Source organism: Streptomyces sp. NPDC006208 (assembly GCF_040613775.1).
Lineage (GTDB): Bacteria > Actinomycetota > Actinomycetes > Streptomycetales > Streptomycetaceae > Streptomyces.
The window spans coordinates 57,672-112,327 of sequence record NZ_JBEXSW010000001.1; the positions used below are offsets into that span (position 1 = coordinate 57,672).

Genomic DNA, 54,656 nt, shown 5'->3' on the forward strand with positions numbered 1-54,656 from the left:
GCACCACCCCAGCGCTGGGACCGGCGACCGGCCGCCCCTGATTTTTGCGGAATATCGCGGGTTTCTGCGGAGCACTGCCCATCACCACCCGCACTCCGCATCACCGCAGGTCAGATACCATCCCCGGCCTTTCTGCGGATTTTGCGGTTTGTGCGGCGGCACTTGCCCATGAACTCAGCCCCACGGAGTGAGCCTTGGACGAACACGCCAACCTCCCCGCCCCCGTCGACGACGACGCAACTCTTGTACTCCTCAAGGTTGAAGAGGCCGCCCGCCGACTCCGCATCGGCCGGACGACATGCTTCGCGCTCATTCGCACCGGAGAGCTGGAGTCCGTCATGGTCGGCGGTCTCCGCAGGGTTCCGGTCGACGCGCCGGCCGCGTACGTAACCCGTCTCCGCACCGCCCACCGCGCCGCTTGACGACGCCCGGGGCGGCGGCACTCCCGGACAGGACAACACGCCGCCCCGGTCCCCATCCCGACATCGAGAATCAGGAGTCTGCCTGTGGCAGAGGAACAGAAGCGCACCCGACAGCCCAACGGTCGCAGCTCGATCTACCTGGGCAAAGACGGCAAGTGGCACGGCCGCGTCACGGTCGGCATCCGCGACGACGGCACCCCGGACCGCCGCCACGTCGAACGCAAGACCCGCGCCGAAGTGACGGCCGCCGTACGTGAGTTGGAGAAGCAGCGCGACGCCAAGACCGTGAAGAAGCCTGGCAAGGCGTGGACGGTCACGGCGTGGCTGACGCATTGGATTGAGAACGTTGCGCCCCTCGCCGTCAACGACAACACGATGGTCGGGTACGGCGTCGCTGTGCGGAAGCACCTCATTCCCGGCCTGGGGGCTCACCGTCTCGACAGGCTCAAGCCCGAGCACATCGAGGAGTTCTACGCGAAGATGCAGGTCAACGGCAGTAAGCCCGCGACCGCCCACCAGGTACACCGAACTCTCCGCACCGCCCTCAACGAGGCCGTACGACGCGGCCATCTCGGCAAGAACCCGGTTCAGTTGGCCAAGGCGCCGAAGACGGGGGAGTACGAGGTGGAGCCCTACAGCGTGCAGGAGGTACAGCGGCTGTTGAGGGCCGCTGATCAGCACCGCAACTCGGCACGATGGGCCGTCGCCCTCGCGCTCGGACTGCGCCAAGGGGAAGTGCTGGGGCTCACGTGGGACGACGTAGACCTTGAGGGCGGGTTCCTCGTGGTCCGCCGTAGTCGCCACCGGCCGCAGTACGCCCACGGGTGCGTGGACCCGTGCGGGCGCAAGGCTGCCGGGTACTGCCCGCAGAGGCGACGCACGAACCCGGAGTTGTCCACCACCAAGTCCCGCGCCGGCCGCCGCGCCGTCGGTCTCCCGGAACAGCTCGTTGACCTACTACGGGCCCATCACAAGGCGCAGGAAGCGGACCGGAAGGCGGCCGGGAAGCGCTGGGTTGAAGGCGGCCTGGTTTTCCCCGACGAATACGGTCGTAGCCCGTCCCACCGCCGGGACTGGACCGAGTGGAAGGCTCTCCTGAAAGAGGCGAAAGTTCGGGACGGGCGTCTGCACGACGCGCGCCACACGGCCGCCACAGTTCTGCTCATCCTCGGTGTTCCCGAGCGGGCAGTGATGGGTCTCATGGGGTGGTCGACCACTGCGATGGCCGCTCGGTATCAGCACATGGTCGATGCGGTGCGCGCCGACATCGCGAGGCAGGTCGACGGTCTGATCTGGAAAACCGAGACGGACGGGCAGGACGATGACGACGACGGAGAGGCTGGCGGTCTCGCTAACCCGTTGAGGCGGAACTGAGTTACTAGTTGGTGCACCCCCATGGACCTTTGGTGGGCTGTGGCATCGCTCCGCAGCCCACCAATCTGCACCCTTTACGTCAACGTATATGCCCGTGACGTTTCCGGCAGGCAGCAAGTAGAGACGCGTATTAGAATGAGGTAAGCCAAGTGCGTGAGTCAGCGAGCAGCCATCATGGGTAAGTTACGAGTGGCGCAGTTAAGGCTGACGTAAAGTCAGTAGCAGGCTCACTGATATCTCCTACCCTTCGCGTCCCCGTCTTTAAGGCGAGGAGTGAGCGCACGTGCCCGTTGCAAGCACTATGCCTGTGCCTCGGAGGTGAACCACAATGGCTGTGGGGCAGATGTACTACGGCAGTAGTCAGAATGCTGGTGGTAGCGAAACATTCCTTGAAGCGAACCGCTCCGGAGGAAAGTCGTTGGTCGTCTCAAACTTGGCCAACATATCCGCGCCACCGCTTGCGCCCATTTCGGTTGGCGCAGGCGGAGTCGGCCAAGTGGGAACTGCCGGGTGGAGCCGTGTATGGGGCATGATGGGTGCCAGCATGGAGGATGGCGGTGTACCGGCCGGGGTCATCGGTATGGGATGGGGCTCTAGTAACAACGGCGTCATTGGTGAAGCGCTCAGAGGGCCTTCGGCCTATGGAATTTGGGGTAAGAGCAACGAAGGCTACGCGGGATGGTTTAGCGGAAAGGTTCATGTGCAGGGAGCTTTGACGAAAGCCTCGGGGGGGTTCAAGATCGATCATCCTCTCGACCCAGAGAACAAGTATCTGGTGCACTCCTTCGTCGAGTCGCCCCACATGCTGAATGTCTACTCCGGCAATGTTGAAACCGACGGCAATGGCGAGGCCGTGGTTGATTTGCCCGGCTACTTTGAGGCGCTCAACCAGGACTTCACCTATCAACTCACCAGTGTAGGGCAGTTCGCGCAGGCGATCATCGCGGAGGAGATTAGCGAAAACCGATTCTCGATCAAGACCGACAAGCCAAACGTCAAGATTTCGTGGCAAGTTACGGGAGTTCGGCACGATCCCTATGCTGCCCAGAATCGGATTACCCCAGAAGAAGAAAAACCTGAGGGTGAGCGAGGGCTGTACCTGCATCCAGGGGTCTACGATCAATCGTCCAACCGAGACATCAATTTCGAGCGTGAACGCGCTCACGAGGAAATCGCGTCGAACTTGAGAGATCAGGGGAGGGAGCTGCTTGAGTCGCTTAGCGAAAAGTCTTAATGGTGCGTCAGGGCTGGCGCTGGCGGCTCGGTCTCCCCGCACGAGGTGGTAAGGCGGCGGCCGTGCTGTAGCGCGCAGGGCGTAGGGAGCAGCTAGAGGGGCTCAACTGAGACGGAAACTGAGACGAGCGGACGAAGAGGATGGCACCCCTCTGGGGGTGCCATCCTCCGTTGCGCCTGATCAAGGCATGGAGACCGTGATCGGAATCGAACCGACGTAACTCGCTTTGCAGGCGAGCCCCTCAACCACTCGGGCACACGGTCATGTGGTCCTGGTCATGTCCGGTTCCCATGCTCAGGTCCAACTCCTCGACCGTAGGCGGGGTGTGGGGCGCGGCTCAAGCGTCCCGGCGCGGCTGCAATGCGACTGCCACATCCCGTTCATGGTCGTACGACGGAAGGACCAGCCGGAGCCCGGTCCTCCGACAGGGCCCAAGGTGAGGAACGCCCCTTACTCTGGGGCCCATGACCGCCCTGGAACCCCGTGACGCCGAGGTCACGCCGCCGCTCATCGACATACCCGCGTCCCCGGCTTCCGAGCAGGGCACGGGCGGGGTCCTCGGCAAGGAGCATCGCGCGCTCAGCATCGGCATGGTCTCCGTCGTCCTGCTGATCGCCTTCGAGGCCACCGCGGTCGGTACCGCCATGCCGGTCGCCGCGCGCGAGCTGCACGGCGTCGCCCTGTACGCCTTCGCCTTCTCCGCGTACTTCACCACCAGCCTGTTCGGCATGGTCGTCGCGGGCCAGTGGTCCGACCGGCGCGGGCCGCTGGGCGCCCTCGCCGGCGGGATCGGGGCGTTCGCCGCCGGGCTGCTGATGTCCGGGACCGCGAGTGCCATGTGGGTGTTCGTCCTCGGCCGCGCCGTCCAGGGACTCGGCGGCGGACTGGTGATCGTCGCGCTGTACGTCGTGGTGAGCCGCGCCTACCCGCAACGCCTCCAGCCCGCGATCATGGCGGCGTTCGCGGCGAGCTGGGTGATCCCTTCCGTGGTCGGTCCGCTCGCCTCCGGGACGGTCACCGAACACCTCGGCTGGCGCTGGGTCTTCGTCGGCATCCCCGCGCTGGTCGTCCTGCCGCTCGCTCTCGCGCTGCCCGCGATCCACCGCATGGCCTCCGGGCCCGCCGACCCCGCGGCCCCGATGCCCGCATTCGACCGCCGGCGCATCCGGCTGGCCCTCGGCATCTCGCTGGGCGCCGGGCTGCTCCAGTACGCCGGACAGGACCTGCGTCCGCTCTCGGCGCTCCCCGCACTCGCGGGCGCGGCGCTGCTCGTGCCGTCCGCGCTCGGGCTGCTGCCCCGCGGGACCTACCGGGCGGCGCACGGCCTGCCGTCCGTCGTACTGCTGCGCGGCATTGCCGCCGGTTCCTTCATCGCGGCCGAGTCGTTCGTGCCGCTGATGCTGGTCACCCAGCGGGGGCTGTCCCCGACGATGGCCGGGATGTCGCTGGCGGTCGGCGGGGCGACCTGGGCGCTCGGATCGTACGTACAGGCCCGGCCGCGGACCGAGCCGTACCGCGAACAGCTGGTCGTCATCGGGATGGTCCTCGTCGCGGCCGCCATCGCGACCGCGCCGAGCGTGCTGATCGAGGCGGTCCCGGTGTGGATCGTCGCCGTCGCCTGGGGGTTCGGCTGCTTCGGGATGGGCCTGGTGCTCGGGTCGACGAGCGTGCTGCTGTTCAAGCTGTCGGCGCCGGAGGAGGCGGGCGCGAACTCCGCGGCCCTTCAGATCTCCGACGCGCTGTCGAACGTCCTGCTGCTCGCGGCCGGCGGCGCGGCCTTCGCCGCGCTGGGGGGCGGCGCCGTGGGCGCGGCCCACGGTGTGGCGGGCGGTGCGGCGAGCTCGCACCCGGCGGCCTTCGCCGCGGTGTTCCTGCCGATGGCGGGGGTGGCGCTGGCGGGGGCGTGGGTGGGGACGCGGCTGCGGGTGCGCTGAGCCGGTGCCGGGTACGTGACCGACGCGCTGAGCGGTCCCGGGGGCGTACGCGGGCCCCGTCACCGTCCCGGGGGCGGAAATAAGCGATGGTGCTCGCAGCGGTCCGAGGCCTATCGTCCGTCCCGTGCCGGAGCTGACCATCCCGCTCACCGAAGACGAGTGGGCCGCGCTTGCCGACCTTGCCGATGCGCAGGGCCGGTCCGTCGAGGACGTCGCACTCGACGCGCTCCGGCACCACGCCGACGCCGAGCAGAGCCGCGTACGCCATCACGGGCTGCGCCTCGCCGTGCGGCACGCCTCTCTCCTGGAACGGCTGGGGGAGTGACCGGAGTGAACACCACCAGGCACCTCACCGTCCGCGAGATCACCGAACTCGCCGGGATCGCCTTCGGGCGGCGGCCCGAACTGCGCACCGCAGGACTGCTCGAATCCGCCGTACACCGGCCCCGGGCACGGATGTTCGGGGTGTCGGCGTACGAGGACGCGTACGAGCAGGCGGCCGCGCTGCTGCATGCCCTGGCGACGAACCACCCCTTCGTCGACGGCAACAAGCGGACCGCGTGGCTCGCCGCGGCCACGTTTCTCGCGGTCAACGGCGTGGATCTCGCCGACGCCGACAAGGACGCCGCATACGACCTGGTCATCGACGTGGCGTCCGGCGCCACGGCCGAACCGGCGGAGATCGCCGCGCGGCTGCGCGCCCTGTGAGCTGAGTCGCACCTTCCGGTGGCACGCCGCACGTTCGCCCGGACCGGGACCGGGACCCCGGTAGGGTGGCCCGGTTGTCGTACGTAACGACCCGTGCCGCAACGACGCATCCCGTACCGAACCGCGCCCGCCCACCGCCGAGAGCACACCGGAGACCGTGACTACTACCGCCTCCCACCATCTCTCACCCGCCTTCCCCGGCCGTGCCCCCTGGGGTACGGCGGGCAAGCTGCGTGCCTGGCAGCAGGGCGCCATGGAGAGGTACCTCCAGGAGCAGCCCCGCGACTTCCTCGCCGTCGCCACGCCCGGCGCCGGCAAGACCACGTTCGCGCTCACCCTCGCCTCCTGGCTGCTGCACCACCATGTCGTGCAGCAGGTGACGGTCGTCGCGCCGACGGAGCATCTGAAGAAGCAGTGGGCTGCCGCGGCGGCACGGATAGGCATCAAGCTCGACCCGGAGTACAGCGCGGGGCCGTTGAGCAAGGAGTACCACGGGGTCGCCGTCACGTACGCGGGCGTCGGCGTGCGGCCCATGCTGCACCGCAACCGCTGCGAGCAGCGCAAGACCCTGGTGATCCTGGACGAGATCCACCACGCGGGTGACTCCAAGTCCTGGGGCGAGGCCTGCCTGGAGGCCTTCGACCCGGCGACCCGGCGTCTCGCCCTCACCGGTACGCCCTTCCGGTCCGACACCAACCCCATCCCCTTCGTCGCGTACGAAGAGGGCAACGACGGCATCCGAAGGTCGTCCGCCGACTACACCTACGGCTACGGCAACGCGCTCGGCGACGGTGTCGTCCGGCCGGTCATCTTCCTCTCGTACAGCGGCAACATGCGCTGGCGCACCAAGGCCGGTGACGAGGTCGCCGCCCGCCTCGGCGAGCCCATGACCAAGGACGCCGTCTCCCAGGCATGGCGCACCGCGCTCGACCCGCGCGGCGACTGGATGCCGAACGTACTGCGCGCCGCCGACCAGCGACTGACCGAGGTCAGGAAGGGCATCCCGGACGCGGGCGGGCTCGTCATCGCCTCCGACCAGGACTCGGCCCGCGCCTACGCCAAGCTGATCCGCGAGATCACGGGCACCCGTGCCACCCTCGTGCTCTCCGACGAAGCGGCGGCGTCCCGGCGCATCGAGGAGTTCAGCGACAGCACCGACCGCTGGATGGTCGCGGTCCGCATGGTGTCCGAGGGCGTCGACGTGCCACGCCTTGCGGTCGGCGTGTATGCGACGACCATTTCGACACCGCTGTTCTTCGCACAGGCCGTGGGCCGTTTCGTGCGTTCCCGGAGGCGTGGCGAGACCGCGTCCGTGTTCCTGCCGACGATCCCCAACCTCCTCGGTTTCGCGAGCGAGATGGAGGTCGAGCGTGACCATGTGCTCGACAAGCCGAAGAAGGACGGGGAAGAGGACCCCTACGCCGAATCCGAGAAGGAGTTGGCGGAGGCCGAGAAGCAGCAGGACGAGGACACCGGCGAGCAGGACATGCTCCCCTTCGAGGCGCTGGAGTCCGACGCGGTCTTCGACCGGGTGCTGTACGACGGTGCCGAGTTCGGCATGCAGGCGCACCCCGGCAGTGAGGAGGAGCAGGACTACCTCGGCATCCCAGGGCTGCTCGAACCCGACCAGGTGCAGCTGCTGCTGCAGAAGCGGCAGGCGCGGCAGATCGCGCACAGCCGCAAGAAGCCGGACGCCGAGGCGGACCTGCTGGAGCTGCCGGCCGAACGGCGGCCGGTGGTCTCCCACAAGGAGCTGCTCGAGCTGCGCAAGCAACTGAACACGATGGTCGGGGCGTATGTGCACCAGAGCGGCAAGCCGCACGGCGTGATCCACACCGAGCTGCGGCGGGTGTGCGGCGGCCCGCCCAGCGCGGAGGCGACGGCGGGTCAGATCCGGGAGCGGATCAAGAAGGTCCAGGAGTGGGCCACCAGGATGCGCTGAGAAGCCGACTACCGAACGGGCGAAATATGGTGCGTAGTAGGGCATGTCGCACCGGGTGTCCGGGACCGGTGAGCCGGGTGCGGCGAGGCCTCACGGCGGTGCAGCGTACCCGGTGAAAGGCCACACCGCCCGGATTCTGGACGAGGGCTTCCGCTGAGCGGTGCCGGTCGCTACTGTCCCCGCAATGCAAACGCCCCGTGGCAGCGCCGCCGCGGAGCGCAGTCGGTGTGCTCTTGCCTGCCGGCGGCCTCTGGGTGCGTCGCCGATGGGACCGGTGCCGCTGTTTCTTTCGGAGGACCGCCGTCACTCACTCCGAAGGAGGGGGCGCTGTGACCGCGGAAACTTCTCAGACGCTCGACCGGGGACTACGTGTCCTCAAGCTGCTCGCCGATACCGACCACGGGCTGACCGTCACCGAGTTGTCCAACAGACTCGGCGTCAACCGCACCGTCGTCTACCGTCTGCTCGCCACGCTCGAGCAGCATGCCCTCGTCCGGCGTGACCTCGGGGGTCGCGCCAGGGTGGGACTCGGCGTGCTGCGGCTCGGCCGGCAGGTGCATCCGCTCGTACGCGAGGCAGCGTTGCCCGCGCTGCGCTCGCTTGCCGAGGACATAGGGGCGACGGCTCATCTCACGCTGGTCGACGGCGCGGACGCCCTCGCGGTCGCCGTCGTCGAACCGACCTGGACGGACTACCACGTCGCCTACCGGGCCGGGTTCCGGCACCCGCTGGACCGGGGGGCGGCCGGCAAGGCGATCCTCGCGGCCCGGCAGGCCAAGAACCCCGAGCCCGGCTACACGCTCACCCACGGCGAACTCGAGGCGGGCGCGAGCGGCGCGGCCGCGGCTCTGGTCGGCGTGACCGGGATCGAGGGCAGCGTGGGAGTGGTGATGCTCGCGGACTCCGTCCCGGAACGGGTCGGCCCCCGTGTCGTCGACGCCGCCCGCGAGGTGGCGGACGCACTGCGCTGACGGGGCGGCGTCGCTTGTCGCTGCCCCGCGGAGGACGCCCGGTTCACGCCGGGCGTCTCGCCGCTTCCGGGCACCGGACTCCGTGCCCGGGGGCGGACCGCTCCATCGCGGCCCCGTGCCTCGCTGTGCGGCCTCGGTGGTCCCGGCCGCGCGCCTGCGGCGTCGGGTGTGCGGCCCAGGTGGTCTCGCCCCCCGCGTCCCCGGCGCCCCGGCAGCTACATTGACTCCGTGCTCTCCAGTCTCACGCGCTCCCGTGCCCTCGCCGTCTGCGCCCTGCCCATTGCCGCGCTGGTCGCCGTCGCGGGGTTCGCGCCGCTGCCGTTCGTCGTGGCCGAGCCCGGCATGACCGCGAACGTGCTCGGTGAGCACCGGGGCAAGCCGGTCATCACCGTCTCCGGCGCACCCACCCGTACGACCAAGGGCGCACTGCGGATGACCACCATCGTGGCGACCGGGCCGTCCGCCGAGGTCGGGCTCGGTGACGTGATCGACGGCTGGTTCCGTACGGACCAGGCGATCCTGCCGCGTGAGTCCGTCTATCCGGCCGGCCAGTCCGACAAGGAGGTCGAGCGGCGCAACGTCAAGGACATGGAGGAGTCCCAGGGCGACGCGACCCGTGCCGCGCTCTCCTACCTCGACGAGGACCCGGCCAAGGTGAAGGTCACCCTCCATCTCGCCGACGTCGGCGGGCCCAGCGCGGGGCTGCTGTTCTCGCTCGGGATCATCGACAAGCTGGACGGCAACGGCAAGGGCGGCGACCTCACCGGCGGACGCAGCATCGCCGGCACCGGCACGATCACTGCCGACGGCAAGGTGGGCGAGGTCGGCGGCGTGTCCCTGAAGACCCAGGCGGCCAAGCGGGACGGGGCGACCGTCTTCCTCGTCCCCAAGGGAGAGTGCTCCGACGCCCGGGCCGAACTCCCCGAAGGGCTGCGGCTGATCCCGGTCACCACCCTCAACGGCGCGGTCGAGTCACTTCGGGCTCTGGATGCGGGCGGGAAGGTCCCGAGCTGCTGACCTCCCGTGGGCCGTCCATCTCCCGCCAGCACGGGAACACCGCCGGTGCCAGGGTCGCCAGGAAGTACAGCCCGCCGAGCGTGAGCAGCGCCGCCGTCAGGCCTGCTTGCTCGATCAGAAAGCCTGCCGCCAGTCCCCCTAGCGGCGTGGTCATCAGGACACCCGCCGTGTTCACACCGGCGACCCGGCTGCGCAGTTCCTCGGGGACGCGCTCGTAGACGACCGTCACGAGGATCGGGTTGAGCATCCCCGCGCCGAGCCCCGCCACCGCCATCGTCACGGCCAGCGGCACCGTACCGTCCCACAGCGCCGCCGCGACGAACCGCGGCAGCCCGCAGATCATGAACGCGACGGTGAACAGCACCCGGCGCGGGAAGCGGTGCCCCACCGCCCCGTACAGCAGCGCGCCGAGCAGGGCGCAGCCGCCCATGACCGCGACCAGCAGACCCAGATCCCGTGAACCGCCGAGGTCCTCCTTGGCGTGCACCGGCAGCAGGACCGAACTCCAGCCCTGGTCCAGCCCGTTGGTGAGCATCACCATCAGGACGACGCCCAGCAGCAGGCGGGTGCGCAGGAGGAACTCGTATCCCTCGCGCAGGTCGCGGCGGTATCCGGCGAACGACACCGGGGGCGAGCCGGTCTGCGGTTCGGCCGCGCTCAGCCGGCGTACACCGAGGAAGATCAGCAGTGCGGAGCCGCAGAACGTCACGGCGTCCAGCAGCAGGACGGTCTCCGCGCCGATGAGTGCGATGAGGACGCCGGCCAGTGCCGCGCCGGCCATGCGCGCGCCGCGCGACACCGCGTCGAACAGGCTCGCCGCACGGGACAGGCTCGTACCCGCCCGCTCGGCGAGATCGGGGATGAGCACGAAGCGCGCGGTCTCGCCGGGGGCGTGGAAGAGGCCGGTGACGGCCATCAGCGCGCACAGCATCCAGAACTCCAGCATGCCTGCGCGGTGCAGCAACGGGATCGCCCCGAGGGCGGCCGCGCAGACGAGATCCGAGGCGATGCTGACCCGGCGGCGGCCGATGCGGTCGATGACCGGGCCGCCGGTGAGCGCGGAGACGACGACCGGCAGGGTCGCACAGAAGGCAACCAGACCGGCTTTGCCGGGGCTTCCCGTGGTCTGCAGGGCGAACCACGGGACGCCGATGAGCGTGAGGGAGTTGCCGGTGATCGATACGGCGTTGGCGGTCAGTACGGCGGCGAGTGGGCCGCGGCGGACCGCACCCGCCGCGGCCTCCTGCGGGCCGTGTCCCCCCTGCTCCCTCATGCGAGGCGGGTCGTGCCCACCGGCGCCTGCTGCACCAGACGCAGACCCAACTGGACGAGTTTCCATCCCACTTGGGTACGCAGCGGTTCACTCGGCAGCTGGTGGGCGGCTGCCGTGCGGAGCTCCTCGCCGCGCAGCTCGTGCAGATACAGATGTATGTCGGCGTGCATGTCCTTGTGTCCCCTCGTTCGGTGGAGCGCGGAGTGGCGTGCAAGTAACTCGGTGGAGCGCGGAAGGCGTGCACGTCATTCGGTGGAGCGCGGAAAGGCGTGCAGGTGCATACGGACCTGGGCGGCGCCCTCGGCCTCAGGGCCGGGAGCGAGGGCCCGGTAGCTCTCGATGAGTGCGTGCACCTTCTCGTTGAGCTCGTGGGCCTGTTCGGGCGTCAGGCGCAGGGTGAAGTCGCTCATGTCGGAGCTGCGCCGCCACACGTCCGGCCAGTCCCGCGCGGTGGCGAGCCAGGTGGCGATCTCCTGGGCGTGGATGTTCGCGATCTCGTGGATGAAGAAGTCGGCGGCCCCGCGCACTTCGGGGTCGGGGTCGGTGTAGAGCGATTCGTCGAAGGCCGTCCCTTCCGCCCCCGCCTTCCACCACCGCTCCCTGCCCTTGCCGCGCTCCGGGTCGTCCTCGACGAAGCCGTGGGCGGCGAGCTGGCGCAGGTGATAGCTGGTGGCGCCACTGGACTCGCCCAGCCTGTCGGCCAGTTGGGAGGCGGTGGCGGGTCCGTCGTGGCGCAGGGTGGAGAGCAGGCGCATCCGCAAGGGGTGCGCGAGACCGCGCAGGGAGCGCGGGTCGAGCGTGCGGTATGTGCGTGGTGCGGGCGTGTGGTCCTCGGGTGGTGCGGGTGTGCGGTCCTCGTTCTCGGCCATGATGCAAAGATAGTCTTGCAAAGAAGTCGTTGCAAGACTTTTTGCAAAGACTTCTTTGCGACTGCCGGCCCCGGCTCAGACCTCCCGGTCCCTGGCCGCCTGCTCCACGAGCGGGATGATCCGCAGCGGAACCGGGTTCTCCATCACGATCGCCGTGGAGGCCCGCACGATGCCCTCGAAGCCGACCACCCGGTCGATCACCCGCTGCAGATCCGCGTTGGAGCGGGCGACGAGCCGGCAGAGCATGTCGCCGTGGCCGGTGGTCGTGTGCAGCTCGAGCACCTCGGGCACGGTCGCCAGATGTGCCCGTACATCCGCACCCTGGCCCTGCTTGATCTCCAGCGTCGCGAACGCCGTGACCGGATAGCCGAGCGCGGCCGGGTCGACATCCGGCCCGAACCCGCGGATGACGCCGTTCGACTGAAGGCGGTCCAGCCGCGCCTGGACCGTCCCGCGGGCCACGCCCAGCCGCCGGGACGCCTCCAGTACGCCGATGCGCGGTTCGCGCGCCAGCAGCATGATGAGCCTGCCGTCCAGATGATCGATCGCCATGGCGTCTCCCGAGTGGTCATCCTGTACAGAACGCCCTTACATCCTGCGTCCGGTCTGCGCATATTGACCAGTCGGAAGGCGAACTATTGCGCACCTTGTGGATGGGGTGGAGTCTGCCCACATGACTGAGACCATCGATCACCACCCCACCACCGAGCGCGAGGCCGATCCCTTCCCGGTGAAGGGCATGGACGCGGTCGTCTTCGCCGTCGGCAACGCCAAGCAGGCCGCGCACTACTACGCCACGGCCTTCGGCATGAAGCTGGTCGCCTACTCCGGACCGGAGAACGGCAGCCGCGAGACGGCCAGTTACGTGCTCACCAACGGTGCGGCCCGCTTTGTCCTCACCTCCGTGATCAAGGCGTCCACCGACTGGGGCCACTTCCTCGCCGAGCATGTCGCCGAACACGGCGACGGCGTCGTCGACCTGGCCATCGAGGTGCCGGACGTCTACGCGGCCTACAAGTACGCCACCGAGCACGGCGCCACCGGCATCACCGAGCCGTACGAGATCAAGGACGACCACGGGGTTGTCGTCCTTGCCGCCATCGCCACGTACGGCAAGACGCGCCACACGCTCGTCGACCGCTCCCGTTACGAGGGCCCGTATCTGCCCGGCTTCGTGGCCGCCGCCCCGATCGTCGAGCCGCCCGCCAAGCGCACCTTCCAGGCCATCGACCACTGCGTGGGCAATGTCGAGCTCGGCAGGATGAACGAGTGGGTCGCCTTCTACAACAAGGTCATGGGCTTCACCAACATGAAGGAGTTCGTGGGCGACGACATCGCCACCGAGTACTCCGCCCTGATGTCGAAGGTCGTCGCCGACGGCACGCTGAAGGTGAAGTTCCCGATCAACGAGCCGGCGATCGCCAAGAAGAAGTCGCAGATCGACGAGTACCTGGAGTTCTACAACGGTGCCGGTGTGCAGCACATCGCGCTCGCCACGAACGACATCGTCGCCACCGTGCGTGCCATGCGGGCCGGAGGTGTGCAGTTCCTGGACACCCCCGACTCGTACTACGACACCCTCGGCGAGTGGGCCGGCGAGACCCGCGTGCCCGTCGAGACGCTGCGCGAGCTGAAGATCCTGGTCGACCGTGACGAGGACGGCTACCTGCTGCAGATCTTCACCAAGCCGGTCCAGGACCGCCCGACCGTCTTCTTCGAGATGATCGAGCGCCACGGCTCGATGGGCTTCGGCAAGGGCAACTTCAAGGCCCTGTTCGAGGCGATCGAGCGCGAGCAGGCCAAGCGCGGCAACCTGTAGCACCGGCCGGTCCCGTCACTGCGGCCCCACGGACCATCCGTGGGGCCGCACGGCTGCCGAGGGACGACGGCGGCGCACAACGGCGACGGGCACCGGCTCCCGCGTCAGTTGCCGACGGGTGCCGCGGGCGACGCCCCGGATGCCGGTACGGAGCCCGCCGCGCCCGCCGGTCCGGCGTCGGAGCGGGCGGGCGGCTCCGGGTCGATCTGCGCGGCCGTCCTGGCCGATCCCGGCGGCGCGGTGGACGTGCCCGGCGCAGATGTCCCCGGGCTGCCCGGAGCGGCTGCCGCGGACGGCGGCACCGGGGGAGAGGACTGCGCAGGAGCCGGCTCCGGAGTCCCCGGCCGCGGGCTCACGCCCGCCGTCCCGGCCTGCCCGCCCGTGGCCTCACCCGAGCTCGAGCCCGAACCCGGCTCCCTGCCGGACCCCTCCTCCGGCCGCCCGGCCGCCTCTTCCCCCGACGCCTCGCGTGATTCCTGGCCCTTCGTGTCCAGCGTGAACTCACCGTCGGCGTCGTCGCCGAACATGTCGTCCGGCCCACCCGCGGGGGGCTCGCCGAGTGCCTTCAGCGCCTCCCTGGCCCGCGGCGCGAAGAGAGGCGAGAAGTCCGGGTTGATCCGCAGCGCCTCCTCCAGGTGCCGTCGCGCCGGACCGTAGTCCTCCAGCACCCGCTCGATCTGCCCCCGGTGGTACGCGAACAGCGCGCTGCGCATGCCAGGCGCCGCCACCGGCTTCAGGAACGGCAGTGCCTCCTTCGGACGGTCCGCCTTGTACAGGGCCCAGGCCATCGCGTCCGCCACGTACATGCTCCGGTGCCCGCTCCGCCACTCGGCCTGGAGCGTGCGCACCGCCTCCTGCGGGTCGCCGTGGTCCGCCTCGAGGCGCGCCAGGACCAGATCGTTGTCGACTCCGTCGGCGGCCGCGTCCTCGACCAGCTCGCGCAGCCGCTCGTACTGCGTCGTCGCGTCCCCGTCCAGGCCAATCGACTCGTACAACTCGCCCAGTTCCAGCGCGTATTCGGGCAACGGCACCTGGGAGAGCGCCTCCTGGTAGTCGCGGACGGCCTCGTCGGTGCGCCCCAGGGCCGCGAGCGCCCTGGCCCGGCCCGCCCACGAGCGGTGGCTCTCCGGCGAGGCGTCCAGCGCCGCCGAGAAGGTGCGCACGGCCTCGGCGGGCTCGCCCCGCTCCCACACCAGCTCGCCCAGCTGGTGCAGTGCCGCCGCTCGAGCCACCGGGGTTGCGGCCTTCGCCGCCGCGTCGTACGCCACCGCCGCCGCGTCCTCGCGCCGGCCGCGCTCCCAGTAGATCTGCGTTTCACGCTCCAGCACCTGCGGGCCCGAACTGAGCTTCCGCAGTGTGTCCAGCGCCCTGCCCGCGGCCTTGTGGTTGCCGAGCCCGCTGTAGGCGTCGAGCAGCACCGCATGCGCCTGCCAGCGCCTCGGCTTCTGCCGGACCGCGCTCTCGCCCAGGGTGCGCGCCGTCGCGAAGTCGTGCCGGGCGGCGGCCAGCGCCGCGAGACCGATCAGCGCATCCGTGTTGCCCTCCTTGGCCGGCAGCACATCGAGCGAGCGCTTCAGTGCGCGCTCCGCCTTCGGGTACTGCTCCGAATCCGCGAGCCGCGAGCCCCGCTCCACATACGCAGCCCCCAGTACCGCCCATGACTCGTCGTCGCGGGGGTGATCGCTGAGCCACCGTTCGCGGTCGGCGATGAGCGCGGACAGATCGGGCAGGGAGGCGGGGACGCCCGTGCCCGCCGCCGCCCTCGCCCGCGCCACCGCCCCCGGCGAGGGATGCGGGTTGTCGCCCCAACCGGGCGCGAGCAGGACCACCCCGGTCACCAGCGTCGCGCCGACCAGCGTGCTGACTGCGGCTTTCTTCAGGGTTTCGCTCTTCATGGCGCTCACTGTGCGTCAGCGGCATGTCAATACGAAGAACACACTCGGAGCTGCCCGGCGGAACGCACACGGGTTCACACCGATGGCCCCTGGTGTCAGGCTGAAGGGCATGGACGATCTTCTCCGGCGACTGCGCGCCGGCCTCCCTGCCGAAGCCCTCATCACCGACCCGGACGTCACCGTCTCGTACGGGCACGACATGGCGAGCTTCTGCGACGCGGGCACCCCCGCCGCCGTCGTCCTGCCGCGCACCGTCGAACAGGTGCAGCACGTCATGCGCACCGCGACCGAGCTGCGGGTGCCCGTGGTGCCCCAGGGCGCCCGCACCGGGCTGTCCGGCGCCGCCAACGCCTCCGACGACTGCATCGTGCTGTCGCTGACCAAGATGGACCGCATCCTGGAGATCAGCCCGGTCGACCGGATCGCGGTCGTCGAACCGGGTGTCGTCAACGCGACGCTGTCGCGTGCCGTGGGCGAACACGGTCTCTACTACCCGCCGGACCCCTCCAGCTGGGAGATGTGCACCATCGGCGGGAACATCGGCACCGCGTCGGGCGGACTGTGCTGCGTCAAGTACGGCGTGACCGCGGAGTACGTCCTCGGACTGAAGGTCGTCCTCGCCGACGGGCGGCTGATGTCGACCGGCCGGCGCACCGCCAAGGGCGTCGCCGGCTACGACCTGACCAGGCTCTTCGTCGGCTCCGAGGGAAGCCTCGGCATCGTTGTCGAAGCCGTCCTGGCGCTGCGTCCGAAGCCGCCGGCGCAGCTGGTCCTGGCCGCCGAGTTCCCCTCCGCTGCCGCCGCCTGTGACGCAGTCTGCGCGATCATGGAGGGCGGGCACACCCCCTCGCTCCTCGAGATCATGGACCGCACCACCGTCCATGCCGTCAACAAGCTGGCCAACATGGGCCTGCCCGAGTCGACCGAGGCGCTGCTCCTCGCGGCCTTCGACACCCCCGAACCCGCCGCCGACCTGGCTGCCGTCGGCGCGCTGTGCGAGGCGGCGGGAGCGAGCGAGGTGGTCCCCGCAGAGACTGTCGCCGAGTCCGAACTGCTGCTCCAGGCACGGCGGCTGTCCCTCACCGCCCTGGAGACCGTCAAGTCGGCCACGATGATCGACGACGTCTGCGTACCGCGTTCGAAGCTCGGCGCGATGATCGACGGCACGGCCGCCATCGCCGAGAAGTACGACCTCACCATCGGCGTCTGCGCCCACGCGGGCGACGGCAACACGCATCCCGTCGTCTGCTTCGACCACACCGACCCCGACGAGTCCCGGCGCGCCCGCGAGTCCTTCGACGAGATCATGGCGCTCGGCCTGGAGCTGGGCGGCACCATCACCGGCGAACACGGCGTCGGCGTGCTCAAGAAGGAGTGGCTGGCCCGTGAACTCGGCCCGGTGGGGCTGGAGCTGCAGCGCGGCATCAAGCAGACGTTCGACCCGCTCGGAATCCTCAACCCGGGCAAGCTCTTCTGAGCCGTCGCCGGGTGCATCGCGGTCGCCGCGTGCACCCGCATACGCCCGGGACACGCCGCCGTTCTGCTCAGCCGTCCACATCCTGATCCTGCGGACGGTCGTCGGCCACGGTGGGGGCGAGCAGTTCGGCGAGAGCGTCGTCGATACCGAGACGCTCGGACTCGCAGCCCGGCGGAATCACGCGCAGCGTCCGCTCCAGCCACGCGGACACCACCTCGGACGAGGCCTCGAGCAGCGCCTCCCCGTCGGGTGAACTCAGCGCCAGGAGGATGACGTTGCACCCGTTGCGCTTGGTCGGCCAGAGCCGTACGTCGCCGTCGCCACTCGGCCGGAACACTCCCTCCACCAGCAGTTCACGTGCGAAGGTCCAGTTCACGGGGTGCTCGGAGTGGATGTGGAAGCTGATGTGCACGGCGTACGGGTCGGCCGTCCGGTAGGTCAGCCGGGTCGGGACGGCAATGCTGTGCTCCGGCGACAGCACCAGATCCAGCTCGAGTTCGCGTTCCACCACGGTGTGCATCGGAGTGCTCTTCCTTTCCGCTCGTCCTGCGGTTCTGTCGGCTGTTCTGCCGGGACCGGTGAACGGGTCCCACCTACGGAGAGCGGCTTCCCGCGCGGCGATGACGCGACTTCCGGCAACAACTTTCTGTGATCGGACAGTGACCGGAAAGTGGCCGTTCCGGCGGGACTGGCCCAGCGGCGCGCGGCGGTCTGATAGATGTGGAGCCCTGAATTGCGGCTCGAGGAGATACGGGACCACGGTGATGAGCGCCCCAACCCCGGCAACCGGCGACGGCAGCCCCACACCCGGCTACTACCCGGACCCGTCCATTCCTGGATATGTCCGGTACTGGAACGGCGCTGCCTGGGTGCCAGGCACCAGCAGGCCCGCGCCCTCCTCGGGCGAGGCGATGCCCGCGGCCCCCGGCTCCGCGGCCCACGCCCCGGCCGCGGTCGAGGAGACCGGCCCGGTCTTCCTCGACGAGGATCCCGGCCAAGCGTCCGCGCGTTCCGCGACCCCGTCCGAGCAGCCGATGCGTCCCGAGCCCGCAAGCGCCTGGCAGGCCGACGCGTCGCGCCAGGCAGGCTTCGGGGGCGACCGCGACAACCGCGTCTCCTGGGGCGGCACTGGCACGGGCGGGCAGGATCCGCGCCTGCCCGCACAGCCCGGACCGTCCGCACCGGCGGCCGATCCGCGCAACCCCGTCGACCCGACCGGCGGCGCCCTGCCCGGCGTGCGCTCGGTGAGCGCCGCCGCCCCCGGCGGGGGTGAACCGCCTGTCGACGGCACCGTCGCCATCCGCGCGCTGCGACCGAAGCCCGGCGCCGGGACGGGGGCAGGGGCCGGCACAGGCGGCGCCGAGGACGCCCTGAGCCGCAACGCCCAGCCGCCCGCCGAAAGCACCGTCACCATCCGCGCGCAGCGCCCCGGCACGGGCACGGGGCAGGGCGACGGCATGACCGTCCGGTCGATGACCCCCGGCACCCCCCCTGCCCCCGCCCCGCAGCAGCCGCAGACCCCGTCCCCAGCAGCGGCAGCGGACCAGCAGGTTCCGGCACAGCCGGCGCAGCCGCAGTCACAGGCGCCCCTCAGCAGCGGAGTCGGCGGCGGTGCGGCCTCCTGGGCGCAGCAGGTCCACCAACTCGGCCGGCCCGGCCCCCTGTCCGAAGCCGGCGAGCCGCCGGTCGTGCCCTGGAAGCCGCCGGTCAACGACCCGTTCCTGCAGGCCGCCCAGGCCCAGGCGGCGGCCCGCCCGGCATCGCTCGGCAAGCGCTTTGCCGCCCGCCTGGTCGACACGCTGCTGCTCGGCGCGCTCGTCGGCGCCGTCGGTGTACCGGTCTTCGCCCAGGCCCGCGCCCACATCGACGACAAGATCGAGGCGGCCAAGCTGTCCGGTGAGACGGTGACCGTGTGGCTGATCGACGGCACCACCGCGGTCCACCTCGGCATCGTCCTCGGGGCGCTGCTGCTCCTCGGTGTGCTGTACGAGGCGCTGCCGACCGCCAAGTGGGGCCGCACGCTCGGCAAGAAGCTGTGCGGCGTCAAGGTGATGGACATCGAGTCCCATGAGCCGCCCACGTTCGGAGCGGCGCTGCGCCGCTGGCTCCTCTACAGCGTGCTGGGCCTGCTCGTCATCGGCGTGGTCAACGTCCTGTGGTGCCTGTTCGACCGTCCCTGGCGGCAGTGCTGGCACGACAAGACGGCGCATACGTTCGTGAGCTGACCCGGGCGCCGTACGCCGCCCCGGAGGCGTTCCCCCGAACGCGCGCGAGCCGTTGCGGGGCCCTTCGGGCCGGGGTGCACTGCCCCCATGAGCAACGTTCAGCCGCCGCCCGGCGAGCCGCCCGAGGAAGACCCCTTCCGGAAGAAGCCACAGGAGCCGCAGCCGCCCCAGGAACCGCAGGGACCGGGGCCGGGACAGGGTCCGCCCGCCGGGTCTCCGTACGGCCAGGGCGAGGGCGGAGGCTCCCCGTACGGTGGCCAGGGCGGCGCCGGCGGTGCCGGGCAGCCCCCGCCGTACGGGGGCGGAAATGCCTATGGCGGTCCGTACGGCGGTGCGGACCCCCTCGCGGGGATGCCACCGCTCGCCGACTTCGGCAAGCGGTTCCTCGCCCGGCTCATCGACGTATTGATCATCGCCATCCCGCTGGGTCTGATCTCATGGGCCGCCGGCGGCTTCGACATGGCCACGGACGGCGACAGCTGGGACGAGATCACGAACCAGGTCAACACCGGCCGCCAGTGGCTGTGGTCGCTGATCTCCGTTGTCGCCTACGTCGGCTACGACACGTTCCTGACCAAGCGCAACGGTCAGACGCTCGGCAAGAGCATCATGAAGCTGCGCGTGGCCATGCTCAACGACGGCCGGACCCCGGACACCAGCGCGGCGCTGTTGCGCGCCACCGTGCTCTGGGTGCCCGCGCTGCTGTGCTGCTTCTGCGTCTGGTGGCTCGTCATCATCATCACGGTCATTGCCGACCGGCCCTACCGCCAGGGACTGCACGACAAGGCGGCCAAGACGGTGGTGGTCTCCGCCGCGTAGCTCAGCGCCGCAGCGATATGCGGCCCGCTGCGACCTGGGCCCCGGCGCGTGCACGCGGCGCCGGGGGCCGGGGGGTGAGCCCGTCCGAGGAGGTGGCGGAAGCGGAAGGGGCCGCGACGCCGGCCGGGGCCGAGGCACCGGCGGCGGTGGCGGTGGCGCCCTTCGTACGGGCGGCGGGGCGGGTGGCCCGGCCCATCGGCAGGGCGACCGCGACCAGCAGGCCGAGCATCATGGCGGCGACACCGATGGCGGCGACGGCCAAGCCGCTGGTGGTACGGGTCAGCAGCAGGAGGGCGACGGTCGACAGGACGACGGTGGCCGAACCATAGGCAAGCTGTGCGGCAGTCGGACGCGGCATGACGGTATCCGTCCTCGGGACAGGGTCAGGGGGAGTCTCAAGCCAGTTCGCACACTGGCAAAAGACTCTACGACGGTGAATGCCCGGGCGGAACCAGCAGTAAGCGTGACCTAACCCACGGTGCCGGAGCATGGGGGGGCGCACCGAATCATTCACACAGCCAACTCGTGAGGAATGTGCGCCGCTTGTCCGGATTCGACATCGTCCGGAATCCGGAACTCTACTCCTGCATAGTGCAGTTGGCCGGTCTAAGTCAAGGACTGTCTTTTCTTCGGCAACTCCGGTCGAATGTCGTCACTTGTGACGCGTCACCGCGCGCGGACAACCCCACATAGGTCCGTGGCGACGGGGCGCGGGGGAGGACACCATCAAGTGACCAGCAAGCGACGGACGTTCAGAGCGTCCGCGGTTCTCGTGGCCCTTGCCGCGACCACCGCGACGGGCGCGGCGTTCAGCACCGCTCAGGCCGACGGCCAGAAGTCGTCGGACCCGGCCGGAATAGAGCGGCGCGATCCGGCACCGCAGAAGGCCCATGTCGAGCACGACCTCGAGGGCCCGTTCAGCAAGCAGCAGGACCAGCAGCGCCAGGCCGCGCTCGAGCAGGTGATATCCGGCGACGCGGCCGTGCAGCAGCGCGGCGCGTCCAAGGTCGTGAAGCTCGACGACAAGAAGTACGTCGAGCTCGGCCGTGAGCAGACGGACAAGATCTTCACGATCCTGGTGGAGTTCGGCGACAAGGTCGACGACACCACGATGTTCGACCCGGACGGCCCGGAGGGGCCCGAGGCCCCCGTCAAGAAGTACGGCGGCACGCCCGGCCCGCTGCACAACAAGATCGCCAAGCCGGACCGCAAGGTCGACAACTCGACGGCCTGGCAGGCGGACTTCAACCAGAAGTACTTCCAGGACCTCTACTTCGGCACCGGCAAGGACGGCAAGGGCCGTAAGAAGGAGTCCCTGAAGACCTACTACGAGAAGACCTCGTCCGGCCGTTACTCGGTCGACGGTGGCGTCTCCGACTGGGTCAAGGTCGATTACAACGAGGCCCGCTACGGCTCCAACTACTGCGGCGACTCCAACTGCGCCAACGTCTGGGACACGGTCCGTGACGGCGTCACGGCCTGGGTCGCCGACCAGAAGGCCAAGGGCAAGTCCGACGCCGAGGTCAAGGCGGAGCTGGCGAAGTACGACCAGTGGGACCGCTACGACTTCGACGGCGACGGCAACTTCAACGAGTCCGACGGCTACATCGACCACTTCCAGATCGTCCACGCGGGCGAGGACGAGTCGGCCGGCGGCGGCGCCGAGGGCGAGAACGCCCTGTGGGCCCACCGCTGGTACGCCTACGGCACCGACGCCGGCAAGACCGGCCCGGCGAACAACAAGGCCGGCGGCACCCAGATCGGCTCCACCGGCATCTGGGTCGGCGACTACACCATGCAGCCCGAGAACGGCGGCCTCGGTGTCTTCGCCCACGAGTACGGTCACGACCTCGGTCTGCCCGACCACTACGACACCTCGGGCAAGGGCGAGAACTCGACCGGCTTCTGGACCCTGATGTCGGCCGGCTCCTGGCTCGGCGAGGGCAAGGACTCCATCGGTGACCTGCCCGGCGACATGACGGCCTGGGACAAGCTGCAGCTGGGCTGGCTCAACTACACCAAGGGCAAGGCGGCGACGAAGTCGACGCACACGCTGGGTGTGGCCGAGTACAACACCAAGCGCCCGCAGGCGCTCGTCGTCGAGCTGCCCAAGAAGCCCGTCACCACGACTGTCGTGAAGCCCGCCGAGGGCTCCAAGCAGTGGTGGAGCGACATGGGTGACGACCTCAAGAACACCCTGACCCGCTCCGTCGACCTCACCGGCAAGTCGAAGGGCTCGCTCGAGCTCTCCGGCTGGTGGGACATCGAGGCCGACTACGACTTCCTGTACGCCGAGGTGTCGACGGACGGCGGTGCCAACTGGACGCCGCTGGACGGCACGGCCGACGGCAAGGCGATCACCCGTGACGGCAGCGACTCGCCTGCCCTCACCGGTGTGTCGGGCGCGTACAAGAAGCTCGTCTACCCCCTGGACGCCTACGCGGGCAAGAAGGTCGACCTCCGCTTCCGCTACCAGTCGGACGGCGGCGTGGCGGGCAAGGGCTTCGCGGCCGACGCCCTCACGATCAACGCCGACGGCGCCCCGCTGTTCTCGGACAACGCCGAGGGTGACGACGCCGGGTGGACCGCGAAGGGCTTCTCCCGCATCGGTGAGTCCTTCACCCAGGAGTACGAGCAGTACTACATCGCCGAGAACCGTCAGTACGTGTCGTACGACAAGACCCTCCAGGTCGGCCCGTACAACTTCGGCTTCAAGGCGCCCAAGGACGGCTGGGTCGAGCACTACCCGTACCAGAACGGCCTGATGGTCTGGCTGTGGGACACCTCCCAGAAGGACAACAACACCAGTGCCCACCCGGGCCGTGGTCTGATCCTTCCGGTGGACGCCCACGCCAAGCCGCTGAAGTGGACCGACGGCAAGCTGATGCGGAACAAGATCCAGACGTTCGACTCGCCGTTCAGCCTGTACGCCACCGACCGCTTCAAGCTGCACAACGCGGACATCCCGCAGATGATCAAGTCGCAGAAGGGCGTCTCCGTCTTCGACGACCGCAAGGGCGTCTACTGGTACGAGGAGAACCCGACCGCAAGCGTGAAGGTCGCTGACACCAACACCAAGATCTCGATCGTGAAGGAGCCGCGCAGCGGCGAGACGATCACCGTCAAGGTTGGTCCGTCGACCAACTGATTGGTATCACCGCAGGTCAGAACGTGATCGGCCGTCGCCCTCTAGCGGGCGGCGGCCGATCGTGTTTAGGTGCGTCTGACGAAGTTCTTATTGACAGACCAGCTCACGGGGGAGTGGTTCCGCATGCCCGGCGGAGGTTTTTGCAAGTTGCCAGGCGGCAGTGTCGTGGTGGCGCTGAGCCTGCCGAACCCGGCCGGCGACGGCAGCACCGTACGCTTCCTGGTCCATGCGGCCAACCGCGCCAGGGCGCTGACACGGCTGCGGAACCTGGGCCTGCGGGCGGTCTACCTGCGGGGCAACGCGGAGCCTCCGACCCCGGACGAGATCACGGCGGTGCTGCACCACCCGGACGGTCTGCTGTGGCGCACCCAGCACGCGGGTCCTGAGCTGTGGCACCCGATACGCGCGCTGATGCGCTCCCCGGCAGCCGGAGCGTAGCCGGGTAGGGGCACGCCCCCGCGCAGCGCTACGCCACCACCGGCTTGCCCGTGAGTTCCACGCCCGCCGCGCGCAGCTCCTTCAGCGCGCGGTCCGTCGTCGCCTCGGCGACCCCCGCAGTCAGGTCCAGCAGGACATGCGTCGCGAAGCCCTCGCGCACCGCGTCCAGCGCCGTGGCCCGCACGCAGTGATCGGTGGCGATGCCGACCACGTCCACCTCGGTGACCCCGCGCTCGCGCAGCCACTCGGCAAGCGTCGCGCCGTTCTCGTCCGTGCCCTCGAAGCCGCTGTACGCCGCCGCGTACGCGCCCTTGTCGAAGACCGCGTCGATCGCACCCGAGGCGACCACCGGGGCGAAGTTCGGGTGGAACCCCACACCCTCCGTACCCGCGACGCAGTGCGCCGGCCAGGAGTCGACGTAGTCCGGCTGTGCGGAGAAGTGGCCGCCCGGGTCGACATGGGTGTCACGGGTGGCCACCACATGGCGGTAGCCCGGCTGGGCCTGGCCGATGAGGTCGGTGATGGCGGCTGCGACGTCGGCACCGCCGGACACCGCGAGGCTGCCGCCTTCGCAGAAGTCGTTCTGGACGTCCACGACGATCAAGGCGCGGTGCATGGCGGGTGTCCTTCGGTGGGCGGGTCGGCGGCAACAGGTTCGGACAAACAGGCGGGCGACGCTAACGAGCGTAGAGACTCGCGAGGCCGTACGGGAGAGGGCGTCCCCGCGGGCCGGGGCACGTGCCTCGTACACCTCCTGAGCCCCCGCTGCCCCGTACGCAGCGGCTCACACGTACTCCGTAGGGATGACGGGCTCGCCGCGCGAGAGCTGGGTCGCGGAGAGCGGCAGACCCGCACGCGCCTCGAAGTGCCGCCTGCGTGCCGCCTCCAGGGGCTCGCGGGTGACGCTCTCGCCGCCCTTGATCAGCTGCACCAGCAGCTGCCGGTCGGCGAGCGAGTCCGGGACGGCCCCCGTCCCCAGCACCTCGGCCTCTGCGACCCCGTCTCCGTCCAGCCGGCGCGCGGCCCACTTGCGGCCGCCGATCGACGTCTTGCCGCCCAGCGACTTCTTCGCCACTGCCTGCAGCGGGGCCTTCGGGTCGGCGGACCGGGCACGGGCGACGAGCTTGTAGACCATCGAGCAGGTCGGGTGCCCGCTGCCGGTGACCAGCTGGGTGCCCACCCCGTACGCGTCCACCGGCGCCGCGGCGAGCGAGGCGATCGCGTACTCGTCCAGGTCGGAGGTGACCACGATCTTGGTGTTGACGGCTCCCAGCTCGTCCAGCTGGTGGCGCACCCGGTGCGCCACCAGCAACAGGTCGCCGGAGTCGATACGCACGGCGCCCAGTTCGGGACCGGTGACGTCCACGGCGGTACGGACCGCCTCCGCCACGTCATAGGTGTCGACCAGCAGGGTCGTGCCGCGTCCCAGCGAGTCCACCTGCGCCTGGAAGGCGCCCCGCTCGGTGTCGTGCAGCAGGGTGAAGGCGTGTGCGCTGGTGCCGACGGTGGGGATGCCGTAGCGGAACCCGGCCGCCAGGTCGGACGTGGAGTCGAAGCCGCCGATGTACGCGGCGCGTGAGGCGGCGACCGCGGCGAGCTCGTGCGTGCGGCGCGCACCCATCTCGATGAGCCTGCGTCCGGCGGCTGCCGCCGACATCCGCGAGGCCGCGGCCGCGATCGCGGAGTCGTGGTTGAGGATCGACAGGACCACGGTCTCCAGCAGCACGCACTCGGCGAAGGAGCCCTCCACCCGCAGGATCGGCGAGCCGGGGAAGTACACCTCGCCCTCGGGATAGCCCCAGACGTCACCGCTGAAGCGGTAGTCGGCGAGCCACTTCAGGGTGGGCTCGTCGACGATGTCCTGCTCGCGCAGGAAGGCGAGCACGCCGGGGTCGAAGCGGAAGTTCTCCACGGCGTCCAGGACGCGGCCGATCCCGGCCACCACGCCGTACCGGCGGCCTTCGGGCAGCCGGCGGGTGAAGACCTCGAAGACGGAGCGGCGGTGGGCGGTGCCCGACTTCAGTGCCGCCTGCAGCATCGTGAACTCGTACTGGTCGGTGAAGAGCGCGGTCGACGGAACATCCACCGGCAGCCCAAGGTCCGCAGTGTTCATGACCATCATGCTAGCGCACATCTCGTCAGACTGACGAGATGTCCTTCCGTTCGGCGGGGCCGTTTGTGCGACACGGCCTCCCGGGTGGCAGCATGGGTGGAGTGACTGTGCCCGTAGAGATCGAACGACCTGAGTCGGCCGAGGAGACGTTCGCCGTCCCTGAACCCGATGTGCCCTGGGTGACGCTGGTGCACAACGACCCGGTCAACCTGATGAGCTATGTCACCTACGTCTTCCAGGCGTACTTCGGCTATTCCAAGGACAAGGCGCACAAACTGATGCTCGACGTCCATCACAAGGGACGCGCGGTCGTCTCCAGCGGCAGCCGCGAGGAGATGGAACGCGACGTGCAGGCGATGCACGGTTACGGACTGTGGGCCACGCTTTCCCAGGACCGCTTCTGATGGCCTCCCACTTCGAGCCGCTCAAGGGCGGCGGCGCTGCCGTCGCGCTGGACGAGGTCGAGATCTCGATCCTGCGCTCACTCGCCGTCCAGCTGCTGGAGCTCATCGGACCCGGAGAAGAGGCGATCGAGGGCCAGGACCCGTTGGCCGCCCTGTTCGCCGAAGGGCCCAGTGAGGCACCCTCCGACCCGGCGCTCGCCCGGCTCTTCCCGGACGCGTACGGAGGCCCGGAAGCCGACACGCAGGACGACGAACTGCTCGCCCGTTCCGCCGAGTTCCGGCGCTTCACCGAGACCGACCTGCGCTCACGCAAGCGCGACGACGCCCTCGCTGTGGTGCGCACCCTGGACTCCCTCAACGCCGCCGGCGACGGCGGGGCCGTGCTCGAACTCGGCCCCGACGACTGTCAGCACTGGCTCGGCGCGCTCAACGACCTGCGGCTGACCATCGGCACGCGGCTGGATGTCGGGGACGAGGACGAGAACGATGCGCTGTACCGGCTGCCGGACTCCGATCCGCGCAAGCCGATGGTGATGGCCTACCTGTGGCTCGGCGCCCTCCAGGAGACCCTTGTGGAGACGCTGATGCCGTGACCGGTGCGACGGTGCACGGCCATCGCCTGTTCGCTCAGCGGACACTCAAATCCGGATAACGATCGCGTCACCGCGGCGGCCTGCCTTGCGGTGTCGCGATTGTTTTGTCCGCTTCTTCCTGTGGCGTGGGCCACATCCGTCCAAGTGGATCAACATTTCGGGCGTGATAGATCTTCACGACCGCCCGGGGACGCCACCCATGTGCCCGGGGGCGCTTGGGCCGGCAGACCGCCGGCGGCACTCCATCCACATCCGGGGGGATCAGGACCTGATCCGCGGCCACGCTACGCAGCGGGCGCGGATCAGCATGGAGAAAGGCGCATCACCATGACCTCAATGCAGGTCGACCAGCACAACGACAGCAAAGAGGCCGCGGGCGCGGACGAGGGCTACCAGCGCGGACTGGGAGCCCGGCAGATCCAGATGATCGCGATCGGCGGTGCCATCGGCACCGGCCTCTTCCTCGGCGCGGGCAAGGCCATCTCGATGGCCGGACCGAGCCTCATCCTGGCCTACGCCATCGCGGGCCTGGTCATCTTCTTCATCATGCGGGCCCTGGGCGAACTGCTCATGTACCGCCCCGTCTCGGGGTCCTTCTCCGAGTACGCGCGAGAGTTCGTGGGGCCCTTCGCGGGCTTCGTCACCGGCTGGACGTACTGGCTGTTCTGGGTCGTCACCGGAATGACCGAAGTCACCGCGGCCGCCCAGTACATGACGTACTGGTTCGACATCCCGCAGTGGGTCTCCGCGCTGATCTTCACGATCGTCCTCTACGGCGCCAACCTGATCTCCGTGAAGCTCTTCGGCGAGCTCGAGTTCTGGTTCTCGATGGTCAAGGTCACCGCCATCATCGGCATGATCCTGATCTGCCTCGGCATCCTCACCCTCGGCTTCTCCGACGCCGGTGACACCGCGTCCGTCACCCACCTGTGGGCCGACGGCGGCTTCTTCCCCAAGGGCATCGGCGGCACCCTGATGACCCTGCAGATCGTGATGTTCGCCTTCCTCGCGGTCGAGCTGGTCGGCGTCACCGCCGGCGAGTCCAAGGACCCGGAGAAGACCCTGCCCAAGGCGATCAACACCGTCCCGTGGCGTATCGCCGTCTTCTACGTCGGCGCGCTGATCATGATCCTCTCGGTGGTCTCCTGGACCAACTTCGAGCCGGGCGTATCGCCGTTCGTCGCCGCCTTCGACAAGATGGGCCTCGCCGTCGGCGCCGGCATCGTCAACTTCGTGGTGCTCACCGCAGCGCTGTCGTCCTGCAACTCGGGCATGTACTCCACCGGCCGCATGCTGCGCGACCTCGCGCTCAACGGCCAGGGCCCGAAGCTGTTCACCCGCCTGACCAAGAGCGGCACGCCGCTCATCGGCACCACCTTCTCGGCCCTGCTGATGATGTTCGGTGTCTGGATCAACTACCAGTGGCCGGGCGAGGCGTTCGAGAAGGTCGTCTCCTTCGCGACCATCTCCGGAATGTGGGCCTGGATCATGATCCTGGTCTGCCAGATCCGCTACCGGGCGAAGGCGAACCGCGGCGAGCTGCCCCAGTCGACCTTCAAGGCGCCGGGTGCCCCCTTCACCAGCTGGTTCGCGCTGGCCTTCATCGGCATGGTCATCGTGATGATGGGCATGGACGAGGGCGCGCGGACCGCGCTGTGGCCGGGAGTTCCGGTGTGGGCGCTGATCACGGGCGTCGGCTACCTCGCTCTGCAGAGGAAGGCCAAGAAGTACGCCGAGGACAAGCTCAAGACGGACACCGTCGGCCGCTGAGCGCCGCCGGATCATGCCTGGCCGTACGCCCGGCATGATCCGGCCCGCGTGTCCGGCTCACACGGTCCCGGAAGGGTCCCGGGTGAGCCGGACGTCGTCCCCGCGGGCGTGCAGCGTCACGCCCGCGCCGGTGACCGAGACATCCGTCGGACCGAGACCGGCGGGCAGCTCCGGCACGGCACGCTCCCGGCCCGCGAAGACCTGGGCGACACGCGGGTCGGCCGGGTCGATCTGCCGGCCGGCGAACGACGCGGCGACCGGGACCATCGTGACGGTGCGTCCGGCGAGCCGGAGTTCGGCCGTGACGGACAGCGGCAGACCGAGGACCACGCGGTCCATCCGCACCTGCCGGGAGCCGGCCGCGGACAGCGACGCGTCCGGGCCGAGGCCGGTGACGAGCGATCCGAAGGGCGCGGTGAACCGCGCGTCCGCGCGCGCCGCCGTGTACCCACCCGCCTCCTCCCGGACGTCGCGCAGCTCCACCGCCGCCTGTACCGGCCGTCCTTCGCCGGTGACGGCGTCCGCCCGTACCTCGACCCTGGAGAAGGTCCCCTCGGCCGCGCTCAGCAGAAACGGGAACGCGTCGATCTGCACCTGCGGGGTGCCGACCACCGCGCTCTGTCCGTGCGCGATCCGGTCCGCGAGCCTTGCCTCGGCGCGAGCCGCGGCGACCCGGTCGGCGACGGGCAGCGCGGCGAGCACCGTGCTGAGCCCCAGCACGGTCCACAGCCGCCGCCCGCGCAGGTGCGCGAGTGTGCGGTTCATCGTGAGGGTGCGGTTCATGACGCACCGCCGCTGCTCGCCAGGGCGCTGCCCGCAGCCGCGTCGGGCGCGGGCGGGGCCGGAGCCGGACCGCTCCCGTCGTCCTCGATGTCCAGGTGCGGCAACAGCCGGTCCAGCCATGCGGGCAGCCACCAGTTGGCCCGGCCGAGCAGGACCATCGTGGACGGGACGAGAATGCCGCGGACGACCGTCGCGTCCAGAGCCACGGCCGTGGCAAGGCCGATGCCGAACATCTTCACCACGGGATCGTCGGACAGCAGATAGCTCAGAAAGACGCTGACCATGATCAGCGCGGCGGAGGTGATGATCCGCCCGGTGCCGGCCAGCCCGCTGATCACCGACCGCCGGTTGTCGCCGTCGCGGACATAGGCCGCCCGGACGGCGCTGAGCAGGAACACCTCGTAGTCCGTCGAGAGCCCGAACAGCACGGCGAACATCAGCAGCGGGACGTAGCCGGGTATCGGTACGGGCCCTTCCAGGCCGATCAGGGGCGCACCCCAGCCCCACTGGAAGACCGCGGTGAGCACCCCGTAGGCGGCGGCGACCGACACCAGGTTCATCACCGCGGCCTTCACGGCGACGACGGGGGAGCGGAAGGCCACAAGGAGCAGCAGCCCCGCGACGGCGAGGACGAAACCGACCACCAGCGGCATCCGCCGGGCCAGACGCTCGTTGAGGTCGGCCTGGGCAGCCGTGGGGCCGCCGACATGGGTCACCTGACCGCTGCCGGCGGTGGCATCGGGCAGCGTGTCGTCCCGCAGCCGGTGCACGAGGTCGGCGGTGGCCGGGTCCCCGGGCGCGGTGGCCGGGGTGACCTGCCAGCGCGCGTGGCTGCCGTCGGGACTCAGCTCGACCGGTCCGACCGCGGCCACGCCGGGGGTGACCCGCAGGGCGGCGGAGACCGACGCGATCCGGGTGTCGCCCGGGGTGGCCGCCGGGGAGGGAAGGGTGTCGGTGACCTGGAGCGGTCCGCTTGCACCAGGTCCGAAGGCCGCGGTCAGCCTGTCGTACGCGGTACGGCTCGCCGTCCCCACGGCCCTGTCGCCCGCGTCCAGCTGGCCGAAGGTCAACTGGGCGGCGGGCGCGGCCAGTACGCCGGTCAGCACCAGACCGGCCGCGAGGCAGCGCCACGGCCGTGCGGCGACGTACCCGGCGATGCGGCCCCAGCCGCGGGGGCGGGCAGTGGCGCCGCTGCCCGGACCTGCCGGCCCCCGAGGGGTGGCCTTCGGACTGAGTCTCGGCCCGAGCAACGCCAGCACGGCCGGCAGCAGGGTCAGCGTGGCCGCAACGGCGACCAGTACGGCGATGCCCGGCGCGAGCGCCAGGGCGTGCAGCAACGGCAGCCCGCCCAGAGCGAGACCGGCGAGGGCGGCGACGACCGCGCAGCCCGCGAAGACCACGGCCCTGCCGGAACCGGCCATGGTGCGCGCGGCCGCGTCCACGGTGCCCGCGCCCGCTGCCGACAGCTCACGGAAGCGGGTCAGGCAGAACAGGGTGTAGTCGATGCCCACGCCGAGGCCGATCATCGCCGCGATCGTCGTGCCCGAGGAGGGCATGTCGACGAGGTGCCCCACCAGGCCGATCGCACAGAGGGAGACGGCGAGTCCGAGCGCGCCGGTGAGCAGAGGCACCCCGGCCGCGACGAGAGTGCCGAAGCCCACCGCGAGGATCACGAAGGCGGCCGCGAGCCCGATGACCTCACTGTGGCCGGTGGAGCCCTTGTCCGCGGCTGCCGCGAGATCGCCTCCGGCGGTGACCTCGATGCCGGCCTCGGCGGCCGGAGCGGCCGCGTCGAGGATGCCCTGGGTGATTCCGGGGGTGATGTCGCGCCCGGTGAGGTCGAGTTCGACCGAGATGCTGCCGGTGCGTCCGTCGGAGCTGAGCGCGGTCCCGCCCGCCGGATCGTAGGGCGTGGCGACGGCGACGACATGGTCCAGCTCCGCGACGGCCTGTGCCGCCCGCTCGACCGCCTGCCGCTGTGCGGCCGAGGTGAGGGGTGCCTCGCCGGCGGGCGCGTACAGGACGACAGGCTGCCGGCCGGAGGCCGAGTCGGCGAACGCCTCGCCGGCGTCGCGCGCCGCCTGGCTGTCGCTGCCGGGGATGGTGACGGCCTCGGTGGTGACCTTCCCGAACGCGCCCACCGCGACGGCCAGGGTCGTGAGCAGCAGCAGCCACGCGGCCACGGTGCGCTTGGGTCTGCGGGCGCACCAGCGCCCGACGGACAGGAGCATGAGGAATGCAGCCCTCTCGTACGGAACTCATTGCACTCGGCGTGCAATCGGAACCGTTGCATCGCTAGTGCAACAATGTCAACGGGAAGACCGGGGAGGTACACCGTGGAGAAGCAGCCCGTCCGACGTCCGGCGCACAACGCGCAGGGCCCTGCGGAGCGCGCTCCGGACGGCCGTACCGAGCGCGGGCGGCAGACCCGGCAGAAGATCGCCGACGCCCTGCTGGCTCTGCTCGACGAGGGCGAGTCGCAATTCCCGGCGGACCGGGTCGCCGGGCGGGCAGGTGTCTCCCGGCGCCTGGTGTTCCATCACTTCGCCGACATGGACCAGCTGGTGGACACCGCGATCACAAGGCGGCTGGAGCAGCTGATCGCGCAGATCAAGCCGCTGCCGACCGACGGCCCGCGAACGGCACGGGTGGCGGCGCTCACCGAACAGCGCGCCCGGATCCTGGAGTGGATGACCCCGGCCCGGCTGGCGATCCTGCGTCGGGATCAGCCGTCCGAGCGCGTCGAGGAGGCCACCCGGCAGGTCCAGGACTTCGCCCGTGGCCGACTGGCCGAGGTCTTCGCCCTGGAGCTCGACCGGGTGCCCGATGAGCGCCGGGCGGACCTCCTCAACGGGCTGGACGCGGCCACCACCTGGGGGGCCTGGTACCACTTGCGCAGCGTCGGCCTGGACACCGAGGCGGCCCGCCGCGCGATGGACACCACCGTGCACGCTCTGCTCGCCGCCACCGACCCGCCCGCGCCGGCCTCATGAGCAGTCTCACCGGCTGGTCCCCGGATCTCAGAAGCGCTGACGAGCCGCCTATTCTCGTCAGCATGCTGACCATCACCCAGGCCCTCTACGACCAGATCGTGGCGCACGCCCGCGCAGACCACCCCGACGAGGCCTGCGGCGTGGTCGCAGGACCCGAGGGCAGCGGCCGCCCCGAGCGCTTCATCCCGATGCTGAACGCCGCCCGCTCGCCCACGTTCTACGAGTTCGACTCGGGCGACCTGCTCAAGCTCTACCGGGAGCTGGACGACCGCGACGAAGAGCCGGTGATCATCTACCACTCGCACACCGCGACCCAGGCGTACCCGTCGCGCACCGACGTCAGCTACGCCAACGAGCCCGGCGCGCACTACGTCCTGGTCTCCACCGCCGACACCGACGGCGAGGGCCCCTTCCAGTTCCGCTCGTTCCGCATCCTGGACGGCGAGATCACCGAAGAAGAAGTCAAGGTCGTCGAGGCGTACTGATCCCCGCCGGTGAGGTGGACCCCGCCTCAGCCGGCGGCTCGAGTGATGCGACCGGCCGCATGCGCCCAGGTGCGGCCGGAGCATCGCCCCGGCACTCCGGAAGAAGTACTCACGCCGAGCCGCAGCCCGGCGTCCGGGAGGTCGAAGCCGAGGTCACCGGCCGTCCCGCGGCCCGCAGATCCTCGGTCACCCGCCACCCGCAGCCCGCATCCTGAGCAGAGTGCGTCCGGTATGCGAGATCACATTCCGGAGCACGGACCGGGAATCGATACGATGACCGCATGGTTTTCCACGACGTGAGCGACAAGACGCCGAGCACCGTGCTGCTCGTGGCGCGCCTGCACGTCGATCTGTGCCGCCTCGCCAGCGCGATGTGTACGGCCCACGCCGCGGCCTGACCCGTCCGTCCCCGGCGCACTGCCCGCACCACCCCCTCGCGCGGGGGCCAGAGCCGCGCGCACCGACGCCACCCTTTCCGACAGGAGCCCACGTCATGGCCATCGAGGTCCGCATCCCGACCATCCTCCGCACCTACACCGGCGGCGCCAAGGCCGTCGAGGGCACCGGAGACACCCTTGCCGAGCTGTTCGCCGACCTCGAGTCCCGCCACTCCGGTATCCAGGAGCGCATCGTCGACGGCGGTCAGCTGCGCCGCTTCGTGAACGTCTACCTCAACGACGAGGACGTCCGCTTCCTCGACGGCATCTCCACCAAGCTCGCCGACGGCGACAGCGTCACCATCCTCCCGGCCGTGGCCGGCGGAATGCGCTGATGCGTTACGACTCCCCGCTGGCGGCGGTCGGCAACACCCCGCTGGTCCGGCTCCCGCGACTGTCCCCCTCGGACGACGTCCGGATCTGGGCCAAGCTCGAGGACCGCAACCCGACCGGCTCGATCAAGGACCGCCCTGCGCTCCACATGGTCGAGCAGGCGGAGAAGGACGGCCGGCTGACCCCGGGCTGCACCATCCTCGAGCCCACCAGCGGAAACACGGGCATCTCCCTGGCCATGGCCGCGAAGCTCAAGGGCTACCGCATCGTCTGCGTCATGCCGGAGAACACCTCCCAGGAACGCCGCGACCTGCTCGCCATGTGGGGAGCGGAGATCATCTCCTCCCCGGCGGCCGGCGGCTCCAACACGGCGGTGCGCGTCGCCAAGGAGCTCGCCGGGCAGAACCCGAGCTGGGTGATGCTCTACCAGTACGGCAACCCGGACAATGCGGGCGCCCACTACGCCACCACCGGCCCGGAGATCCTGGCCGACCTGCCCTCCGTCACGCACTTCGTGGCCGGTCTCGGCACCACGGGCACGCTGATGGGCGTCGGCCGCTACCTGCGCGAGCAGAAGCCCGACATCAAGATCGTCGCCGCCGAGCCGCGCTACGACGACCTGGTCTACGGGCTGCGCAACCTGGACGAGGGCTTCGTCCCCGAGCTGTACGACGCCTCGGTGCTGACCACCCGCTTCTCCGTGGGCTCCGCGGACGCGGTCACCCGCACCCGGGAACTTCTCCAGCAGGAGGGCATCTTCGCGGGCGTCTCGACGGGCGCGGCGCTCCACGCGGCGATCGGCGTCGGCAACAAGGCCGTGAAGGCGGGCGAGTCCGCGGACATCGTGTTCGTGGTGGCCGACGGCGGCTGGAAGTACCTGTCGACGGGCGTCTACACGGCTGAGACGACGGAGGCGGCGATCGAGACTCTACAAGGTCAACTCTGGGCCTGACGTCGCCCGGGGCCTGGCTGTGCCAGGGGGCGTTGGTGGTTGTTGCCCGGTGTGGTTTCCCCGGGGCTGCTCTGATGTTTCCCGGGGCTCGTCCTGCCTGGGCCCGGTCCGTGCTGTGACGTTTTCTGGGCGGCCTGTGCCGGGTGCGTTGGTGGCCTGACGTTGCCTGGGGCCTGTCCGTGCCGGGGGCGTTGAGGGTTGTTGTCCGGTGGTGGGTTTCCTCTTGCTGGGCGCGGCGTTGCCCGGGGCTTGTCCTTCCCTGGCCCGGTCTGTGCCGGCGATGCCAGGGGCCCCGCCCCGTGGTGCGCTTTCCCGTGGGCCACACGCCACCTTGTATCTGGACAGCCGCCACGGCAGGCACCGGGCCGCCCCGCACGAGGGGCCCGCCCCGTGGAAACCACCCACCCACAGCAGCCACCAACGGCCCCTGCCCAGATCGCCCCCGGACCGGGCCAACCCGTCAACTGGCCAGGTGACTCACCTGGTCCCAGACCGTCGGATCCATCACTCCCACGCGGCGCCGGAACTCCCCCACCCGCACATCCCGCAGCTCGTCCGTCTCCAGGAAGCCCGGCCGTCCCTCCGCATCGCCCACCGTCCCCGGCGGCAGCGCGATCACACCCGGGCGCTCGTCGTGATACCGGCTGGTGATCTTGGCGACCAGCGCCGTGTGGCCTCGCACCGCGAGCACCAGACACGGCCTGTCCTTCGCCCCCGGCCGGTCCTCGTAGGGCACCTCCGCCCACCAGATCTCACCCGGCTCCGGGCCCGTCTTCGGCCTGCGTGCCCGCTCACCCGGCCGCCCCGGCGGACGTACACGCCCACCGGGCCGGCGAGCACCGCGCCCGCGGCCGTCCATCACGGCGGCGACCAGAGCCAGCACGACCACGGCGGCCACCGCGAGCCACCAGGACGTATCCATACCCAGACGGTACCGTCGCCCACATGCCCCCGCCCTTCCACCAGGCCCGGGGCCCTCCCGGGGAAGCCACCCGCCGCCAGGCGGTCGTGGCCCTGGTAAACCACGTCCAGGGCAAGGGTGAGTTGTCCCACAACGCCGTGCTCCGGAGGAGCGACCAGCCCTTTCGCGCCTTACGCTCGACGCACCGCACGACCTTCCCCAGCCCTCCCCGTCAACGGAGGTTCAAGCTCCATGAAGCTCACCGTCGTCGGCTGCTCGGGGTCGTTCCCGTCCGCGGAATCGGCCTGCTCGAGCTACCTCGTAGAGGCCGACGGCTTCCGGCTGCTCCTCGACATGGGCAACGGAGCCCTGGGCGAGCTGCAGCGCCACTGCGGTCTCTACGACCTCGACGCCATTTTCCTCAGCCATCTCCACGCGGACCACTGCATCGACATGTGCGGGTACTTCGTCGCCCGCTACTACCGCCAGGACGGCGGCCGCTGCGCTCCCCTCCCGGTGTACGGCCCCGAGGGCACCGAACAGCGCCTGACCACTGCATATGCGGACACCCCTTCCGCCTCCTCGATGAGCGAGGTGTTCGACTTCCACACACTGAAGGCCGGCACGTTCGACATCGGCCCGTTCACCGTGCGCACGGAGAAGGTGGCCCACCCCGTCGAGGCGTACGGCATCCGCGTGGAGCACGCCGGCAGGTCGCTGACGTACTCCGGCGACACCGGAGTCTGCGAGGCGCTGCACGAACTCGCCGACGGCACGGACCTGTTCCTGTGCGAGGCCTCCTTCACACACGGCAAGGAGGACATCCCGGACCTCCACCTCAACGGCCGCGAGGCCGGAGCGCACGCCCGCCGGGCGAACGTCGGCCGGCTGGTGCTGACCCACATCCCGCCGTGGACGGACGCCGAGCAGAACCTGGCCGACGCCCGCGTGGTGTACGAAGGCCCGACCGAGGTCGCGACCGCGGGCGCGGTGTACGAGATCTAGCGCTCGCGCTGTCCGGGACAACGGCCGAAGCCCCCGCCTGAAAGAAGGCGGGGGCTTCGGGCTTCATGCGCGCGTGGCAACGGCTACGCCTTCGTGAGGTCCTCGACCTCGTCCTCGGGCTCGCGGCCCGGGGTCGGCAGATTGAACTTGGTGATCGCGAAGCGGAAGAGCACGTAGTAGATCGCCGCGAAGGCCAGGCCGATCGGGATGATCATCCAGGGTTGGGTGGCCTTGTTCCAGCCGAGGCCGAGGTCGATCAGGCCGGCGGAGAACGTGAAGCCCGCATGGACCCCCAGCGCCCAGGTGACGGCCATCGAAACGGCGGTCAGCACGGCGTGGATCGCGTACAGCAGCGGCGCGATGAACATGAAGGAGAACTCGATCGGCTCGGTCACACCGGTGACGAACGAGGTCAGCGCGAGCGAGATCATCATGCCGGTCACGGCCTTGCGGCGATCGGGGCGAGCGGTGTGCGCGATGGCCAGGGCAGCGGCCGGCAGGCCGAACATCATGATCGGGAAGAAGCCCGACATGAACAACCCGGCTTCCGGGTCACCGGCGAAGAAGCGGTTCAGGTCACCGTGGACGACCTCGCCGGCCGCGTTCGTGAAGTCACCTATCTGGAACCAGGCGACGGTGTTCACGAACTGGTGCATGCCGATCGGGATCAGCGCACGGTTGATGGCACCGAACAGGCCGGCGCCCGCCGCGCCCAGTCCGGTCATCCACTCGCCGAAGCTGGAGATGACCTCGCCGATCGGCTCCCAGACCAGACCGAAGAAGACACCCACGACCACCCCGACGAACGCCATGATGATCGGAACGAGCCGGCGGCCGTTGAAGAAGCCGAGCCAGTCCACCAGCTTGGTCCGGTGGAAGCGCTGCCACAGCACCGCGGCGAGCAGACCCACCACGATGCCGCCGAGAACACCCGGGTTGTTGTACGTCGCGGCGACGTCCACACCCTTGTTCCCGCTCGTGTTGACCACGGCCTCGGTGACCGGGAACGCGGTCAGGACGTTCTTGTAGACCAGAAAGCCGACCAGCGCGGCCAGGGCCGTGGAGCCGTCGGACTTCTTGGCGAAGCCGATGGCCACACCGATGCAGAAGAGCAGGGGAAGGTTGGCGAAGACTGCGTCACCGGCGGTGGCGAACACCGAGGCGACCTTGTCCCAGCCGAGGCCGTCGGCACCGAAGACGTCGGGCTGGCCAAGGCGCAGCAGGATGCCCGCGGCGGGCAGGACGGCGATGGGCAGCTGAAGGCTTCGGCCCACCTTCTGCAGGCCCTGGAACAGGCCTGATCCCCACTTCTTTGCGGGCAGGGCCGCGGTAGCCGTACTCATAACTTCCTCCAGTGGACAAGGCGCCGCCAGGGGACAGGGGAAAACGGGGGTGGGCGGCGTCCTTCAAAGGGGAACGCGGTGATTGGTCTGGACCGCGTGGTCTACACCATTCAGAGGTGTAGACCAGTTGTAGCACGTGAGACTTCGATAAGGAACCTGCGAATTCTTCGGGGCCGGCCCGCAGGCGCGGCTCAATTCCGGGCCAATACGGCAGAAGGCCCCGGACCGTGAGGTCCGGGGCCCGAGCGCGCGGCGGGGGCCGGTGCGCCCCGCCGCCGTCACGCCTTTGTCGCGTCCCGTTCCAGCTCCTCCTCGAGCTCCTCGGGCTCCCGCCCCGGCGTCGCGATGTCGAACATCGTGATGAGGAGCCGGAACAGCACGTAGTAGATCACCGCGAAACAGGCGCCGATCGGCAGGATCAGCCAGGGTTTCGTATCCAGATGCCAGTAGAGGATGTAGTCGATCACGCCGGCCGAGAAGCTGAAGCCCGCATGGACGCCCAGCGCCCAGGTGATCATCATCGACGCCCCCGTGAGCAGCGCGTGCAGCCCGTACAGCAGCGGCGCCGCGAACATGAAGGAGAACTCGATCGGCTCGGTCACCCCGGTCACGAACGACGTCAGCGCGACCGAGCCCATCAGCCCGGCCACCCGCTTGCGGTGCTCGGGGCGGGCGCAGTGTGTCATCGCGAGCGCGGCGGCCGGCAGGCCGAACATCATGATCGGGAAGAAGCCCGACATGAACTGGCCCGCCGACGGGTCCTCGGCGAGGAAGCGCGTGAGATCGCCCTGGACGGTCCTGCCGTCCGGCGTGGTGTACTCGCCCGCCTGGAACCAGAAGAAGGTGTTCAGGAACTGGTGCATGCCGATCGGGATCAGCAGCCGGTTGGCGACGCCGAAGATGCCCGCGCCCCAGGCGCCGAGGCCGATCAGCTGCTTGGCGAACCACTCCAGGGCCGCACCGACCGGCTCCCACAGCAGCCCGAACACCACGCCCAGCACGCAGCAGACGAGCGCCATGATGATCGGGACCAGTCGGCGGCCGTTGAAGAAGCCCAGCCAGTCGACGAGCCTGGTGCGGTGGTAGCGCTGCCAGATCGTGGCGGTCAGCAGGCCGATCAGGACGCCGCCGAGTACGCCCGGATTCTGCGGCACCCCCTCCGGGAGCTCCTGGGTCACCGTCCCCTCGACGGGAAACGCCTTCAGGACGTTGTGGTAGACGAGAAATCCGGCGACGGCGGCGAGCGCCGTCGAGCCGTCGGCCTTCTTCGCGAAGCCGATGGCGACGCCGATGCAGAACAGCAGCGGAAGTCCGAGGCTGCCGTCGAGGATGCCGCCACCACCCTTGACGAGGACGTCCGCGGTCTTGTCCCAGAACGGTCCGTGCAGATAGGCGCCGAAGAGATTGCCGAGACTGACCAGCAGGCCGGCCGCCGGGAGGACGGCCACGGGCAGCTGCAGGCTCCGGCCGATCTTCTGAAGACCCTGGAAGAGCCCGTTCCGCCAGCTCCGTTCCGGCGCGGCCGTGCTCTCCGTGCTCATCGGTCTCCTCCCGGAACGGGACTGGTTTGGCAGGAGCTGCAGACTGGTGTAGACCAGTTGCGGTACGGTCCCGAGGCCCGGTCGCGCGACAGGGCACTGGTGATCGTCATCTTTCGGTACGAGATGGTTACGCGCCCGCGAAGATGGGCCAACCGTGCGTTACCGTGACGAAACGGACCTACGTGGGCCGATACAGCGCTCAGCGCTCTTGAACGCAGGGAGAAACACATGGCCAGCAAGGCTGAGAAGATCGTCGCCGGGCTCGGCGGAATCGACAACATCGAAGAGATCGAAGGCTGCATCACCCGCCTCCGCACCGAAGTCCTCGACCCCACCAAGGTCGACGAAGCCGCCCTCAAGGCAGCCGGCGCCCACGGCGTCGTCAAGATGGGCACCGCGATCCAGGTCGTCATCGGCACCGACGCCGACCCCATCGCAGCCGACATCGAAGACATGATGTGACACGCGATGTGAGCTCCCACCGCGCCAAGCACTGAGCTCGACCCGAGGGGCCTTCCACCCGGAACGGCCCCTCACCGATCTGCCGATAGGCTCGGGAGCATGTCTCGTATCGACGGCCGCACCCCCGACCAGCTCCGCCCCGTCACCATCGAACGTGGATGGAGCAAGCACGCAGAGGGCTCCGTCCTCATCTCCTTCGGTGACACCAAGGTCTTCTGCACCGCCTCCTTCACCGAAGGCGTCCCCCGCTGGCGCAAGGGCAGCGGCGAAGGCTGGGTCACCAGCGAATACTCCATGCTGCCGCGCTCCACCAACACCCGGGGCGACCGCGAATCCGTACGCGGCAAGATCGGCGGCCGCACCCACGAGATCAGCCGCCTCATCGGCCGCTCCCTGCGCGCCGTCATCGACTACAAGGCACTCGGCGAGAACACCATCGTCCTCGACTGCGACGTCCTCCAGGCCGACGGCGGCACCCGCACCGCCGCCATCACGGGCGCCTACGTCGCCCTCGCCGACGCCATCACCTGGGCCCAGGGCAAGAAACTCGTCAAGGCCGGCCGCAAGCCCCTCACCGGCACCGTCGCCGCCGTCAGCGTCGGGATCGTCGACGGCACCCCCCTCCTCGACCTCTGCTACGAGGAGGACGTACGCGCCGAGACCGACATGAACGTCGTCTGCACCGGCGACGGCCGCTTCGTCGAGGTACAGGGCACCGCCGAGGCCGAGCCCTTCGACCGCAAGGAGCTCAACGCCCTCCTCGATCTCGCCACCGGAGGCTGCGCCGACCTCGCCGCCCTCCAGCGCGACGCACTCGGCGCCACCGGGCAGACCGGGTAAGGCCGGGTAAAGAGGCAACCAAGAACGCCCTGACGGGCGTCGATAGAGTCACGGGCGCACGGGCAAAGCCGTGCGCCCGTCCGTAACAGGGGAGGACCGTTCCATGTCTGCGCGCCGTCGCATAGCCCTCACGCTCGCCACCGCCGTACTCGTCGTGCCCGCAGCCGCAGGCTGCGGCGCCCTCGACAAGGCACTCGACTGCGTGGCCACCGCGGACGCGATCGCCACCAGCGTCAGCAAGCTCCAGGACGCCGTTTCCACCGCCACGGACGACCCCACCAAGGCCCAGGAAGCCCTCGACGACATCGACAAGGAACTCGACAGCCTCGGCGACAAGACCGACAACGCCGACCTCAGCAAGGCCGTCGACGACCTGAACAAGGGCGTCGACAACGTCCGCAAGTCCATCGAAAACGGCGACAGCACCCCCGACATCTCGCCGATCACCGACGCCGCCACCGAGATCGGCAAGGTCTGCACCCCGTAACACCCGTAGATACTGGGCACATGACGCGCCTGATCCTCGCCACCCGCAACGCCGGGAAGATCACAGAACTCAAGGCCATCCTCGCCGACGCAGGTCTCACCCATGACCTCGTCGGCGCGGACGCCTACCCCGACATCGCCGACGTCAAGGAAACCGGCGTCACCTTCGCCGAGAACGCACTCCTCAAGGCCCACGCCCTCGCCCGCGCCACTGGCCTGCCCGCCGTCGCCGACGACTCGGGCCTCTGTGTCGACGTCCTCGGCGGCGCACCCGGCATCTTCTCCGCCCGCTGGGCAGGCAGCCACGGCAACGACCGGGCCAACCTGGAACTGCTGCTCGCCCAGCTCTCGGACATCGCCGAGATCCACCGGGGCGCCCACTTCGCCTGCGCGGCGGCCCTGGCGCTCCCCGACGGCACGGAACGCGTGGTCGAGGGCCGCCTTCAGGGCACCCTGCGCCACGCTCCCGCGGGCACGGGCGGCTTCGGCTACGACCCGATCCTCCAGCCGGAGGGCGAGACGCGCACGTGCGCGGAACTGACGCCGGCGGAGAAGAACACGATCAGCCACCGGGGGAAGGCGTTCCGGGCGCTGGCGCCGGTGGTGCGGGAACTGCTGGGTTGAGCCTCGGTACGCCGATGGGCGCGGCACCGACCGGCGCCGCGCCCGTAGCACGTGGGCCCGGTGGGACTCGAACCCACGACACACCGGACCTAAACCGGCGCCCTCTTGGCCAGCTGGGGTACGGACCCGCGGGTGCCTACTGTACTGGGCATGCTCAGGCGACTGTGCGCCGAGTTCGGTTCGAGAACGTTCTCGTCCGGCTGTGACACGACGGGCAGAGGTGGCGCAGATTCTCGCGGCGATTGTCGAGCCGATCGCCGTTGATGTGATCGATCTCGAGTACGAGTCTTCTTCCCTGCCGGACGTCGCCGGTGCCGCACCCGTCCGCGGTATGTGTCCGTCACGGCATGGCAGTTGGGACACAGCAGCCGAAGATTCTCCGGTCGGTTGTCCCACCAGTTGCCGTTGCGGTGATCCACTTCGAGACGTAACGGCTTCCCGTTCCAGGCGGGGCCGTTTCCGCACATCGCGCAGGTCTCTGCCCGCCCCATACGCAGCAGTTCACGCCACAGCCGCCTGCCGGGGGTCCTGCCGTCCTCGGGGGTGCGCAGTACCAGAACATCGCCGTGCGAGTGCCGCGGGCGGCTTCGTTGCGCAGCGGCGAAGTGCGAGGTGTCGAGGTCAAGGGAGGAGATGCGCCGGCCGATGTGTGCTTGATTGCCGCCCACCGGGCTGATCCCGAGGCGGCGTACGACGTCCGTGATGCTTGCCGACTCGGCGACGGCCGCGCGCAGTCGCTCCTCGGTGTGGCGCACCCGCGGGGCTCGGAAGTGTGACGTGTCTGTGTCGAGTTCCGCCATCCGTCGGCGCAGGTAACGCCTGCTGCCCGCCGTCGGCGTACTGCCGCAATGGCGAACGGCCTCGTCCCGGTCCGTGGCGCAGCGGGCCGCTTCGGCGAGCAGCTCGCGGGTGTACTTCACCGGCATTCGTCCCTCCGTCCCCGGCCGCGCGTTCGCAGCCTCGTACGGAGTAACGAACCGATAGTCGGACAGTCGCGTCCGAAAAACGGAGCAACCCGCCCCACTTCCGTGAGGCGGGCCGCAGCGGGGCAGGGGTTCAGATCCCCAGGTCCTTGATGATCTTGGCGACATGGCCGGTCGCCTTCACGTTGTACAGCGCGCGCTCGACCTTGCCCTCCTCGTCCACCACCACCGTCGAGCGGATCACGCCCGTCACCGTCTTGCCGTACAGCTTCTTCTCGCCGAACGCGCCGTACGCCGTCAGCACTTCCTTCGACGGGTCGCCGACCAGCGTGACCTTCAGGCTCTCCTTCTCGCGGAACTTCGCCAGCTTCTCCGGCTTGTCGGGGGACACTCCGATCACGTCGTAGCCCGCGCCCGCCAGCAGCTCCAGGTTGTCCGTGAAGTCGCAGGCCTGCTTCGTGCAGCCGGGAGTCAGCGCCGCCGGGTAGAAGTAGACGATCACCTTGCGGCCCTTGTGGGACGCGAGCGAGACCTCGTTGCCGTCCGCGTCGGGCAATGTGAAGTCGGGGGCGGTGTCGCCGGGCTGGAGTCGCTCGCTCATGGTTCTCCTCGGGGGCGTGGGAGGCGTGCGGATGTACGCCGTCGAGCGTAATAGGGGTGCCGTGGGGTGCGGGCGCGGCCGAGCTGACAGACTGTCGAGGAAGGACTACCGGAATCGACCACGGAGGCAGCGCGGTGTCGGATGCCAGGACCCCTGCGCAGATCGAGGCGGACATCGTCCGCAGGCGCGAGATGCTTGCCGAGATGCTTGACGAGATCGGCGTGCGGATGCACCCGAAGACGGTCATCGGTGATGCCAAGGCCAGGATCGCCTCGAGCGTGGACCAGACGGCCGGGCGCGCGTTCGTCGCGGTGAACCGGACGATGTCGGATGTGAAGGCCCAGTTCGTGCGCGACGACGGCGCGCCGCGGCTGGAGCGGTTGGTGCCGGTCGCGCTGGTGGCGGTCGGTCTGGTGGGGCTGCTGGCGATGTCGGCGCGACGACGCGGCTGACGACCCTGGGGCGTACGGATTGCCGTGGGACAGGTAGGTTGCCCGCGTGAGCGCGAAAAGCCATGAACACAGCACGCAGCACGACAAGCTGCCCATCCGGATGCTGCACGACCGTGTGCTCGTGCGGACCGACATCCCGGAGGGTGAGCGGCGTTCCAGCGGCGGCATCGTCATTCCGGCCACGGCTGCGGTCGGGCGGCGGCTGGCGTGGGCCGGGGTGGTCGCGGTCGGGCAGAACGTACGGACGGTGGAGCCGGGGGACCGGGTGCTGTACGACCCCGAGGACCGGGCCGAGGTCGAGGTGCGCGGCGTTGCGTACGTGCTGATGCGCGAGCGTGATCTGCATGCGGTGGCCGCGGACCGTTTCCAGGGGTCGGAGGACTCCACGGGGCTGTACCTGTAGGTGTCCGCGGGCGCGATCCGCAGCCGCGCAGTCGTACGCAGCAGGGGCCGGTGACCGGGGTCACCGGCCCTTTCGTCATCCCTTTGCTAGGTTGGGGGGCCCCGACGAGACGCGCCGTACCGGGCAGGCAAAGACGACGCATCCCTGGTGGTTCTGCGTCTCGGAGGTGCTGTCATGGCCTGGGTTCTGCTTGTTGTCGCCGGTCTGCTCGAGGTCGGCTGGTCGATCGGTATGAAGTTCACCGACGGGTTCACCAGGCTCTGGCCGAGTGTGTTCACCGGTCTCGGCATCGTGGCCAGCATGGTGCTGCTGTCGCATGCGGCGAAGTCCCTGCCGATCGGTACGGCGTACGGCGTGTGGGTGGGTATCGGCGCGGCGGGTGCGGCGGTGGTCGGCATGGTCGTGCTGAACGAGCCCGTCACGGCCGCCCGGATCTTCTTCGTGTGTCTGCTGCTGGTTGCCGTGGTGGGGCTGAAGGCGACGTCGGGTCACTGAGGTCCGCCGGGGGTGGGGCCGGGGGCGGGCGGGGCCGTGGGGGTGAGGGTTTCGACGGGTGCGCCCGGGCTGAAGCCGGGTAGCCCCGGTGCGCCGCTGGTGCCGTCCGCGGGTGTGCCGGGCGGAGGCTGCGGGGCCTGCGGGCTCCCGGGGGCGCCGGACCCGATGGCGCTGCCGGGACCGCCGGCGGTGGGCCTGCCGGGGTAACCAGGAACGCTGGGGTATCCGGTACCGCTGGGGAGACCGGGAGCGCTGGGGTGACCGGGGCCGCCGGTGGTGGGGCCGGGGGTGGTGCCGCCCTGAGGTCCGCCGTTCGTCGCGCCCTGGGTCGGGCTCGGTGAGTTCCGGGCCCCGGACGGGTGCGGCGGTCCCGCCTGCATCAGCGGCGGCCCGGTGTTCTCCGCGCCGGCAGCGAGCTTCAGCTCGAAGTCCCGGACCGCTGTCTTCTTCAGTGCCGCGGCCATGAACTGCCCCCAGATCTGCGCGGGTGCGTCCCCGCCGCCAAGACGCCGCAGGCCGAGTGCCCCGTACAGCGGTGTCTGCACGCCGGTGTCCGGGTCCTGGCCCATCACGGCGACCACGGTGGCGAGGTCGGGTGTGTAGCCGGCGAACCAGGCGGCCTTGTCCTCCTCCGCGGTGCCGGTCTTGCCCGCCGCCGGGCGGCCTGCCGACCGGGCGGCCTTGCCGGATCCGCCGGCGACGACGCTGCGGAGCATGGCGGTGGTGGTGTCGGCGGCCTCGCGTGAGACGGCGCGCCGGCTGCTCCGCCGCGGCAGCGCGATGTCGGTGCCGTTCCTGGAGATCTTCTCGACGAGTGTGTACGTGCCGAACCGGCCGTGGTTGGCGAGGGTCGCGTAGGCCACGGTCATGTCGAGCACGCTCGCGGTGGCGGTGCCGAGTGCGATGGAGGGGGCGGGGGTGAGGTCGGGCGTGTTGCGGGGGATGCCGAGGCCGATCGCGGTCCGTTCGACGAGGAGGGGGCCGACGTCCACAGCCATCTGGGCGTACACCGCGTTGACGGACGAGTTGGTGGCGGAGCTGACGGTGATGGGGCCGTACGAGGAGTTGTCCGAGTTCCCGGGGGCGTACCGCTCGCCGCTCCAGCCCTGGACGGGGCGCATGTTGCGGCCGTCGTAGACGGTGCGGGGGGTGATGGGCCGGCCGTCCTGGGTCGTGGCGCGGTGCTCGACGGCCGCGGTGAAGACGAACGGTTTGAAGGTGGAGCCGACCTGGTAGTCGCGGCGGGTGGCGTTGTTGACGTACTGCTTGGTGTAGTCGATGCCGCCGTACATGGCGACGACCTTGCCGGTGGCCGGGTCGATGGAGGCGCCCCCGACGCGGACGTTGCGGTCGATCGCGCGACGGCGGCGGTCGAGTTTCGAGGTGACATGGTCCTTGACCGCTCGGGCGAACGCGTCCTGTTTGCGGGGCTCGAGTGTGGTGGTGATCCGGTAGCCGCCGGAGGCCAGGGTCTTCTCGTCGATGATCTTGTTGTGGGTGAGGTAGTGCTCGACGGCCTGCACGATGTAGCCGCGCTGGCCGGCGAGGCCGGTGGAGGGCCTGGCCCTGTGCGGCATCGCGAAGGTCAGCCGGTCGCGTGCGGCGGGGGAGAGCCACTTCTCCTTGACCATGCCGTCGAGGACGTAGTTCCAGCGGGCGAGCGCGGCGCGCCGGTTCTCGGGGCGGGTGGCGATGTCGTACGCGCTGGGTGCGTTGAGCAGTGAGGCGAGGTAGGCGCCCTGCGCGGTGTCGAGGTCGTCGACGTCCCGTCCGTAGTAGGCCTGGGCGGCGGCCTGGATGCCGTAGGCGTTGCGTCCGAAGTAGCTGGTGTTGAGGTAGCCCTCGAGGATGTCGTAGGTGCTCTGCTCGCGGCTGAGTTTCAGTGCGATGAAGAACTCCTTGGCCTTTCGGGTGAGGGTCTGTTCCTGGCCGAGGTAGTAGTTCTTGACGTACTGCTGGGTGATGGTGGAGCCGGACTGCCTGCCTTTGCCGCGCAGGGTGTTCCAGGCGGCACGGACCATGGCCTGGGGGTCGACCGCCTGTTTGGAGTGGAAGTCCCGGTCCTCGGCGGCCAGTACGGCCTGTTGCACGTGCCGGGGGATCCGGGCGAGGGGGACGTTCTCGCGGTTGACGTCGCCGTCGCGGGCGATCTGGGTGCCGTCCTTGTAGAGGTAGACGTTGGACTGAGCGGTGGCGGCGGCGTTGGCGGGCGGGATGTCGACGAGGAGGTAGCCGGCGGCGAATCCGCCCATGAGCATGAGTGCGACGAGCAGGAATGCTCCGAGGACCATGCGCCAGGTGGGGATGACACGGCGCCATCCGGTGCGTGGGCGGCGTGGTTTGCCGGGCTTGCTGTCGGCGCTCCCCGCTGCCAGGAGCGCCGGGGCGTGTCCTGTGGGGAGGGGCGGTGCGGGCTCTGTGGGAAGGGCGGGCGCGGACTCCGGCGGGGAAGCTGAGGCAGCCTCAGCAGGGAGGGCCGGTGCGGGCTCTGTGGGGAGGACCGGGGCCGGCTCTGTGGGGAGGGCAGGCGCGGACTCCGGCGGGGAAGCTGAGGCAACCTCAGCAGGGAGGGCCGGTGCGGGCTCTGTGGGAAGGGCCGGGGCCGGCTCCGTGGGGAGAACTGGGGCGGGCGGGCCGGGCTCCGTCTCGTCTCTGGGGGGCCAGCCCTGCTGCTGCGGCTCGTCGCTCATATCCCTCATAGTGCACTTTTCACACCGATATCCCCTGGATCCTCACCCGTTCCGGCCGGAAATGCGCTCGCGGCGCTCCTGGCTGGTCCGTTAGGGTCATGCGCTTCGGTGCCCGGACGGATCGCGTGGGTGAGGGGGCTGTGGTGCGGCTGTACGCGGTCGTCGCGGCGGGTGGGTTCCGGCGCTATGCGACGTACCGGGTGGCCACGGCGGCGGGCGTGTTCACCAACACCGTGTTCGGCCTCATCGTGGCGTACACCTATATCGCCTTGTGGGACGAGCGTCCCCGGCTGGGCGGTTACGACCTGCCCGAGGCACTGACGTATGTGTGGCTCGGCCAGGCGCTGCTGATGACCTGCGCCATGATGGGCGGCGGTTTCGAGGACGAATTGATCGAGCGCATCCGTACGGGTGACATCGCCATCGATCTCTACCGTCCTGCGGATCTTCAACTGTGGTGGCTGGCGGGCGACCTGGGGCGCGCGGCGTTCCATCTGCTGGGACGCGGCATCGTGCCGATGGTGCTCGGCAGCCTCGCCTTCGATCTGGTGTTTCCCGCCTCGCCGCTGACCTGGCTGGCCTTTTTCGTGTCGGTCGCGCTCGGCGTCGTCGTGAGCTTCGCGGTGCGCTTCCTGGTGGCCCTGTCGGCGTTCTGGCTGATGGACGGGGCCGGGGTGATGCAGATCTGCTGGCTGGCGACACTGTTCTTCTCCGGGATGCTGCTGCCGCTGAACCTGTTCCCTGGTGTGCTGGGGGAGGTGGCGCGTGCGCTGCCCTGGTCGTCGCTGCTGCAGGTGCCCGCGGATGTCTTCCTGGGCAAGCACACCGGGTGGTCTCTGGTGCAGGCGTACGCGTTCCAGGCCGGCTGGGCGGTGGCGCTGCTGGCGGCCGGCCGCACGCTGCAGCGGGTGGCAACGCGCCGGGTGGTGGTCCAGGGTGGGTGAGGCCGTCAGGGCGTACGGGCTGATCGCGGCGATGTGGATCCGGTCCACGATGACGTACCGGGTGTCGTTCGTGATGACCACGCTGGGGAACTTCGCGGCCACCGGCTTCGACTTCGTGACGATCCTGCTGATGTTCTCGCACGTGGACGCGCTCGGCGGCTACTCGCTGCCCGAGATCGCCTTCCTGTACGGGACGACGAGTACCGCCTTCGGCCTGGCCGACCTGGTCATGGGCTCGATGGACCGGCTGGGGCGGCGGGTGCGCGACGGCACGCTCGACACCCTGCTGGTACGGCCGGTGCCGGTGCTCGCCCAGGTCGCGGCCGACCGTTTCGCGCTGCGCCGGCTCGGGCGGATCAGCCAGGGGCTGCTGGTGCTGGGGTACGGGCTGGCGAACCTGGACGTCGGGTGGACGGCGGCGAAGGTGGCGATGGTGCCGTTGATGCTGCTCAGCGGCGGGGCGATCTTCGCGTCGGTGTTCGTGGCGGGCGGGGCGTTCCAGTTCTGGGCGCAGGACGCCTCCGAGGTGCAGAACTCCTTCACGTACGGCGGGAACACACTGCTGCAGTACCCGCCGTCGATCTTCGCGAAGGACCTGGTGCGCGGGGTGACGTTCGTCGTGCCGCTGGCCTTCGTCAACTGGGTGCCGTCGCTGTACGTGCTGGGCCGCGAGGACCCTCTGGGTCTGCCGGACTGGCTGGCGTTCCTGCCGCCGCTGGTCGCCGCGGTGTGCTGCGGGCTCGCGGCGCAGGCCTGGCGGCTGGGCCTTCGTTCGTATCGCAGCACCGGAAGCTGAGGGCCGAGGAGCAGGGGGCTGGACATGGATTTCATCGAGCTCGACGGGGTCGAGAAGGTCTTCGAGGTGCGGCGCAGGGTGGCGGGGAGCCGGATACGCCGTCAGAAGCACCAGGTGCGGGCGGTGGACGGCATAAGTTTCGCGGTGCCGCGCGGCGAGATGGTCGGCTACATCGGTCCGAACGGTGCCGGGAAGTCCACCACCATCAAGATGCTGACGGGGATTCTCACCCCGAGCGGCGGCCGGCTCCGGGTGGCGGGCATCGATCCGTCCCGGGAGCGCACCCGGCTCGCGCAGCGCATCGGTGTGGTGTTCGGGCAGCGTACGACGCTGTGGTGGGACCTGCCGCTGCGTGATTCGTACCGGCTGATGCACCGGATGTACCGGATCCCGGACCAGGTCTTCCGCGAGAACCTGGACCGGTGCGTCGAACTGCTGGACCTGGGTGAGCTGTTGCAGGTGCCGGTGCGTCAGCTGTCGCTGGGCCAGCGGATGCGCGGCGACATCGCGGCGGCGCTGCTGCACGACCCCGAGGTGCTGTACCTCGACGAGCCGACGATCGGGCTCGATGTGATCTCCAAGGCGAAGGTCCGCACCTTTCTGCGTGATCTGAACGCCGAGCAGGGCACGACCGTCCTGCTGACGACGCACGATCTGACCGACATAGAGCAGCTGTGCAAGCGGGTGATGGTCATCGACCACGGCCGGCTGATGTACGACGGGGCGCTGGCCGGGCTGCACGAGGTCGGCGAGAGCGAGCGCACGCTGGTGGTGGACCTGGAGCGCGAGCTGGCGCCGGTCGAGGTGGACGGGGCGCGGACGGTGAAGGTGGAGGGGCCGCGGCAGTGGCTGGCGTTCCCGGCCTCACGGTCGGCGGCGCCGCTGGTGGCGGAGCTCGCGGAACGCTATCCGCTGGTCGATCTGTCGGTGCGGGAGCCGGACATCGAGGCGGTGATCGCGAAGCTTTACGCGGAGCGTCCGGGGCTGTGAGCGACGGTGTCACCGTCGGCGGCGACGTCCCTGTCCCCGTCCCTGTCCCCGTCCCGATCAAGGATGTCGATCAGGGCTTCGAGAATCGCTCCCGTTGACTAGGCTGGCGGCATGACGAGCGATCTCCCCGAGATGCGTGCCTCCGACTCCGAGCGGGAGCGGGTTGCCGAGCGGCTGCGTGAAGCCGTGGCCGAGGGACGACTCGACATGGACGAGTTCGAGCAGCGCCTGGACGCGGCGTACAGGGCGCGTACGCACGGCGAGTTGGCGCCGCTGGTGCGGGACCTGCCGGTGAGCGGTTCCGCGGCGGCGTCCGTGGCCGCCCCGGCGACGGGCGACTGGGCAGGGCGGGTCGGTGGTCCCGCCACCTCCAAGGGCGCGTTCGCCTTCTGGGGCGGGTTCGGGCGCAGGGGCGGGTGGACGGTGGGCCGCCGGTTCACCGCGTTCACGATGATGGGCGGCGGAGAACTGGATCTGCGCGAGGCTCGTTTCGAGGACCGCGAGACCGTGATCACCTGCATCGCGGTCATGGGCGGTGTGCAGATCGTCGTACCGCCGGACCTGAACGTCGAGGTCAGGGGCATCGGCCTGATGGGCGGCTTCGATGAGCACGGCAGCAGCGTGGAGTCGGCGCCGGACCCGGCCGCCCCGCGGGTGATCATCAACGGTGTGGCGTTGATGGGCGGGGTGGGTGTGGAGCGCAAGCGCACCCGGGCCGAGAAGCAGCGGCTGAAGGCGGAGCGGGCCGAGCGGCTCGAGCGCGAGAACCGGGACCGGCTGGACAAGGGCGACGGCGGGGAGCGCAAGGAGCTCGGCTGAGACGCAGCCGGACGGCAGGCCCCCGCGGCCCGGTGACCGCGAGCGCTCCTGCTCTGTCCGTGGCTGCGCCTCAGAGCCGCGTAGGGCCCGGATCCGCGTACGGCCCGGATCCGCGTAGGGCCCGGAAGCGCGCACGCCTCAGATCCGTGTCCGACCCGGATCCGTGGCCGGTTCACTGCTGCGTACGGCTCACAGCTGCGCCGGGTCCACCGCCGCGCCCATCCGGGCGAATCCGGCGTCGCTCGGGTGGAGATGGTCCCCGTAGTCGTACGCCGGGCTCAGCCGGTGCGGCGCGTACGGATCGCGCAGCGCCCGGTCGAAGTCGACGACCGCGTCGAAGATGCCGCCCGAGCGGATGACGTTGTTGACCCTGGTGCGTTCGGCCTCCACGGCCGGGGTGCACATCGGGTAGCCGCCGCAGGGCGTCAGCGTCGCCCCGACGACACGCAGGCCGCGGGCGTGGGCACGGCGGGTCAGCTCGGCGAGTCCGTCGGTGAGGGCGTCCGTGGAGAGCGGGTAGGAGGGCCGCAGCAGGTCGTTGATACCGATCGCGACGATCACGGTCCGGGCGCCGGACCGGGCGAGCACATCGCGGTCGAAGCGGTCGATGACGCTGGGCCCGCGCCCTTCGGCGAGCAGCCGGTTGCCGCTGATGCCCTGGTTGAGCACGGAGTAGCGGCCGCCGAGCCGGTCGGCGAGTACGTCCGGCCAGCGCAGATTCGCGTCCCGGGTGGAGCTGACCCCGTCGGTGATCGAGTCGCCGACGGCGATGATCGCCCCGCGGGCTTCCGAGGTCAGTACGTCGACGGCCGTGAGGTGGTGCCAGGAGGTGGTGACCCCCGTGTAGTCGTCGCCGCTCTCGTCGAGCGTGTGGTCGCCCGCCGCGAGGTAGGAGGTCTGGCGCGCCTGCGGGTGGCTGGTGACCGTACCGCCGGTGCCGGGAGTGTGGACGGAGATCAGCAGATCGCCGTCGTACGGGATCCGGAGCACCACCGGGTCGCTGACGAGCTGGTCACCGGCCCCGACGGTGGCAGCGGGCGCGCCCTGGAAAGTGACGCGGCGCAGGGTCCCCGGCATTGCCTCGGCCCCGCCGTCCGCACGCACGGCGAGGGACACCGAGCCGATCTTCAGCGGCTGCGTCCCGGTGAGGTTGGAGAGGGTGATCCGCGCGGCGGTGCCGCCGACGGTGGTGTGCACCACATTGCGTACGGAGCGGCCCGCCCTGCCGCTCGGGGAGCCCGGCGCGGTCGTGGCGGGGGCGGCCAGGACGGGGCTGGCGGACCAGGTGCCGATCCACACGGATGCGGCTGAGGGGGGCGGTGTACGCAGGGCAGGCCTGCCCTTGGCCGTACCGACGCTCAGATAGATGCCGGCGCAGATGAGGACCACGACGGCCATGAGGGCGGCGAGGCTCGCATACCCGTGGCGCTTCTTCATGAGCACATCATCCGATATCGCTCGGGAACTCGACGTGCGGCCCAGGAGTACCAGAGGTAAGGACAATGCATACGGTACGTACGCGCGGACGGGTGGAGCGCATGGAACGCACAGATCGGGACAGGCCGGACGGCCCGGTTGTGGGCCTGGCGGCGCAGGACGGGGCGGGGGAGGACCCGTCCGCGGCGGTGGGCCGGCCGGCCTCCGCGAGGACGCGGACCCTGCCCCCCTTCGCGTACACGGAGGCCGACGAGGAGAAGCGGCGCGGTGTCCGCCGTATGAAGGCGACGGCGACCGGCCTGCTGCTCCTCGTCGCGCTGATCTTCGTCCTCGCCACCTGGGCGAAGAACGCGGGTCTGGGCGGCTGGGCCGGCTATGTCGCTGCCGCCGCGGAGGCGGGCATGGTCGGTGCCCTGGCCGACTGGTTCGCCGTCACCGCGCTCTTCCGCCACCCTCTGGGCCTCCCCATCCCGCACACCGCGATCATCCCCAACAAGAAGGACCAGCTCGGCGCCTCGCTCGGTTCCTTCGTCGGCGAGAACTTCCTCTCCGCAGATGTCGTACGCGCCCGTCTGCGCGGGCTCGGCATCGGCGGCCGTCTCGGCGCATGGCTGGCGGAGCCGGCCCATGCCGACCGGGTCACCGCCGAGCTCGCCACCGCCCTGCGCGGCGCCCTGGCGGTGCTGCGCGACTCCGACGTCCAGGCGGTCGTCGGCGAGGCGATCACCCGCCGCGCGGAGAGTGCGGAGATCGCCCCCGGCATAGGAAAGACCCTGGAGAAGGTCGTGGCCGACGGCGCCCACCACCGCGCGGTCGACCTGGTCTGTGCCCGCGCGCACGACTGGCTGGTGCTGCACTCGGACTCGGTGATGGACGCGGTGGAGGGCGGCGCCCCGGGCTGGACCCCGCGTTTCGTCGACAGGAAGGTCGGCGAGCGTGTCTACAAGGAGCTGGTGCGCTTCGTCACCGAGATGCGCGACATGCCGGGCCACCCGGCGCGGCGTGCGATCGACCGGTTCCTGACGGACTTCGCGGCGGATCTGCAGTCGGACACGGACACGCGCGTACGTGTGGAGCGGATGAAGTCCGATCTGGTGTCGCGTCCGGAGGTGCAGGACGTGATCGCGTCGGCCTGGGCCTCCATTCGCACCATGATCCTCTCGGCGGCGGAGGACGACCGCAGCGAACTGCGGCTGCGTGCCCGCGCCTCCTTGCTCTCCCTGGGGGCGCGCCTCGCCACGGACGGCCGGCTCCAGGCGAAGGTGGAGGGCTGGGTGGAGGAAACGGCGGTGTACGTGGTCACCACGTACCGCACGGAGATCACGTCGCTGATCTCGGACACCGTCGCGAGCTGGGACGCGGAGCACACCTCGCGCAAGATCGAGGCGCACATCGGGCGGGATCTGCAGTTCATCAGGATCAACGGAACGGTGGTCGGCGCGCTGGCCGGCCTGGTGATCTACACCCTCGCCCACGCGTTGGGCGCGTGACCGGTCCCTGCCTGACGGTCACGCGCCCAACGCCCTTCATGGGGAGGTGTCCTGTAGTACGTGAGGGGCTCGCGGAGCGTTCAGATGTTCTGCGAATGTCTTCCCACCGGGTCCGGCCGCGGCGGTACGGGAGGTTGCCCGGCCTCGTGCCACGGCACCTCGGCGGGCCGGGTGAACGTGTGGTCGGCTGACCGCGTATCAGTACCCGAACCGGTCACGCCCCGCCCCTGGAGGGAAGCCCTATGCGCAGCGTCGGGATCACGCCCCTGCTCGCCGCCCCGCTGGTGGGGTTCGCGCTGCTCTCGATGGCCGTGTGCGGGGTCTCGGGCGGCTCCGGATCACCGGACGGGGCGGCCGCGGCCGCATCGGGCGCCGTTGCGGTGCACACCGGGGGGCCTGGGGTCGATGCCCCCACGACGGCTTCGCTCACCACAGTGGAGTCGGACCTCGGCGCGATCCTGGTCGACACCGAGGGCCGCACCCGCCACGGCTTCACCGAGGACGAGCAGGCTGCGGCCACTTGCGACGCAGGATGCGTCGCGGTCCGACCGGCGCTCCCCTTTGACCTCTCGGATCCTTCGGACCTCTGGGAACCTTCGGACTCCTCGGCCAAGGACATCACGGCGGTCGGGGCCGCCGACCCCGCCCTGCTGAACGTGCACGGCTGAGCAAGAGCGCGGCAAAGGACGCCAGTTCGCCGCTCATTCACATGCGACGCCGTCCCCGTCCCGGTCGAGGTGTCGCCCGTATCCGGGATCCCCGGTCCGGATCGGAGCGGCACCCGCGGCCCGCACGGCGGAGCAGTTGGCGTAGTACGTGCTTCCCGAGCCCCCTCCGCTCCCTCCGCTGCCCCCTGTCGTCCCGCCTCCGGACGACTCGCACCCCACTCCGTCCCCGTCCCGGTCCAGGTGGGACCCGTACCCCGGATCTCCTGTGCGGATGGGGCCGGCTCCTGCCGCCCGGACGGCGTCGCAATTGGTGTACGA

55 protein-coding genes, 2 tRNA genes, 2 pseudogenes and 1 riboswitch (1 of these 60 only partly in view) are annotated in these 54,656 nt (G+C 70.0%); of the genes and pseudogenes, 37 read left to right on the forward strand and 22 right to left on the reverse strand.

Annotation, left to right across the window (positions count from 1 at the left end; all coding sequences use genetic code 11):
• The first annotated feature begins 194 nt into the window (after window positions 1-194).
• The 3 genes from ABZ208_RS00265 (at window position 195) to ABZ208_RS00275 (ending at window position 3,030) form a co-directional block, all read left to right on the forward strand.
• Window positions 195-422: an excisionase family DNA-binding protein gene (locus tag ABZ208_RS00265; protein WP_356907321.1), complete on the forward strand. Its 228-nt coding sequence runs from the start codon at window positions 195-197 to the stop codon at window positions 420-422.
• A gap of 84 nt (window positions 423-506) precedes the next feature.
• Window positions 507-1,796, forward strand: a complete 1,290-nt coding sequence (locus tag ABZ208_RS00270; RefSeq protein WP_356907322.1) for a tyrosine-type recombinase/integrase — start codon at window positions 507-509, stop codon at window positions 1,794-1,796.
• A 328-nt stretch (window positions 1,797-2,124) separates the two neighbouring features.
• The gene (locus ABZ208_RS00275; RefSeq protein WP_356907323.1) at window positions 2,125-3,030 is read left to right on the forward strand and encodes a hypothetical protein; all 906 of its coding nucleotides are present in this window, start codon (window positions 2,125-2,127) and stop codon (window positions 3,028-3,030) included.
• 188 nt (window positions 3,031-3,218) lie between these two features.
• Here the strand turns inward: ABZ208_RS00275 and ABZ208_RS00280 are convergent.
• Window positions 3,219-3,293, reverse strand: a tRNA-Cys gene (locus ABZ208_RS00280).
• A gap of 201 nt (window positions 3,294-3,494) precedes the next feature.
• Between ABZ208_RS00280 and ABZ208_RS00285 the strand changes: the two genes are divergently transcribed.
• The 6 genes from ABZ208_RS00285 (at window position 3,495) to ABZ208_RS00310 (ending at window position 9,602) form a co-directional block, all read left to right on the forward strand.
• On the forward strand, window positions 3,495-4,964 hold the full coding sequence (locus tag ABZ208_RS00285) for an MFS transporter (protein WP_356907324.1): 1,470 nt from the start codon (window positions 3,495-3,497) through the stop codon (window positions 4,962-4,964).
• Window positions 4,965-5,088: 124 nt separating this feature from the next.
• Window positions 5,089-5,289: a hypothetical protein gene (locus ABZ208_RS00290; RefSeq protein ID WP_356907325.1), complete on the forward strand. Its 201-nt coding sequence runs from the start codon at window positions 5,089-5,091 to the stop codon at window positions 5,287-5,289.
• A 5-nt stretch (window positions 5,290-5,294) separates the two neighbouring features.
• Complete coding sequence (locus ABZ208_RS00295; protein ID WP_356907326.1) at window positions 5,295-5,672, forward strand: type II toxin-antitoxin system death-on-curing family toxin; 378 nt, start codon at window positions 5,295-5,297, stop codon at window positions 5,670-5,672.
• A gap of 157 nt (window positions 5,673-5,829) precedes the next feature.
• A complete protein-coding gene (locus ABZ208_RS00300) occupies window positions 5,830-7,614 on the forward strand; it encodes a DEAD/DEAH box helicase (protein WP_356907327.1) in 1,785 nt (594 codons plus the stop codon).
• Between the two features lie 329 nt (window positions 7,615-7,943).
• Window positions 7,944-8,585, forward strand: a complete 642-nt coding sequence (locus tag ABZ208_RS00305) for a helix-turn-helix domain-containing protein (RefSeq protein ID WP_328400092.1) — start codon at window positions 7,944-7,946, stop codon at window positions 8,583-8,585.
• A 228-nt stretch (window positions 8,586-8,813) separates the two neighbouring features.
• Window positions 8,814-9,602, forward strand: a complete 789-nt coding sequence (locus ABZ208_RS00310) for a S16 family serine protease (protein ID WP_356907328.1) — start codon at window positions 8,814-8,816, stop codon at window positions 9,600-9,602.
• On the opposite strand, the gene ABZ208_RS00315 is transcribed toward ABZ208_RS00310, so the two are convergent.
• From ABZ208_RS00315 to ABZ208_RS00330, 4 genes are all read right to left on the reverse strand, one after another.
• Window positions 9,541-10,875 (reverse strand): MFS transporter, encoded by a 1,335-nt coding sequence (locus ABZ208_RS00315; protein WP_356907329.1) that lies wholly within the window; start codon window positions 10,873-10,875, stop codon window positions 9,541-9,543. The two genes, ABZ208_RS00310 and ABZ208_RS00315, sit on opposite strands and share 62 nt — an antisense overlap.
• On the reverse strand, window positions 10,872-11,045 hold the full coding sequence (locus ABZ208_RS00320; RefSeq protein ID WP_356907330.1) for a hypothetical protein: 174 nt from the start codon (window positions 11,043-11,045) through the stop codon (window positions 10,872-10,874). The genes ABZ208_RS00315 and ABZ208_RS00320 overlap by 4 nt, the downstream gene beginning before the upstream one ends.
• Window positions 11,046-11,120: 75 nt before the next feature.
• Entirely contained in the window at window positions 11,121-11,744 is a 624-nt protein-coding gene (locus ABZ208_RS00325; protein WP_356907331.1) for a helix-turn-helix domain-containing protein, read from the reverse strand.
• A gap of 75 nt (window positions 11,745-11,819) precedes the next feature.
• The gene (locus ABZ208_RS00330; RefSeq protein ID WP_328400100.1) at window positions 11,820-12,296 is read right to left on the reverse strand and encodes an Lrp/AsnC family transcriptional regulator; all 477 of its coding nucleotides are present in this window, start codon (window positions 12,294-12,296) and stop codon (window positions 11,820-11,822) included.
• A 121-nt stretch (window positions 12,297-12,417) separates the two neighbouring features.
• On the opposite strand from ABZ208_RS00330, the gene hppD reads away from it, so the two are divergent.
• Window positions 12,418-13,563 (forward strand): 4-hydroxyphenylpyruvate dioxygenase, encoded by a 1,146-nt coding sequence (gene hppD, locus ABZ208_RS00335; protein ID WP_356907332.1) that lies wholly within the window; start codon window positions 12,418-12,420, stop codon window positions 13,561-13,563.
• A 104-nt stretch (window positions 13,564-13,667) separates the two neighbouring features.
• Here hppD and ABZ208_RS00340 read toward each other — a convergent pair whose 3' ends face one another.
• Complete coding sequence (locus ABZ208_RS00340; protein ID WP_356907333.1) at window positions 13,668-15,458, reverse strand: tetratricopeptide repeat protein; 1,791 nt, start codon at window positions 15,456-15,458, stop codon at window positions 13,668-13,670.
• 109 nt (window positions 15,459-15,567) lie between these two features.
• Between ABZ208_RS00340 and ABZ208_RS00345 the strand changes: the two genes are divergently transcribed.
• Entirely contained in the window at window positions 15,568-16,935 is a 1,368-nt protein-coding gene (locus ABZ208_RS00345; protein WP_356907334.1) for an FAD-linked oxidase C-terminal domain-containing protein, read from the forward strand.
• Between the two features lie 67 nt (window positions 16,936-17,002).
• Here the strand turns inward: ABZ208_RS00345 and ABZ208_RS00350 are convergent, their stop codons facing one another.
• Window positions 17,003-17,455 carry an SsgA family sporulation/cell division regulator gene (locus ABZ208_RS00350; RefSeq protein ID WP_356907335.1) on the reverse strand — a complete coding sequence of 151 codons (453 nt, stop codon included), beginning with the start codon at window positions 17,453-17,455 and terminating at the stop codon, window positions 17,003-17,005.
• 244 nt (window positions 17,456-17,699) lie between these two features.
• Here ABZ208_RS00350 and ABZ208_RS00355 point away from each other — a divergent pair, with 244 nt between their 5' ends.
• Together ABZ208_RS00355 and ABZ208_RS00360 are read left to right on the forward strand one after the other, a co-directional pair.
• Window positions 17,700-19,160 carry an RDD family protein gene (locus ABZ208_RS00355; RefSeq protein WP_356907336.1) on the forward strand — a complete coding sequence of 487 codons (1,461 nt, stop codon included), beginning with the start codon at window positions 17,700-17,702 and terminating at the stop codon, window positions 19,158-19,160.
• 87 nt (window positions 19,161-19,247) lie between these two features.
• Window positions 19,248-19,979, forward strand: coding sequence for an RDD family protein (locus ABZ208_RS00360; RefSeq protein WP_356907337.1), 732 nt, complete (start codon window positions 19,248-19,250; stop codon window positions 19,977-19,979).
• Between the two features lies 1 nt (window position 19,980).
• On the opposite strand, the gene ABZ208_RS00365 is transcribed toward ABZ208_RS00360, so the two are convergent.
• Window positions 19,981-20,337 carry a hypothetical protein gene (locus ABZ208_RS00365; protein ID WP_356907338.1) on the reverse strand — a complete coding sequence of 119 codons (357 nt, stop codon included), beginning with the start codon at window positions 20,335-20,337 and terminating at the stop codon, window positions 19,981-19,983.
• Window positions 20,338-20,709: 372 nt separating this feature from the next.
• Here ABZ208_RS00365 and ABZ208_RS00370 point away from each other — a divergent pair, with 372 nt between their 5' ends.
• Both ABZ208_RS00370 and ABZ208_RS00375 read left to right on the forward strand, forming a co-directional pair.
• Window positions 20,710-23,127, forward strand: coding sequence for an immune inhibitor A domain-containing protein (locus ABZ208_RS00370; protein WP_356907339.1), 2,418 nt, complete (start codon window positions 20,710-20,712; stop codon window positions 23,125-23,127).
• Between the two features lie 123 nt (window positions 23,128-23,250).
• Window positions 23,251-23,565 (forward strand): hypothetical protein, encoded by a 315-nt coding sequence (locus ABZ208_RS00375; RefSeq protein WP_356907340.1) that lies wholly within the window; start codon window positions 23,251-23,253, stop codon window positions 23,563-23,565.
• A gap of 28 nt (window positions 23,566-23,593) precedes the next feature.
• On the opposite strand, the gene ABZ208_RS00380 is transcribed toward ABZ208_RS00375, so the two are convergent.
• Complete coding sequence (locus tag ABZ208_RS00380; RefSeq protein WP_356907341.1) at window positions 23,594-24,181, reverse strand: nicotinamidase; 588 nt, start codon at window positions 24,179-24,181, stop codon at window positions 23,594-23,596.
• A gap of 168 nt (window positions 24,182-24,349) precedes the next feature.
• Window positions 24,350-25,678 (reverse strand): nicotinate phosphoribosyltransferase, encoded by a 1,329-nt coding sequence (locus ABZ208_RS00385; protein ID WP_356907342.1) that lies wholly within the window; start codon window positions 25,676-25,678, stop codon window positions 24,350-24,352.
• 92 nt (window positions 25,679-25,770) lie between these two features.
• Here ABZ208_RS00385 and clpS point away from each other — a divergent pair, with 92 nt between their 5' ends.
• From clpS to ABZ208_RS00400, 3 genes are all read left to right on the forward strand, one after another.
• On the forward strand, window positions 25,771-26,082 hold the full coding sequence (clpS, locus tag ABZ208_RS00390) for an ATP-dependent Clp protease adapter ClpS (RefSeq protein ID WP_356907343.1): 312 nt from the start codon (window positions 25,771-25,773) through the stop codon (window positions 26,080-26,082).
• Entirely contained in the window at window positions 26,082-26,675 is a 594-nt protein-coding gene (locus ABZ208_RS00395) for a DUF2017 domain-containing protein (protein ID WP_356907344.1), read from the forward strand. Before clpS ends, ABZ208_RS00395 begins: the two co-directional genes overlap by 1 nt.
• Window positions 26,676-27,002: 327 nt before the next feature.
• Complete coding sequence (locus tag ABZ208_RS00400; protein WP_356907345.1) at window positions 27,003-28,445, forward strand: amino acid permease; 1,443 nt, start codon at window positions 27,003-27,005, stop codon at window positions 28,443-28,445.
• A gap of 57 nt (window positions 28,446-28,502) precedes the next feature.
• Here ABZ208_RS00400 and ABZ208_RS00405 read toward each other — a convergent pair whose 3' ends face one another.
• Both ABZ208_RS00405 and ABZ208_RS00410 read right to left on the reverse strand, forming a co-directional pair.
• Window positions 28,503-29,228, reverse strand: a complete 726-nt coding sequence (locus ABZ208_RS00405; protein WP_356907346.1) for a DUF2993 domain-containing protein — start codon at window positions 29,226-29,228, stop codon at window positions 28,503-28,505.
• Entirely contained in the window at window positions 29,225-31,459 is a 2,235-nt protein-coding gene (locus tag ABZ208_RS00410) for an MMPL family transporter (RefSeq protein ID WP_356907347.1), read from the reverse strand. Before ABZ208_RS00410 ends, ABZ208_RS00405 begins: the two co-directional genes overlap by 4 nt.
• Before the next feature lie 105 nt (window positions 31,460-31,564).
• Between ABZ208_RS00410 and ABZ208_RS00415 the strand changes: the two genes are divergently transcribed.
• The 5 genes from ABZ208_RS00415 to ABZ208_RS00435 all read left to right on the forward strand — a co-directional run bounded on the left by ABZ208_RS00415 (window position 31,565) and on the right by ABZ208_RS00435 (window position 34,428).
• Complete coding sequence (locus ABZ208_RS00415) at window positions 31,565-32,221, forward strand: TetR/AcrR family transcriptional regulator (RefSeq protein ID WP_356907348.1); 657 nt, start codon at window positions 31,565-31,567, stop codon at window positions 32,219-32,221.
• Between the two features lie 62 nt (window positions 32,222-32,283).
• Entirely contained in the window at window positions 32,284-32,706 is a 423-nt protein-coding gene (locus ABZ208_RS00420; protein WP_356907349.1) for a M67 family metallopeptidase, read from the forward strand.
• Window positions 32,707-32,987: 281 nt separating this feature from the next.
• Window positions 32,988-33,104: a putative leader peptide gene (locus ABZ208_RS00425; RefSeq protein ID WP_328400148.1), complete on the forward strand. Its 117-nt coding sequence runs from the start codon at window positions 32,988-32,990 to the stop codon at window positions 33,102-33,104.
• Window positions 33,105-33,199: 95 nt separating this feature from the next.
• A complete protein-coding gene (locus ABZ208_RS00430; protein WP_356907350.1) occupies window positions 33,200-33,478 on the forward strand; it encodes a MoaD/ThiS family protein in 279 nt (92 codons plus the stop codon).
• Window positions 33,478-34,428: a cysteine synthase gene (locus ABZ208_RS00435; protein WP_328400152.1), complete on the forward strand. Its 951-nt coding sequence runs from the start codon at window positions 33,478-33,480 to the stop codon at window positions 34,426-34,428. Before ABZ208_RS00430 ends, ABZ208_RS00435 begins: the two co-directional genes overlap by 1 nt.
• Window positions 34,429-34,888: 460 nt before the next feature.
• On the opposite strand, the gene ABZ208_RS00440 is transcribed toward ABZ208_RS00435, so the two are convergent.
• Complete coding sequence (locus ABZ208_RS00440; RefSeq protein ID WP_356907351.1) at window positions 34,889-35,350, reverse strand: type II toxin-antitoxin system PemK/MazF family toxin; 462 nt, start codon at window positions 35,348-35,350, stop codon at window positions 34,889-34,891.
• 231 nt (window positions 35,351-35,581) lie between these two features.
• Between ABZ208_RS00440 and ABZ208_RS00445 the strand changes: the two genes are divergently transcribed.
• Complete coding sequence (locus ABZ208_RS00445; protein ID WP_356907352.1) at window positions 35,582-36,334, forward strand: MBL fold metallo-hydrolase; 753 nt, start codon at window positions 35,582-35,584, stop codon at window positions 36,332-36,334.
• An 83-nt stretch (window positions 36,335-36,417) separates the two neighbouring features.
• Here the strand turns inward: ABZ208_RS00445 and ABZ208_RS00450 are convergent, their stop codons facing one another.
• Both ABZ208_RS00450 and ABZ208_RS00455 read right to left on the reverse strand, forming a co-directional pair.
• On the reverse strand, window positions 36,418-37,677 hold the full coding sequence (locus ABZ208_RS00450; RefSeq protein WP_356907353.1) for a PTS transporter subunit EIIC: 1,260 nt from the start codon (window positions 37,675-37,677) through the stop codon (window positions 36,418-36,420).
• Window positions 37,678-37,955: 278 nt separating this feature from the next.
• Entirely contained in the window at window positions 37,956-39,218 is a 1,263-nt protein-coding gene (locus tag ABZ208_RS00455) for a PTS transporter subunit EIIC (protein ID WP_356907354.1), read from the reverse strand.
• 228 nt (window positions 39,219-39,446) lie between these two features.
• Between ABZ208_RS00455 and ABZ208_RS00460 the strand changes: the two genes are divergently transcribed.
• From ABZ208_RS00460 to rdgB, 4 genes are all read left to right on the forward strand, one after another.
• Window positions 39,447-39,680: a PTS glucose/sucrose transporter subunit IIB gene (locus ABZ208_RS00460; protein ID WP_328400159.1), complete on the forward strand. Its 234-nt coding sequence runs from the start codon at window positions 39,447-39,449 to the stop codon at window positions 39,678-39,680.
• Window positions 39,681-39,779: 99 nt separating this feature from the next.
• Complete coding sequence (gene rph, locus ABZ208_RS00465; RefSeq protein WP_356907355.1) at window positions 39,780-40,520, forward strand: ribonuclease PH; 741 nt, start codon at window positions 39,780-39,782, stop codon at window positions 40,518-40,520.
• A 103-nt stretch (window positions 40,521-40,623) separates the two neighbouring features.
• The gene (locus tag ABZ208_RS00470) at window positions 40,624-41,007 is read left to right on the forward strand and encodes a hypothetical protein (RefSeq protein ID WP_328400163.1); all 384 of its coding nucleotides are present in this window, start codon (window positions 40,624-40,626) and stop codon (window positions 41,005-41,007) included.
• Window positions 41,008-41,027: 20 nt separating this feature from the next.
• Window positions 41,028-41,630, forward strand: coding sequence for an RdgB/HAM1 family non-canonical purine NTP pyrophosphatase (gene rdgB / locus ABZ208_RS00475; protein ID WP_356907356.1), 603 nt, complete (start codon window positions 41,028-41,030; stop codon window positions 41,628-41,630).
• A 52-nt stretch (window positions 41,631-41,682) separates the two neighbouring features.
• Here the strand turns inward: rdgB and ABZ208_RS00480 are convergent.
• From ABZ208_RS00480 to bcp, 4 genes and pseudogenes are all read right to left on the reverse strand, one after another.
• Window positions 41,683-41,758 (reverse strand) — tRNA-Leu (locus ABZ208_RS00480).
• Window positions 41,759-41,784: 26 nt separating this feature from the next.
• Window positions 41,785-41,907, reverse strand: a pseudogene (locus tag ABZ208_RS00485) (HNH endonuclease); the annotation flags it as partial.
• 121 nt (window positions 41,908-42,028) lie between these two features.
• A pseudogene (locus ABZ208_RS00490) lies at window positions 42,029-42,721 on the reverse strand (hypothetical protein); the annotation flags it as partial.
• Entirely contained in the window at window positions 42,687-43,154 is a 468-nt protein-coding gene (gene bcp, locus ABZ208_RS00495; RefSeq protein WP_356907357.1) for a thioredoxin-dependent thiol peroxidase, read from the reverse strand. The pseudogene ABZ208_RS00490 and the gene bcp, both read right to left, overlap by 35 nt.
• A 134-nt stretch (window positions 43,155-43,288) precedes the next feature.
• Here bcp and ABZ208_RS00500 point away from each other — a divergent pair, with 134 nt between their 5' ends.
• The 3 genes from ABZ208_RS00500 (at window position 43,289) to ABZ208_RS00510 (ending at window position 44,504) form a co-directional block, all read left to right on the forward strand.
• Window positions 43,289-43,606 carry a DUF3618 domain-containing protein gene (locus ABZ208_RS00500; protein WP_328400171.1) on the forward strand — a complete coding sequence of 106 codons (318 nt, stop codon included), beginning with the start codon at window positions 43,289-43,291 and terminating at the stop codon, window positions 43,604-43,606.
• A 46-nt stretch (window positions 43,607-43,652) separates the two neighbouring features.
• Window positions 43,653-44,009: a co-chaperone GroES gene (locus tag ABZ208_RS00505; protein WP_328400173.1), complete on the forward strand. Its 357-nt coding sequence runs from the start codon at window positions 43,653-43,655 to the stop codon at window positions 44,007-44,009.
• Window positions 44,010-44,083: 74 nt separating this feature from the next.
• Window positions 44,084-44,152: riboswitch (guanidine-III (ykkC-III) riboswitch) on the forward strand.
• Window positions 44,153-44,183: 31 nt separating this feature from the next.
• Window positions 44,184-44,504, forward strand: a complete 321-nt coding sequence (locus ABZ208_RS00510) for a multidrug efflux SMR transporter (protein ID WP_356907358.1) — start codon at window positions 44,184-44,186, stop codon at window positions 44,502-44,504.
• On the opposite strand, the gene ABZ208_RS00515 is transcribed toward ABZ208_RS00510, so the two are convergent.
• Window positions 44,498-47,194, reverse strand: a complete 2,697-nt coding sequence (locus tag ABZ208_RS00515; RefSeq protein ID WP_356907359.1) for a transglycosylase domain-containing protein — start codon at window positions 47,192-47,194, stop codon at window positions 44,498-44,500. The two genes, ABZ208_RS00510 and ABZ208_RS00515, sit on opposite strands and share 7 nt — an antisense overlap.
• 143 nt (window positions 47,195-47,337) lie before the next feature.
• Here ABZ208_RS00515 and ABZ208_RS00520 point away from each other — a divergent pair, with 143 nt between their 5' ends.
• The 4 genes from ABZ208_RS00520 to ABZ208_RS00535 all read left to right on the forward strand — a co-directional run bounded on the left by ABZ208_RS00520 (window position 47,338) and on the right by ABZ208_RS00535 (window position 50,743).
• Window positions 47,338-48,138, forward strand: coding sequence for an ABC-2 family transporter protein (locus tag ABZ208_RS00520; protein WP_356907503.1), 801 nt, complete (start codon window positions 47,338-47,340; stop codon window positions 48,136-48,138).
• Window positions 48,131-48,934 (forward strand): ABC transporter permease, encoded by an 804-nt coding sequence (locus tag ABZ208_RS00525; RefSeq protein WP_356907360.1) that lies wholly within the window; start codon window positions 48,131-48,133, stop codon window positions 48,932-48,934. Before ABZ208_RS00520 ends, ABZ208_RS00525 begins: the two co-directional genes overlap by 8 nt.
• A 24-nt stretch (window positions 48,935-48,958) precedes the next feature.
• Window positions 48,959-49,924 carry an ATP-binding cassette domain-containing protein gene (locus ABZ208_RS00530; RefSeq protein ID WP_328400183.1) on the forward strand — a complete coding sequence of 322 codons (966 nt, stop codon included), beginning with the start codon at window positions 48,959-48,961 and terminating at the stop codon, window positions 49,922-49,924.
• 111 nt (window positions 49,925-50,035) lie between these two features.
• Window positions 50,036-50,743, forward strand: coding sequence for a DUF1707 domain-containing protein (locus tag ABZ208_RS00535; protein ID WP_356907361.1), 708 nt, complete (start codon window positions 50,036-50,038; stop codon window positions 50,741-50,743).
• Between the two features lie 189 nt (window positions 50,744-50,932).
• Here ABZ208_RS00535 and ABZ208_RS00540 read toward each other — a convergent pair whose 3' ends face one another.
• Window positions 50,933-52,180 carry an SGNH/GDSL hydrolase family protein gene (locus ABZ208_RS00540; RefSeq protein WP_356907362.1) on the reverse strand — a complete coding sequence of 416 codons (1,248 nt, stop codon included), beginning with the start codon at window positions 52,178-52,180 and terminating at the stop codon, window positions 50,933-50,935.
• 101 nt (window positions 52,181-52,281) lie between these two features.
• Between ABZ208_RS00540 and ABZ208_RS00545 the strand changes: the two genes are divergently transcribed.
• Window positions 52,282-53,670: a DUF445 domain-containing protein gene (locus tag ABZ208_RS00545; RefSeq protein ID WP_356907363.1), complete on the forward strand. Its 1,389-nt coding sequence runs from the start codon at window positions 52,282-52,284 to the stop codon at window positions 53,668-53,670.
• A 242-nt stretch (window positions 53,671-53,912) separates the two neighbouring features.
• Window positions 53,913-54,338 carry a hypothetical protein gene (locus tag ABZ208_RS00550; RefSeq protein WP_356907364.1) on the forward strand — a complete coding sequence of 142 codons (426 nt, stop codon included), beginning with the start codon at window positions 53,913-53,915 and terminating at the stop codon, window positions 54,336-54,338.
• 33 nt (window positions 54,339-54,371) lie between these two features.
• Here ABZ208_RS00550 and ABZ208_RS00555 read toward each other — a convergent pair whose 3' ends face one another.
• Window positions 54,372-54,656, reverse strand: the end of a protein-coding gene (locus ABZ208_RS00555; protein WP_356907365.1) for an excalibur calcium-binding domain-containing protein. It continues 360 nt past the right edge of the window; 285 of the gene's 645 nt are visible here — the last part of the coding sequence; the start codon falls outside the window, past its right edge; its stop codon occupies window positions 54,372-54,374.

Excerpts from the sequence above, each read along its gene's own strand:
- ABZ208_RS00275 (WP_356907323.1), top strand. The coding sequence starts at position 2,125 with ATGGCTGTGGGGCAGATGTACTACGGCAGTAGTCAGAATGCTGGTGGT.
- ABZ208_RS00285 (WP_356907324.1), top strand. The coding sequence starts at position 3,495 with ATGACCGCCCTGGAACCCCGTGACGCCGAGGTCACGCCGCCGCTCATC.
- ABZ208_RS00315 (WP_356907329.1), bottom strand. The coding sequence starts at position 10,875 with ATGAGGGAGCAGGGGGGACACGGCCCGCAGGAGGCCGCGGCGGGTGCG.
- ABZ208_RS00320 (WP_356907330.1), bottom strand. The coding sequence starts at position 11,045 with ATGCACGCCGACATACATCTGTATCTGCACGAGCTGCGCGGCGAGGAG.
- ABZ208_RS00325 (WP_356907331.1), bottom strand. The coding sequence starts at position 11,744 with ATGGCCGAGAACGAGGACCGCACACCCGCACCACCCGAGGACCACACG.
- ABZ208_RS00330 (WP_328400100.1), bottom strand. The coding sequence starts at position 12,296 with ATGGCGATCGATCATCTGGACGGCAGGCTCATCATGCTGCTGGCGCGC.
- hppD (WP_356907332.1), top strand. The coding sequence starts at position 12,418 with ATGACTGAGACCATCGATCACCACCCCACCACCGAGCGCGAGGCCGAT.
- ABZ208_RS00340 (WP_356907333.1), bottom strand. The coding sequence starts at position 15,458 with ATGAAGAGCGAAACCCTGAAGAAAGCCGCAGTCAGCACGCTGGTCGGC.
- ABZ208_RS00345 (WP_356907334.1), top strand. The coding sequence starts at position 15,568 with ATGGACGATCTTCTCCGGCGACTGCGCGCCGGCCTCCCTGCCGAAGCC.
- ABZ208_RS00350 (WP_356907335.1), bottom strand. The coding sequence starts at position 17,455 with ATGCACACCGTGGTGGAACGCGAACTCGAGCTGGATCTGGTGCTGTCG.
- ABZ208_RS00355 (WP_356907336.1), top strand. The coding sequence starts at position 17,700 with ATGAGCGCCCCAACCCCGGCAACCGGCGACGGCAGCCCCACACCCGGC.
- ABZ208_RS00360 (WP_356907337.1), top strand. The coding sequence starts at position 19,248 with ATGAGCAACGTTCAGCCGCCGCCCGGCGAGCCGCCCGAGGAAGACCCC.
- ABZ208_RS00365 (WP_356907338.1), bottom strand. The coding sequence starts at position 20,337 with ATGCCGCGTCCGACTGCCGCACAGCTTGCCTATGGTTCGGCCACCGTC.
- ABZ208_RS00375 (WP_356907340.1), top strand. The coding sequence starts at position 23,251 with ATGCCCGGCGGAGGTTTTTGCAAGTTGCCAGGCGGCAGTGTCGTGGTG.
- ABZ208_RS00380 (WP_356907341.1), bottom strand. The coding sequence starts at position 24,181 with ATGCACCGCGCCTTGATCGTCGTGGACGTCCAGAACGACTTCTGCGAA.
- ABZ208_RS00385 (WP_356907342.1), bottom strand. The coding sequence starts at position 25,678 with ATGAACACTGCGGACCTTGGGCTGCCGGTGGATGTTCCGTCGACCGCG.
- clpS (WP_356907343.1), top strand. The coding sequence starts at position 25,771 with ATGGGTGGAGTGACTGTGCCCGTAGAGATCGAACGACCTGAGTCGGCC.
- ABZ208_RS00395 (WP_356907344.1), top strand. The coding sequence starts at position 26,082 with ATGGCCTCCCACTTCGAGCCGCTCAAGGGCGGCGGCGCTGCCGTCGCG.
- ABZ208_RS00400 (WP_356907345.1), top strand. The coding sequence starts at position 27,003 with ATGACCTCAATGCAGGTCGACCAGCACAACGACAGCAAAGAGGCCGCG.
- ABZ208_RS00405 (WP_356907346.1), bottom strand. The coding sequence starts at position 29,228 with ATGAACCGCACCCTCACGATGAACCGCACACTCGCGCACCTGCGCGGG.
- ABZ208_RS00410 (WP_356907347.1), bottom strand. The coding sequence starts at position 31,459 with ATGCTCCTGTCCGTCGGGCGCTGGTGCGCCCGCAGACCCAAGCGCACC.
- ABZ208_RS00420 (WP_356907349.1), top strand. The coding sequence starts at position 32,284 with ATGCTGACCATCACCCAGGCCCTCTACGACCAGATCGTGGCGCACGCC.
- ABZ208_RS00425 (WP_328400148.1), top strand. The coding sequence starts at position 32,988 with ATGGTTTTCCACGACGTGAGCGACAAGACGCCGAGCACCGTGCTGCTC.
- ABZ208_RS00430 (WP_356907350.1), top strand. The coding sequence starts at position 33,200 with ATGGCCATCGAGGTCCGCATCCCGACCATCCTCCGCACCTACACCGGC.
- ABZ208_RS00435 (WP_328400152.1), top strand. The coding sequence starts at position 33,478 with ATGCGTTACGACTCCCCGCTGGCGGCGGTCGGCAACACCCCGCTGGTC.
- ABZ208_RS00440 (WP_356907351.1), bottom strand. The coding sequence starts at position 35,350 with ATGGATACGTCCTGGTGGCTCGCGGTGGCCGCCGTGGTCGTGCTGGCT.
- ABZ208_RS00445 (WP_356907352.1), top strand. The coding sequence starts at position 35,582 with ATGAAGCTCACCGTCGTCGGCTGCTCGGGGTCGTTCCCGTCCGCGGAA.
- ABZ208_RS00450 (WP_356907353.1), bottom strand. The coding sequence starts at position 37,677 with ATGAGTACGGCTACCGCGGCCCTGCCCGCAAAGAAGTGGGGATCAGGC.
- ABZ208_RS00455 (WP_356907354.1), bottom strand. The coding sequence starts at position 39,218 with ATGAGCACGGAGAGCACGGCCGCGCCGGAACGGAGCTGGCGGAACGGG.
- ABZ208_RS00460 (WP_328400159.1), top strand. The coding sequence starts at position 39,447 with ATGGCCAGCAAGGCTGAGAAGATCGTCGCCGGGCTCGGCGGAATCGAC.
- rph (WP_356907355.1), top strand. The coding sequence starts at position 39,780 with ATGTCTCGTATCGACGGCCGCACCCCCGACCAGCTCCGCCCCGTCACC.
- ABZ208_RS00470 (WP_328400163.1), top strand. The coding sequence starts at position 40,624 with ATGTCTGCGCGCCGTCGCATAGCCCTCACGCTCGCCACCGCCGTACTC.
- rdgB (WP_356907356.1), top strand. The coding sequence starts at position 41,028 with ATGACGCGCCTGATCCTCGCCACCCGCAACGCCGGGAAGATCACAGAA.
- bcp (WP_356907357.1), bottom strand. The coding sequence starts at position 43,154 with ATGAGCGAGCGACTCCAGCCCGGCGACACCGCCCCCGACTTCACATTG.
- ABZ208_RS00510 (WP_356907358.1), top strand. The coding sequence starts at position 44,184 with ATGGCCTGGGTTCTGCTTGTTGTCGCCGGTCTGCTCGAGGTCGGCTGG.
- ABZ208_RS00515 (WP_356907359.1), bottom strand. The coding sequence starts at position 47,194 with ATGAGCGACGAGCCGCAGCAGCAGGGCTGGCCCCCCAGAGACGAGACG.
- ABZ208_RS00530 (WP_328400183.1), top strand. The coding sequence starts at position 48,959 with ATGGATTTCATCGAGCTCGACGGGGTCGAGAAGGTCTTCGAGGTGCGG.
- ABZ208_RS00535 (WP_356907361.1), top strand. The coding sequence starts at position 50,036 with ATGACGAGCGATCTCCCCGAGATGCGTGCCTCCGACTCCGAGCGGGAG.
- ABZ208_RS00540 (WP_356907362.1), bottom strand. The coding sequence starts at position 52,180 with ATGAAGAAGCGCCACGGGTATGCGAGCCTCGCCGCCCTCATGGCCGTC.
- ABZ208_RS00545 (WP_356907363.1), top strand. The coding sequence starts at position 52,282 with ATGGAACGCACAGATCGGGACAGGCCGGACGGCCCGGTTGTGGGCCTG.
- ABZ208_RS00550 (WP_356907364.1), top strand. The coding sequence starts at position 53,913 with ATGCGCAGCGTCGGGATCACGCCCCTGCTCGCCGCCCCGCTGGTGGGG.